We start from the raw sequence: 57,671 nt of genomic DNA on the forward strand, positions 1-57,671 counted from the left end.
GATTTTGCTTTATCTACCAGCTTTAGATGAATATATTCCTGAGAAGATTTTCCTGTATATTTTTTTAATAAATCGGATAAATAATTGGCAGACATATTCAGTTTTCCAGCAAAATAATTCACATCCGGAATTCCTGACTGCACCAACGTTTCCTGAGCAAAATAATCTTTTAATAACCTTTCAAAATTGGCTACAACATCATTACTTACCTTTGTACGGGTAAAAAACTGACGTTCATAAAACCTTTCGCAATACGATAAAAGCAGTTCCAGATTGGTGAGAATGATATTATAGGAATGCTTGTCGACATTTAAAGAAATTTCTTTCTGAATATTTTTCACACAATCTTCCAAAACCAGCCTTTCTGTTTCCGAAATATGCAATCCTTCATTGGTATCGTATCCGAAAAAGGAATATTCTGTTAATTCGCGACCTTTTCCAGCCGCATTCAAAAAGTCAGGATGAATGTAAATTCCCCATCCGCTCACTTTATTTTCCATTCCGGGCGATAAAGTCTGGTGTGGAGCCGTAAACATCATTGTTCCTTCGGAAAAATCGTAATTCGTTCTTCCGTACATGAAGCTTCCTTCTATCCTTTTACAGGCAATGGAATATAAATCCAGTCTGTAAACAGCATCAGGTTTTCTTTGGCTTCTGTCTACTTTAGCCAGATCAACAACGGTAACAAGCGGATGCAGTGGCTTTTCATACCTGAAAAAATCATGCAGTTCCGAAATTGAGTTGATGTCTACATAATCCATTGTACAACTTTTTATCTTAAAAATAATGAAATTAAATATAAATTCCGCCACTTATCTCAATACGCTGAGCATTGACAAACCGGCTGTCCTCAGAAAGCAGAGAAGCTACGAAAAGCCCTATATCATCGGCTTCTCCCAATCTTCCTAGAGCTGTCATTCCTGCAATTTGCTGACGGTGGCTTTCATCTCCTTTTCCACCTCCGAATTCGGTATCAATTGCTCCAGGAGCTACGGAATTCGCTCTGATTTTTTTGTCTGCAAATTCTTTGGCAAAATATCTTGTCAGAGAATCAATTCCGGCTTTAATTGCCCCGTAAACTGCCACTGTCGGGAAAGCAAATCTTGCCAAACCTGAAGAAATATTCACAATATGACCACCTTCTGCCATCAAAGGAACTAATTTTTGGGTGAGAAAAAATACGCCTTTAAAATTTACGTTTATTAATTCATCAAAAATAGCCTCTGTAGTATCTTTTATTAATGTTCTTTGGGCGATTCCTGCATTATTAACAAGATAATCAAAAGAATCTCTTCCCCAGTCTTTCACAATTTTTGAAACTTCTTCTGCAAAAATTGAAAATGATCCGACTTCTGCAACATTGAGTCTCAAAGCAACTGCCTTTCCTCCATTTTGATTGATTTCTTCTGCAACCGCATTTCCCTGCTCAGGATTGTTGTTGTAGGTTAAAATAACAGCAATTCCACGTTTTGCAGTGTTAATAGCAATGCTTTTTCCGATTCCGCGGCTTCCGCCTGTAATGACCGCAATTTTCTGATTGTAATTGTTTGTTTCCATAAGACTTGATTTTTATAAGACAAAGCTCCACAGTTTCAGATTATTAAAATTAAACATTTCAAGAAAATACTTATACATTTTACCGATATTAAAATATTTTCATTAATAAATTTAACCCCAGACAAAAAATATGTGAATTATTTTCCCTTATCATTCCAGAAAACATGTTTTTGGCTACTATTAGATCCTTCTTATTTTTATAAAAAACATATAAAAGATTGTAACATTTACAGTAAATTTGGCACTAATTGACAAAACAATTTCTACTTTTATGAAAAAGCGACTTCTTTCTGTTGCTGCAGCGGCTTTCTTCGGAATGGCTTTGAACGCACAACAAATTAAATTCGAAGAGTATGACTTACCAAACGGTCTTCACGTAATTCTTCATCAGGATAATTCTGCACCGGTAGTTACAACAGGGGTAATGTACCACGTTGGTGCAAAAGATGAAGTAAAGGGAAGAACAGGTTTCGCTCACTTCTTCGAGCACCTTTTATTTGAAGGAACACCAAACATCAAAAGAGGTGAATGGTTCAAGATTGTTTCTTCAAACGGAGGACAAAACAACGCTAACACAACGAACGACAGAACGTATTACTACGAAACTTTCCCATCAAACAACGAACAACTGGGTCTTTGGATGGAAGCTGAAAGAATGCGTCAGGCTGTCATCAACCAAGTTGGTGTAGATACTCAGAGAGAGGTTGTAAAAGAAGAAAAAAGATTGAGAATGGATAACCAGCCTTATGGAAATCTTTTCACAACAATTCAGAAAAACTTATTCACCAATCACCCGTACAACTGGCCAACAATCGGCTCTATGGAAGATTTGAACTCTGCGAAATTAGAAGAATTCCAGGCTTTCTATAAAAAATATTACGTTCCGAATAACGCTACTTTAGTTGTTGCAGGAGATATCAAACCTGAACAGACTAAAAAGTGGATCGAAACTTATTACGGAGGAATTCCAAAAGGGACTATTTACCCGAAAGATTTCCCGAAAGATGCTCCTATCACTCAGGAAAAAGAAGTTACGGCAACTGACCCGAACATCCAGCTTCCGGCTTATATTTTCGCGTACAGAACTCCGGGTAACAAAGAGAAAGATGCTTATGTTTTAGATATGCTTTCTTCATATTTAAGTAATGGTAAATCCTCAGTTTTATACAAAAAATTAGTTGACCAGGACAAAAAAGCGCTTCAGGTAGCAGCTTTCAACCAAGGTCTTGAAGATTACAGTATTTTCGCATTCTTCGCAATCCCGATGGGGCAGACTACAAAACAAGCGTTGCAGTCTGACATCGATGCTGAAATCAAAAAACTTCAGACTACCTTAATTTCTGAGGAGGATTATCAGAAACTTCAAAACCAGTACGAAAACCAGTTTGTAAATGCAAACTCAAGCATTCAGGGAATTGCTGCTTCATTGGCAACAAACCACGTATTGATGGGTAACACGAATTTGATTAACAAAGAAATCGACATTTACAGAGGGATCACAAGACAGGATCTTCAAAATGCGGCTAAAAAGTATCTTAATTCTAACCAAAGAATAATCATTAATTACGTACCTGAAAAAAAGTAATCGATTAAACTTTTTAGGTTTAAAATATGATTATTAAAAATTAAATTTTTACAAATGAAAAAGCAATTAACATATATAGCTGCAGCGTTTTTATTCGCGGGAACGGTTTCAGCACAAAAAATAGATATTAATGCAATGCCAAAACCAGGACCTACTCCTGCGATCAACATTGCGAAGCCAAAGACTTTCCAACTAAGCAACGGCCTTACGGTAATGGTTGTGGAAAACAACAAATTGCCTAGAGTAAGTGCAAGCCTTTCTATGGACAGAGCTCCATACAACGAAGGTACTGTAACAGGTGTAAGCGAAATCATGGCTGAACAGTTCGAAAACGGAACGACAAGCATGAGCAAAGACGATTTCAACAAAAAAGTTGATTATCTTGGAGCCAATCTTAATTTCTCTTCAAACGGTGCTTCTGCAAACTCGCTTTCAAAATATTTTCCTGAAGTTTTAGGTTTATTATCTGATGCGATTATCAATCCTAAATTTTCTGCTGAGGAAATTCAAAACTCTAAAGAAAGGGCAATCGAAGGATTAAAATCTGACGAAAAAAATGCTTCTTCTATTGCAGGAAGAGTTTCGAACGCTTTGATGTACGGAAAAAATACTTCAAGAGGTGAATTTGAAACAGTTGAATCTATCAACAAAATTCAATTAGCTGACGTACAAAATACTTATAAAAAATATTACGCTCCGGACAATGCTTATTTGGTAATCGTTGGAGACGTGAAATTTGATCAGGTAAAACCATTAATCGAAAAAGCTTTCAGTAGCTGGAAAAAAGCAAACACTCCGATCACTCCACTAGAACCGGCTGGAAATGTTGCTAAAACTGAGATCAACGTTGTTGATGTACCTTCTGCTGTACAGTCTGTTGTTTCTTTAAACAACCTGAACACGCTGAAAATGAAAGATGCAAATTACTTCCCTGCAACCATTGCAAACTACATCCTTGGAGGTGGTGGTGAAGCGAGGCTTTTCATGAACCTTCGTGAGAAAAACGGATTCACTTACGGTGCTTATTCCAGCATGAGTGCAAGCAAATATTCTCCACAGTTTTCTGCAAGTGCAAGTGTAAGAAACGAGGTTACAGACAAAGCAGTTAAGGAATTCATGAACGAACTTAACGCAATTTCTACTGTAAAACCGGAAGAATTGGAAAATGCCAAAGCTAAGCTGAAAGGTTCTTTCATCATGTCTTTAGAACAGCCTGCAACGATCGCAAGATTTGCTGTAAACCAAAAAGTTCAGGATCTTCCTGCTGATTTTTATACCAACTACTTAAAATCTATCGATAAAGTAACTGCTGCAGACGTTTCAAACGCTGTAAAAGCTACGATTTTACCAAACCAAAGCAGAATTTTCATCGCTGGTAAAGCGTCTGATATTTCTGAAGGACTGGAAAAATTAGGTTACCCTGTTAAATATTTTGATAAAGAAGCAAATCCGGTAGCAAAACCAACTGTACAAAAAGTTGATGCGAGTGTAAGTGTAGCTTCTATCGCTGATAAATACATTGCTGCAATCGGAGGAAAAGCTAATGTGGCTAAAATTTCTTCTTACACAATGAACGCTTCAATGTCTATGCAAGGACAAAATATTGATTTTAAAATCGTTAAAGCACAAGGCGGAAAAGAATTAACGACTGTAACTGCAATGGGACAAGTGGTTCAGAAGCAGGTATTTGACGGGAAAACAGGTTTTTCTGAGCAGATGGGTAAAAAGGTTGATATGAAGCCTGAGCAAATTGCAGAAAAACAAAAGAACACCGAACTTTTTGAAGAATTAGGTTTCGCAAAATCTGCTGATTACAAATTAGGAGGAATTGAAAAAATCGGAGGTGAAGATTCTTACGCAATCAAAGGAGGCGATACAACATATTACTACAGCGTTGCAACAGGTCTGAAAACCGGAGAAACTAAGAAAGTAAAAGCTCAGGGTCAGGAAATGACTATTCCTTCTACATTCTCGAACTACAAAGATGTAAACGGTGTGAAAATGCCTTACACAATCTCTGTAAACCAAATGGGAATGGATATGACAATGAATGTAAAATCTTACGAAGTGAATAAGGCAACTGATGCCGATTTCAAATAATAAAATTCTATTTTTATAGAAAAAACGGCAACAATTGTTGCCGTTTTTATTTTTATCAATATTTGGCAGCATCTTTCTTTGTTGTTCAGCAAAAAAAGATTAAATTTGCCCATTCAAAAAGATATCAAAATTAATGGATACTATATTTATACTATTGATGGTTCTTATTATGATTGCTAGTGTTTTACTGGTGATCGTTGTTATGGCTCAAAACCCAAAAGGCGGAGGTCTTTCCAGTACTTTCGGAGGTGCATCTTCTGCTCAGTTTGGAGTACAAAGAACTAATGACTTCATGGAAAAAGCAACCTGGACCTTAGGAGCAACTATCATTGTTCTTATTCTTTTAAGCGTTGTAATTACTGGTAAACCATCAGCTGCTGCGCCAGTTCAGGTTCCGGCAAAGAAAGAAGCTCCTGCTAAGCAATCTGCAACTCCTTCTTCTACAACTGTACCGGCTCAGAATCCTACTCCTGCGCCAACTAAATAAGCAAATAATATTTTACATAATGAAAGCAACTCTTTTTGAGTTGCTTTTTATTTTTTTACCTGAATTTGATTTTTAATTTTTCCTGAAAGAATTCCAATAGTCGTTCTGATCGTGATCAAAAAGACACTCTATAAAAGAATCCAAAGACATTTTATAAAGTACTTCCTTATCCAGTTCCTTAAAATCAGTTTTAAAAAAATCGGCATCTATCTGAATATTTTCTCTGTCGATGACCAGAATATTAACAGGACAGTAAAAAGGATAGTTTTTAATGTCAGAATTTGTAGTGATCAATTTTCTGCCGGAAGCCAAAACTTCGAAAGTTCTGATCGTCAAACCATTTTGAAAAGGCTTATTAATATCAAGTACAGATTTTGTTTTTTTATAAAAATCAATGATCTGATGGTGATTCAATTTATCGAAACTTACTTTTGAAATATCAAATTGCTTTAAGCTTTTATCAATAAGCTTTTTCAATCTAAATGCAATTCTTCCCATCGCATAATAATAAAAATACGATTTTAAATTAAGCTTATCAGCAACCTCCCTAATCTTTTCACCTACAATATAACGATCTGTATGTGCACTTCCAATGAATACAACGTCATAATCCGATGATTGATGATGCTGGTTTAAATTTTTGTATTCATCAAGATAAAACAATGGTCTGAAACCCATATTAAATTTGACCGAATCATTATATTCGAAAGTAAACTTTTTATTAAAATATTTAAGATTAGAAATAAGGTTCGGATATTCTGATAATGGATCAAAATTGTAGTAAATCATTTCCATCTCAGGGTTGTTTTCCCTTATTTTTTCAAGAAAAAAGGTGGGAATAGCTTCTCCTTTAATTAAAAAGAAATAATCATATTTTTTGCCCTGAATTTTCTTTAAAATCCAATTATAATACTTGTTTATTTTTAAATTATAAAAATTTTTGTTAAGACGGATAATTCCCTTCGAAAGATTGGAATTGGAAGGTCTTTCGTCATAAAAATCTACTTCAGCACCAATTTCAACAAGTCTTTTTGCTATGGCTTTTTCATATTTAAAAAAACTGACTGATAAGAAAAGAATTTTTTTGCCTTTTAAACTAATCATTTTAAAAGTCCTTTTACTTTCATTTCGTCTAAAGATTCTTTGAATTTCACGTCCTGAATATTCTGCTGTAATACCCAATTGGTAAACTTCGACATTCCTTCTTCAAAAGATATTCTCGGCTGGAAATTCAACCTTGATTTTATCTTGCTGATATCTGCAAAATTATGCCTGATGTCTCCCAAACGAAACTGCCCGGAAACATTAATTTCAAAATCAATATTATAAAATTTACGCAAATTTTCTGCAACAGTAGTCACTGAAGTTGAAACACCCGTTCCTACATTGAAAATCTCACCGTTTGCAGCATCATTTTCGATGCATTTAATCGTAGCTTCCACCGCATCATCAACATGAATAAAGTCTCTGGATTCATTTCCGTCTTCAAAAACATTGATATCATTTCCATTAAGAATCTGTGATGAAAAAATAGATAAAATTCCCGTATATGGATTTAATAAAGACTGACCTTCACCATATACATTTTGAAATCTCACCGCAACCGGTGCCACTCCCATTGAAGAACAGGCAGTCATAACCATCTGTTCCTGAGTGTATTTTGTAATTCCATAAATAGAAGTCGGATGTATTTTGGATTCTTCGTCGGTAGGTAAAGCCCGAAGTATTTGTCCGTCAGGATAAATTATTTCAAACTTTCCGTTTCGCATTTCTTCGACGTTTCTTGGTCTCGGATAGATTAATCCCAATTCAGGATGCAGGTATTTTCCTTCACCATACACCGCTCTGGAAGATGCAATAACTACCTTTTTTACAATGTGTGGTTTATTTACCAAAAGATCCAGCATTTTTGCCGTACCAGAAACATTGACATCAGTATATCTTTCAATCTGATACATGGATTGCCCGGTTCCTGTTTCTGCCGCAAAATGAACGATAACCTCCTGTTCATCGATTGCTTTTTCCCAATCTTCAAAGTTGGCAACATCACCTTTAATGAAATTAACTTTACCTAAAATACTTCTGTACAAAGGAGAATCTTCATCCGGATTTTCTCCGTGAATCTGAGAAGAAAGATTATCTAAAACCGTAACTTCATATCCCTTCTTCTTAAGTTCTAAAGACAACTTACTCCCAATAAATCCGGCTCCTCCTGTGATGAGTATCTTCATGCTAATATTTGTGAAATGTTTATTTTTTTGTTTTGTTTAAATTATAATAAAAAGTTCTGAACAGCAAAAGTAAATATTTTGTCCTGTAAAACAGCTTAAATACGGTATATTGAAGATAATTTATTTCTCCCAACGTGTACATTTCTTTTAGGTTCTTCTTAAAACCTTTCGCCATTTCGGGAAGATTTGCAGATAAACCCGAAACCCCAAAACTTCTTTTTCCTTTTCCTACAATCACCAAACTTTCGCTCAAGATATACATTTTATTTTTTAATGCAACTTTCATCCAATAATTAACGTCTTCTGCATATCTTTGATCGTCGTCAAAATATCCTGTATTTTCAAGAACTTTTTTTCTGAACATAACCGTTGAAGGCTGTGCTTCATTCCTGATCAGAAGTTTATTAAAGGTAATTTCCGCAAGTTTATTTTTTATTCGGTAAGGAAAAAGAATTTTATTATTATTTCTGGCAGTCGCCAGGAAATCAATTTTCAAACCACTATTTTCAAAATATTGTATTTGTTTTTCAGTTTTTGAAGGATGCCATTCATCATCTGCGTCCAAAAGAGCAATATAATTTCCTTTTGCTATTTTTAATCCTGTATTTCTGGCTTTTGAAACTCCACCGTTCTTCTGGTACAAAAGAATAATATTCATTTGAGGGTTTTCTTTGAGATAATTCTCTACAACTGATGAACTGCTGTCCGTGGAGCCATCATTCACAATGATAATTTCAAATTCTTCCTGAGGAAAAGTTTGATTTTTCACAGAATCTAAAGTAAAAACGATAGACTGCTCAGCATTATACATTGGAATAATTACGGAAATCATTTAATTTTGTTTACATTATTTTTAAAAATTCCCCAAACCAGCGCGATCATCGCAAAAGGCATACACATATTGAAAAAACTCAGATCAAAAAATGAATTTGTAATCATATCTGTATAACCATATTCTACAAAAAACATAAGAAAAGGAACAAAAACACAGACAAATAATAAAGTTCCTGCCCAGAAAATGATCTCGTAAAATGATTTTACTTTAAATGATATTATTAAAGCCATCACAATATATGAAAGACTTAACATCAAAGGCTGTTTTGCACCCTGAATTATAAACGGGTTATGTTTCATAAAAACTTCAAAATTGGGTGCATTATGAAAGAAAAAATAGATGACAGCCGAAATCGTCAAAACAAAAACTATTGCAAAACGCAGTTTTTCTTTTATCGAAAAATCATAAAATTTTTTAAATAATAAAATCGTCAGTGGAATAACCGAAGAAAGACGCGTCATTAAAATCAAAGCCGCCAAAAACGAAACGGCTTCAGATTTTATAACTTTTTCGTTCAAAAATTTATTCCAAATCAAAAAGGTAAATCCTGCAATAATAATGAAGTTGGAAAACAAATCGCTTTTTACATACACTTCCCACAAATAACTTGGTGAAAGAAATAGTAAAATTAACACCGCTAATCTGTGTTTATAATCATCAAAAATTTTAAAAATCAAATACGAAAAAAGCAAAAATATGAAACACTGTAAATAACCAACGCTTCCAAAAAGCAGGTAAAAAGGTATTCCTAACACAATCAGCATCGGAAGATTGGAAGATTCCTGCCCCATATGATCCGGGATGTTGTACGGGTATTGTCCGTTGCAGATAGCTTTTATTCCTACTTCCATAGCAGACCACCGATCGACGTTCAGAGAATTTCCGTCAATTTTATAATTCAGATAAATGCTAAAAAAGAAAAATAAAATGACTCCGAACCAAAATAATGATTTATAAAAAATGTCTTTAAGATTTATTTTAATATAAAAAATACTTAATCCGAAAAGTATAATTAAATATCCTATTAAAAGCAGTACATTATAATTCTCGCCATACTTTATAACAAACAAAGAATTTACAATCAGGTAAATAAAAAAAACAATGTAATTTTTAATATGATGTAGAGTTATATTTTGTGATTTTGTGATTTCCATGAAGAACTGATCGTTTTTACTTTTGCTTAAGAATTTCCTTCATTATACGGTAACCTGTTCATAATCGACCTTCCCAAAGAAATTTCATCAGCATATTCCAGCTCGTCTCCTACAGAAATTCCTCTTGCAATACTGGAAAAATTCACATTGAAACCTTTAAATTTTTTATAAATATAATACGCTGTCGTATCACCTTCCATTGTTGCACTCAAGGCAAAAATAAATTCTTTTACCCTTCCGTCATTCAACTTCTTTTCAATACTTGGAATGTTCAGTTGATTAGGTCCTACTCCTTCCATGGGCGAAATTTTCCCGCCTAAAATCAAATATTTGCCTGTATATTTTCCTGTATTTTCAATCGCAATGACGTCCCGAACATCTTCTACGATACAAATCACCTCATCATTTCTTTTTTCGTTACTGCAGATTTCACAGATTTCAAAATCAGAAAAATTATGACAATCTTTACAGTATTTTATTTCATTAACGAGATTAATCAAAGAATTTCCAAGGCTCATTGCTCTGGAGTTGGGTTGTTTTAATAAATGTAATGCTAAACGTAAAGCCGTTTTTCTCCCTATTCCGGGTAATCCGGCAATTTCATCTACTGCTTTCGCCAAAACTTTACTTGGGTAATCCATAAGACAAAAATAGCGATTATTGTTGATAATTTATTCTTAACAGTTGTTAGTTTTAAGGTGAAAATTTAATTAAAGAGTACATCCGGAATCCCATATCCTGAAACTCAAAAAGACTTCAGTATCCATATTCAGACTTCCATCTTAAATTAAAAATCTTATCTTTGAGAACCTAAATATTAACTTGAAAAAATAACTCAATGGTACTTAACAATTTAAATTATCCGCTGGATTTTAAATTTAAGATTTCAACATTCGCAAGTGATTTCAATATCACCGACAGAAACGGCAATTATGTAGCTTACGTTCGTCAGAAAATGTTTAAACTGAAGGAAGATGTAATCGTTTTTAATGACGAGAGCAAATCAAAAGAACTTTTCAGAATCAGAGCTAATAAATGGATCGATTTTAATTCTTCTTATTCTTTAAATGAAGTTGCAACAGGCAGAAGCTTCGGAAGACTTGCCAGAAAAGGAATGCGTTCTATCTGGAAAGCAAGCTACGACATTTTGGATGCGAATGATCAGCCGAAATTCAAAATTCAGGAAGACAACGCGTGGGTAAGATTTTTTGACGGAATGGTTGGTGAAATTCCTGTTATCGGAATGTTTACAGGATATTTCTTAAATCCGACATATACTGTTTCCGGTATTGACGGAAAAGCGTATTTCAAGCTTAAAAAAATGCCGTCTTTCTTCGGAAGAAGATTCCAGCTGGACAGATTAATTGATATTGATGATGAGGAAGAAAGTGCAGTAATCCTTTCGTTATTAATGATGACCTTATTAGAAAGAGCAAGAGGATAATAAATAAACCACAAGCAATGAAATATTTAATCATTTTCGCTTCAGCTATTCTGTTGGTTTCATGCAAAAAAGAACAACAGACAGTTCCAGATCAAACACCTACAGATTCCTTAAAAGTAACTAAAGATTCTGTTTTTACTAATGCCTTAGGAAAATTTTCAATTGACACATTCCCTTTCCCAAAAGAAATCAAAGAATGTTCATGTTATTTTGCTAAAAACAAAACAGATTTCGAAAACGAAAAGTATATTTATGCTGATGATGCCGGAAAAACAGCTTACATGAAACTGGACGGAAAAAGATTGGCGATGAACCTGATCTCTTCAAGCGACATGGAAGTGGATGAAGAACTGAGCAAGGAAATTGAAAGTGATAATTATAAAATATCTGTAAAAGGTAAGAAAATAAAAGGTGAAGAAGCTTTATTATTTGAAGGTACACTGACGATCGAGAAAACGGACGGAACAGTTGTCACATTGCCTATTTACGGTGAATGTGGGTGCTAAAAATCCAATTAAAACAATAAAAAAGAATGCTTCTGAATTATCGGAAGCATTTTTTATTTCGTAATTTTGAGAAAAATAAAATTTCATGGAACTATCTAATATAGAACCGCAAATCATCTGGAAAAATTTCTCCAAATTAAATGCTGTTCCAAGACCATCAAAAAAAGAAGAAAAAGTAATTGCTTTCATCAAAGAATTTGGTGAAAACTTAGGTTTGGAAACTACGGTCGATGAAGTAGGAAACGTTATCATCAAAAAACCTGCAACCGCGGGAATGGAAAACCGTAAATCGGTTGTTCTTCAATCTCATTTAGATATGGTTTGCCAGAAAAATAATGATGTAAGTTTCGATTTTGAAACTGAAGGAATTAAAATGGAAATCGACGGAGACTGGGTAAAGGCAAAAGGTACAACTTTGGGAGCTGATAATGGTTTGGGAGTTGCTACAATTATGTCAATTCTTGAAAGTTCAGATATTCCACATCCTGATCTCGAAGCTTTATTTACAATTGATGAAGAAACCGGAATGACAGGAGCTTTAGGTTTAAAACCAGGACAATTAACCGGACAGATTTTGTTAAATCTTGATACAGAAGAAGATGATGAAATCGATATCGGTTGCGCAGGAGGAATTGATGTTACCATCACTCAAAACTACGAAAAAGAAGATCCGAACGGACAAATTATAAGATTTGAAGTTAAAGGTCTTCAAGGTGGTCATTCAGGAATGGATATCCACAAAGGTCTTGGAAATGCAAATGTTATTTTAGGAAGATTGCTTTACAAAGCTTTAGAAAAAGAAAATATCCAATTAATTTCTATCGATGGCGGCGGATTGAGAAATGCAATTCCGAGAGAAGGTATTGCGATTGCTTCCGTAAGAAATGCTCAGGAATTCATCGAAGAATTAACGAATGGACTGAAAAAAGAAATTTTAGAAGAATTTGCAACTATTGAGCCTAATCTCCAAATCAATATTGAGAATGCTACTTCTTCTGACAAAGCAATTTCAGAAGCAGATTCTAAGAAAATTATTTTGACATTGAAATCTCTTCATAACGGTGTTTACAGAATGAGTCCGGATGTGAAAGATCTTGTTGAGTCATCAAATAACGTTGCAAGAGTTGAATTAAAAGAAGGCGAATTGAAAATCTTGAACCTTTCAAGATCATCAGTAGAATCGTCTAAAGATTCGGTTGCAGAGCAGTTGAAATCCGTTGCAGAATTAGCAGGAATGAATACCGTTTTCAGCGGTTCTTATCCGGGATGGAAACCAAAACCTGGTTCTGAAATCGTTCAGCTAATGGAGAAAATCTACGTTGAAAAATTCAATGAGAAACCTCATGTTGTAGCCTGTCATGCAGGTTTGGAATGTGGAATCATCGGAGCCAACTATCCTGAAATGGAAATGGTAAGTTTCGGACCGACAATCCGTGGAGCTCACTCTCCGGATGAAAAAGCAAATATTCCTTCTACGCAGAAATTCTGGAGTTTTACTAAAGATATTTTAGCGAATATTCCTCAGAAATAAGATATTTAATTAAATCTGAATATAATTTTTGTCATTCCGTAAGAATCTATTTGCGCATCTAAATGCACAGTTGAGATTCCTACGGAATGACAATTTTGTAGTTATTTGTGTTTAGAAAAATAAAAAATTATGAAAAGCATCACAGTATTTTGCGGTTCAAGTTTCGGTTCGGATAGTATTTTTGAAGAACAGGCGACTTTACTTGGGCAGACTTTAGCAAAACAAAATATTCAATTGGTTTATGGAGGTTCAAATACCGGTTTAATGAAAGCTGTTGCAGATGGAGCTTTAGATGCAGGCGGAAAAGTAACTGGCATTCTTCCTCACTTTTTGCAGTCAAAGGAAATCGCTCACAAACAATTAACCGAATTGATTCTGGTAGAAACCATGCACGAAAGAAAAACCAAAATGAGCGAACTTTGCGACGGTGTTATCGTTCTTCCCGGAGGTTACGGAACTATGGAAGAGTTTTTCGAAATGATCACATGGGCACAGCTCGGACTTCATAAAAAACCAATCGCAATTTTGAATATTGACGGATTTTATGATGATCTGATTAGGTTGGTTCAAACGATGGTTGATAAAGGATTTTTAAAACAAATCAATCGTGATATGCTTTTGATAAGTGATCATATCGACGAGTTGTTGGAAAAGATGAGAAATTACGAAGCTCCAAATGTTGGGAAGTGGATTTCTAAGGAGGAGCTTTAGTTAATAATTAATTAAATGAAGATTAAATTTACATTCATATTTTCATCATTCTTTTTAAGAGTTGAAACGGCTAAAGATTTTGGTTAAATTTATTTTTCTGATTATAGATAATTCTTTCAGCTAAAAAAAACAACTCCCGAAGAAAATCTTCAGGAGTTTTTAATTATATTTTAAATAAAATTTCTAAGGATAAGGAGCAATTTCCACTTCAAGACCTTCCATTTCCATTGCCATATGCAGTTGGCAACCCAATCGGCTGTTCTCTTTTACGTGAAATGCTTCTGCAAGCATCGCATCTTCTTCATCACCCATTGGCTCAAGCCCCGGATCATTAATTACATAAACCTGACAAGAAGCGCACATCGCCATTCCTCCACAAACTCCGATCGTTCCTTCTTCCGCCAATTCATACGAACGAATGATTTCCATTAAATTCATGGACATATCCGTTGGAGCTACCACATCGTGAGTTACACCGTCTCTATCGGTGATTTTTATATTAATATCGCTCATTTTTGTTGATTCTTGATTGTTGGTAGTTGATGGTAAAAGCTCGTTTTAACTAACAACTAATAACCGTCAACTGGCAACAAATTTAGTCAATTTTTTTCACAACAGCCTTCTCTGCTTCTTTTCTGCTTCCGTCGAAACCGTCTACACCACTTACTGTTGTATATTTCAATACGAATTTTTTGCCCGGATTTAATCTGTTATAAACACTTTGACACATTAATGTCGCCTCATGAAAACCACAAAGAATTAACTTCAGTTTTCCAGGATAGGTGTTGATATCTCCGATTGCATAAATACCTTCAATATTGGTTTGATAGTCAAGAGCGTTATTTACAACGATTGCATTTTTCTCAATATTCAATCCCCATTGAGCGATTTCACCCAGTTTTGGAGTCAATCCGAACAATGGAATAAAATAATCAGTTTCAATATCATAAGGATCTTGCCCATCAACTGCAACAGTGATCGCTTCAATTTTTCCGTCACCTTTGATCGCTGTAACTTCCGCAGGAGTAACTAGCTTAATTTTACCCTGATTTTTCAAATCCTGAACTTTCTCTACAGAATCCAAAGCTCCACGGAACTCGTTTCTTCTGTGAATCAGAGTTACTTCACTTGCCACATTCGACAAGAAAACACTCCAGTCAAGCGCAGAATCTCCACCTCCGGCAATTACCACTTTTTTATTTCTGAAATGTTCAGGTTCTTTTACAAAATATTCAAGACCTTTTTCTTCATAATCAGCAACGTTGTCCATTGTAGGTTTTCTTGGCTCAAAAGTTCCCAATCCTCCCGCAATTGCAATTGCTTTACATCTGTGAACAGTTCCTTTGTTGGTAACAACTTCGAACCATTCGTCGTCAACTTTAGTATAAGAAACAGCCGTTTCACCTAATGTAAAACCAGGTTGGAACTGCTTGATCTGTTCCATTAAATTATCTACCAATTCCCCTGCATTTACAGACGGATACCCCGGAATATCGAAAATAGGTTTTTTAGGATAAAGCTCTGCCAATTGTCCCCCCGGTTGAGGAAGTGCATCAATAATGTGACACTTCATTTTTAATAAACCTGCTTCAAATACAGCAAAAAGTCCAGTCGGGCCGGCTCCTATGATCAATATATCGGTCGTTATCATAATAATAAGATAATTTAATTATACTTGTGGCTGCAAATTTACTAATTTTAATGCGAAGCATATTTAATTCAGTCTAAATAAAAAACTGAGATTTATCAAATATTATTAAAACTTTAGCGATTTTAAATTTGGCAGTGTTTTTGTAAAATTCTAGTTATGAAGAAAATTTTAAATTTTTTAACTCTATTTATCTTCTTTTTAGGCTTCGGTCAGATAGATAATATTGCAGATGGTGAATCTATTACTTTAAGAATCCATTATGGTTTTCTGAATGCCGGAACCGCCAATCTTACAGCGCAGAAAACAACCTACAGAGGAGCTCCTCATCTTCATGTAAGAGGAACCGGACAAACAACCGGAGCTGTAAAAGCCTTTTTTAAAGTGGAAGATTTTTATGAAAGTTATATCAATATGCAGACAGAACTTCCGAGTTTCTATGTAAGAAATGTAAAAGAAGGAAGCTATCGTCAACATTTTGAAACTGTTTTCAATCATGATAACAATACTTTAGTTTTAACCGATAAAAAAACTCCGGCAAACGGGTCAAAAGTGATAAAATCAGTGAAAGGAGTTCAGGATATGCTTTCATGTTTTTATTATTTAAGAAGTAAAAGTCAGGCTGAGCTAAAAACAGGAACTGTTATTAATATGAATGTATGGATTGATGATGAAATGTTTCCTTTTCAGTTGAAAGTAATAGGAACGGAAAATCTGGATACAAAATTCGGAAAAATCAATTGTTTAAAAATTATTCCATCCGTAAAAAGCGGAAGAGTTTTTAAACAAAAAGAAGGCGTTACCATGTGGGTTTCTAATGATGCAAACCATCTTCCCATGCTATTAAAAGCTGAATTGGCAGTCGGATCTTTAAAAGCAAGCATTGATGATTATAAAAATGTGAAATACCCTTTAAAATTCACAAAATAAAGCATATAGTTAGTTTGTAATTCAAAAATGTCTGTAAAATTTACAGACATTTTTATTTTCCATGTAATATATTTCAAATCCCGGTTGTCTTTCTTTAAACAGCAAGACCTAAGATCATGAAAACTCAATTACTGACAATCTGCATTATATTGTGTTCAGTTTTTACATACGCACAGAAAAAAGAAGATGGTAATATCGTCAGAAAGAAAATATTAATCACAAAAACCTCATCATCTCCAAAAATTGATGGGATTCTAGACGATCCGCAATGGCAGAACGCCCCGATTGCAACAGGTTTTATCGAAAGAAGTCCAAACAATGGAAAGTTACAAGCCGATTCTGTAAAAACAGAGGTCAGAATTTTGTACGATGATACCGGAATCTATTTCGGTGCTCAAATGTATGATCCCACTCCCAATAAAATTGCAAAAGAATTAACGGAAAGAGACGGCGTTGGTAATGACGATTTTTTTGGAGTAGCCTTAAATGGTTATAATGATAAACAGCAAAGTCTTGAATTCATGGTAACTGCAGCCGGAGTTCAGTTTGATGCGAAATTGACGACAGATGGTGAAGATGATACCTGGAATTCAATCTGGTACAGCGGTGCAAAACTGAATGAAAAAGGTTGGTCTGTTGAAATGAAAATTCCTTATTCAGAATTGAGATTTCCAAAAAGTAATGTTCAGGAATGGGGAATGAATATGTTCCGAAGAATCCAAAGAATTAAAGCTTCTTATGACTGGAATTTTGTTGATAATGCTAAAAATTCTTACACTCTATTCGACGGCGTTTTACAGGGAATTGAAAATATCAATCCTCCTACCCGATTATCTCTTACTCCTTATTTTTCAACCTATGTCAATAGTTTTGATGGTAAGACAACCTCAAGTTTCAACGGCGGAATGGATGTTAAATATGGAATTAATGATGCTTTTACTTTTGATATGACTTTGGTTCCGGATTTCGGACAGACGAATTTTGATAATTCTATTTTAAATTTAACTCCGTTTGAACAACAGTTTTCCGAGCAACGAACATTCTTTACCGAAGGAACTGAATTATTCAGTAAAGGCGGAATGTTTTACTCCAGAAGAGTCGGCGGAGAGCCTTCAAAATATCCTGTAACCAACGAAAATGAAGAAGTCACGGAATATCCTTCAAAAGTAAAATTATTTAATGCTTTTAAAATTTCAGGAAGAACGAAGAAAGGCTTGGGAATCGGATTTTTCAACGGAGTAACTCAACAAATGGAGGCCACGATTGTTAACCGCGAGACCGGCGAAGTACGAAAAGAAGTTGTGGAACCTTGGGCAAATTATAATGTACTGGTTTTTGATCAGAGATTTAATGGAAATTCTTCCGTATCGTTAGTAAATACCAATGTTACAAGAAACGGAAATTTTCGCGACGCTAATGCGACAGGAATTCTTTGGGATATCAGCAATAAGAAAAATACTTATAAAACTTTCGGAAGTTTAAAAGGAAGCTGGGTAATGGATGAAGGAACAAAATTCGGGACAAAAGCTGAAGCGGGAGTAGAAAAAATTGCAGGAAAGCACCGTTTCAGTATCAACGGAAATGTAACCACTAAAGATTGGGATATCAACGATGTCGGATTTTCAACAAAAACCAATTTAGGCAATTATAACGCGTGGTACGGTTATAGAATTTTGCAGCCAACAAAGAATTTCAACAATATATTTCTGAATTTTAACCTGAATTATTTCCACAGATTAGAACCATTCATCTTCCAGAATCTGGTTTTTAACAACAACAACAGTTTTACGGATAAAAGCTTCAGAGTTTTCGGTGGCGGAATTGAATTTTCCCCTCTTACTCAGAACGATATTTATGAGCCAAGAACATTTGGAAGACATCTTAAAGTTCCCGGGTATTTTGATTCGTGGGTTTGGTTTGAAAGTGACAGCAGAAAAAAACTGCAGTATAATTTCACGGTAGATTATTATGCTTTCGATGAGAAAGGAAGAAATCAGGTTTTTACCAATTTCGGACTGCGTTACAGATTTTCGGATAAATTTAATGTCAATTGGAGTTTTAATCCAAGTTTCCGCAACAACGAAACAGGTTTTGCAGGAAAAAGTGACACTGATATTTTCATCGGAAGAAGGCAGAGGAACACCTACGAAAATGCTTTAACCTCAAAATATACATTCAATGAAAAAACAGCTCTGACATTAACTTTCAGACATTATTTTTCGGATGTAACTTACAAACAGTTTTACACTTTGAACCAAGACGGAAGTTTAGCAAACACTGATAGTTTCAATAAAAACCTTAACGGAACTTACAATGCCTGGAATGTTGATTTAAGATTTTCATGGTGGTTTGCTCCCGGAAGTCAGCTTACTTTACTGTATCGAAACGCGACTTCAAATTATCTTGAATTTTCAAGATTGAATGTGACAAAAAACTACGATATGCTCTTCAGTGAACCAATGGTAAATAATTTTTCTTTGAAACTGACTTACTTCTTAGATTATAATCGTGTGAAAAGCTGGATGAAGAAAAAGCAAAAAAGTTAATTGCTCGAATTTTTAAATATTAAGAATTTTTTAAACCCTTAAAAATAGCAGATTTTTCCTTTGTCGAAATGATAATCAAAAAAGCAAAAAAACCGTAGTAAATTTTTCAATAGAATTTAGTTTTTAATTACGTTTTGTTTCTTAGGTCAGTAATTAAAAACAAAAAACCTCCGAAAATTTCGGAGGTTTGATTTTCATTAAGTGTTTTTTTAGGCTGCCTGAAAGCCTTGTGTTTTTTTAAGCATCTATTACAGAACGTTTCGGCTCTACAATAATGACACTAGTTATCATTTGTGCTTAAAAGATCTTTGATTCTGGGGAATTTCATCATTTGTGTTTTCAGAATCAAAGATCATTCTAATTTGGTTAATAATCGTTTATTTTTAAATGCTTTTATTATCTGGTACAAAAATACCAACATAGTAGTATATAATCCTCTTACATTGCGTAGATATATATCGATGAAATTGTAGATATTTTTCTACAAAAATAATTACCTGTGCTTAGATAATCAAAATGGGGTTTTACTAGAAAATTTCACTACTTTTCTGCAAAAATTCTTAAGAATAATATGGTAATAAACCTAAGAATAGTTTTTAATTAATTCAATAAGTTCGACAATATTTTCTATTTTCAATTTATTGAATATTCTTTTTTTAACTGTACTTACTGTATTTTGCTTCACGTCTAGTTTACCGGCAATTTCCAGATTTCCATAACCTTCTGCATACATTCTTGCAATTTGCAGTTCTCTCTCCGTTAAGGATGACAAAGGATCAATCTGCTTACCATTGTGCAGCGAATTCATTAATAAAGCCTGTGTTACCGGAGAAATATATTCTCCATCATTCTTTATTTTAAGAATAGCCTGCTCTATTTCATCTTCTTCATTCATCTTACTCAGAAAACCATTTGCACCTGCATTGATATACTTAAGCGAATGTATATTTTCATCAATTCCTGTAAAGATCAAAATTTTAATTTCCGGTCTTATTTCTTTAATTTCAGATAAAATTGTCAGACTGTTTCCATCGGGAAAATGAGCATCTATCACAGCTATATCTATTGAGTGATTTTTTACAGCTTCCAAAGTCTGCTGCAGATTAGACGCATGAAAAACCTCATAATCAAAACCAATTTCTTCCAATACAAAAACAATCCCCTGTCGGATAAGACTGTGATCATCTGCAAGTAGAAAATTGATAGATTTCTTATCTAATTCATTCATTTATTAATATTTAAATTAATAGAAAAACTGACGGTTGTACCTTCATTCAATTCGCTTACTACGGAAATATTTCCACCATACAATTCCACGATTTCTTTGCACAGACTTAATCCCAAACCTGCACCAAGGTTTTCTACATCTTCCGATAGAACTCCCTGATAATAAGGTTCGAATATTTTTTCAAGATCAGATTTTGAAATTCCTGCACCAGTGTCACTTATTTTTGTAATTAAAGAAATTGTATTTTCATTTATATGTTCTGTTTCAGTATTAACGGTAATTTGTCCGTTTTCTGTAAACTTATTTGCATTTCCGAGAATATTCATGAAAATCTGATTGATTTTCTTGTTATCAGAAAACACAACAAGGTTCGGATCAATATTTTCATGAATGATAAACTTATTATTTCTCGTTTCGATATAAGGTTCAATTGAAGTCAATATCGAAGTAATTTCATTTTTAAGATTAAAAACAACCGGAATCAATTTATTTTCAACAGCCTGGTTTTTAGTATATTCTAAAATCTGATTTGCCTGCATCAATAAAGTATCATTCGTAAAGCTTATAGATTTCAGATATTCTTTAATTTGTTTATCCTCCGTTTTCTTATTAATTCTGTTGATAAAAAGACCGATGATTTTCAATGGCGACCTCAATTCATGGCTCAACATTCCCAAAATTCTGTTTTTAAAATTCAGATTTTCTTTGATCTGATTATTTGCTGCATTTAGTTTTCTTTCGTATATAAATGCAATTCTGGTCATGAACATAATTAATATTGAAACAATGAACATCAAAATCATCGCCCCGAAAATTAAATTCTTTCTTACTCTGTTGCTTTCAGAATTCTGTTTATTATATTCTTTTTCAAGATCAGATTTTGAATCTTTGATGGCAACATCATAAATATTCATCAAATCATTACTGTAAATCAAAAGGTTGCCGAACATTTTATAAATTTTATCTTCATTATCTTTCTTCTTCGTAACGTTGCCCGCTGTATTTATCTGTATTTTTTTAATTTCCCTATAATAATGATTATTGACTAATTTTATAATACTGTCAAAATCCGACTTTATCAATGAAGAAATTGGCTTTTTACCTTGTTTCACAGTAACTACGGTACTGTCCTTACGTACATTCTCTTTTCCCGAAATCGCATCTCCCAAACGTCCGAATAATCCTTTTTTCTTCACAGTATCTGTAAAGGTTTTGGTTTCAACATCAAACTTATCAAAATTATAATCCGGAATATATTTTTCCAATTTAGGCATATCATAATTTGGTCTAAACTGAGGCTGCGTAGAAAAATGATAAGTAGAATCAATTAAAACCTTTAATTTTTTAATTTCTGATGTATCCTTTTTTTGTGACGATAAAATGTTTTTTAATCTCGGATATTTATTTTCATAATGGCTGATACTATCTAAATTTTCACCAAGTTTATTTAAAGATTTAAAGTAAGATTCCAGATACTTATTATCCTTATCCTCATTCATTACATATTTCTGAAGGTCATTTTGTGCATTCGCAAGTTCTTTTCTTGAATTATCCGTTAATTTTTCCAAAGAATGAACTTCTTTTAACTGATTTTCAATAAAAGTTAAATTTTTCCTGTTTATAAATTCGTTATAAAAAAATCCTGCGATAAGTAATTGTATTAATAAAATACATATGATGAGTGAATAATGTACAATTTTCCTTGACTTGAAATTCAATAATTTTTTAAGCATTCTGTGTAAGTTGTATGATAAAATTAATAAAAAAAATCCTGTAAACTAATTTTTTACAGGATTTGAATATATTTAGTTTAAAATATTTACAAAGTTTTAAACTGTTCTAAAGTTCTAATATCATTTTCGAAGAACATTCTGATGTCACTCATTTGATAAAGAAGCATTACGATTCTTTCAATTCCCATTCCGAAAGCATATCCTGAATATTTCTCCGAATCGATGTTTACATTCTTTAAAACTGCGGGGTCTACCATTCCGCAACCCATAATTTCCAGCCAGCCTGTTCCTTTCGTGATTCTGTAGTCTGTTTCTGAGTTCAATCCCCAATAAACGTCAATTTCTGCACTTGGTTCCGTAAACGGGAAATAAGAAGGTCTCAGTCTGATTTTCGACTTTCCGAAAAGCTCCGTTGTAAAGAACTGAATCGTTTGTTTTAGATCTGCGAAACTTACATTTTCATCAATATACAAACCTTCAATCTGGTGGAAAATACAGTGTGAACGAGAAGAAACCGCTTCATTTCTAAACACTCTTCCCGGAGATAAAATCCTTATCGGAGGTTGGTTTTCTTCCATATAACGAATCTGCACCGAAGAAGTGTGCGTTCTCAACAAAATATCAGGATTCTGCTCTATAAAGAAAGTATCCTGCATGTCTCTCGCAGGGTGATATTCAGGAAGATTCAGGGCTGTGAAGTTGTGCCAGTCGTCCTCAATTTCCGGTCCGTCAGCAACAGCAAAACCTATTGATTTGAAAATCTCAATAATTCTGTTTTTTACTAAATTAATCGGATGTCTTGAACCCAAATCCAAAGGAAAAGCAGGTCTCGTAAGATCTTCTTTTTCTAAAATAACAGAAGATTCGGAAGAATTTTTCAAATCCTCCAATTTTACGTTAACAGCCTGTTTCAGAGTATTAATCTTTTGTCCGAAATCTTTTTTCTGATCATTGGGAATTTCTTTCAATGTTTCATAGAAATCATTCAAGACACCTTTTTTACCATTATACTTGATTCGGAAGTTTTCAATATCCTCTTTAGATGTAGCATTGAAGCCATTTACCTCAACCAGTAACTCTTCTATCTTTTCTATCATTGTTTTACCCTTTCAAAATGTTTTGCAAAAATACGGTTTTTCAATTGAATAATTTTCCTAATTGTGTTAAAAAAATCTGCCTCATTTTCAGGGAGGCAGACTTCAATCACTTATTTCACTTAAATAAAAAAAATTACTTTTTTTCTAAAGCTTTTACGTTAATCTGAAGAGTTACCTCATCTTTGATCACTCCGTTTTCAGCAGGAGCCTGAAATTTTACTCCAAACTCTTCTCTTTTAATATCTTTTGGTTCCGTTGCAATGCTTACCACTCCTTCTTTCACAGAAACATTAGCCTTGAACTGAACAGGTTTTGTAATTCCTTTAACCGTTAAATTACCATCCAAAACTGTATTGTAATCGCCTTCTGCAGATGGAGTCACTTTTGTAATTTCATAAGAAGCCGTCGGGAATTTTTCTACTTCAAAAAAATCTCCGCTTTTAAGATGTCCGTTAAGTTTTTCCAGATTTTCGGCATCACTCTTCAAGTCTTCAGAAGTTAAAGAATTCATATCGGCAACGAATTTTCCGCTTTCCAATTTTCCTTCTTTTACTGTGACATCACCACTTTCAAATTTGATAGTACCGAAATGGCTTGTATTTTCAGATTTAAAAATTTTATACCCCTTCCACTCCACTTTACTGTTCAGAGTATCCACCACAAATTGGTTTCCGTCCTTAGTTGTTGCCACTTCATTACTTTCACTGGAAAGAGGTTTGTCCTTTTTGCAGGAAATTACCATTGCCGATGCAAAAAATGCAGGAATAACCAGTAAAAACAGCTTTCTTTTCATCATTGATCAAAATTTTATTACTACTGCTAATATAATAAAAAAATTGTTCTTTCCTAAAAACATTTCATTTCATTACATTTGTATTATGCTATTAGAAATAAACAATTTATATTTTTCATACTCCAAAGAAAAACCCCTGTTTCAGAACCTTAATCTGAGGTTTGAAGAAGGTAAAACCATAGCATTAGCCGGAGAAAGCGGATGCGGAAAATCGACTTTATTAAGCTTGGTTTACGGACTTTTGGATTGGGAAAGCGGAGATATTATTTTTAACGGAGAAAGATTATCGGGACCAAAAGGAAACCTTGTTCCCGGAGAATCTGAGATGAAGTTTGTGGCTCAAAATTTTGATTTGATGCCTTACGCAACCGCTGCCGAAAATGTAGGAAAATTTATTTCTAATATTAATTTAGCCAAGAAAAAAGAAACCGTTGCCGAGCTTCTGGAAGTAGTAGGGCTGGAAGAATTTGCAAACGTTTTACCTAAATATTTAAGTGGCGGTCAACAACAGAGAGTTGCCATTGCAAGAGCACTTTCTGTGCTTCCGAAACTTTTGATTCTTGATGAGCCTTTCAGTAATCTGGATTTTCCTAGAAAAATCGAATTGCGTGAAAAATTATTCCGATACGTAAAACAGCAGAATATTTCTCTGGTCATTTCTACCCATGAACTTCAGGATATTATTCCGTGGCTTGATCAGATTATTGTGCTTCAAAACGGAAGATTAATCCAGAATGACAATCCGGAAGAGACATTCAGAAATCCTTACAATTCTTATGTTGCCAAACTTTTTGGAGAAGTCAATATCTTCAATGAAACTGAAGTTGAAAATTTTCAGCTTCCGAAATTTTCTTACTATCCCAAAGAAATAAAAATCTCCGAAAACGGTTTTGAAGCTGAAGTCTTAGAAAGCAGATTCGCAGGAAATCATTATTGGAATAAAATTAAAGTTCAGGATAAGGAATTAGTTGTCTATACAGATCTGAGAATAGAAAATTTAATTAAAATTTCTTTTGTGCGATAAGGTTTCTCTTTTCTCAGTCTGACGAAGGAAGAATCTATTTTAACACAAAGATTACAATGTCTCTTTAAATATTTTGAATGCTTGTTTTCGTTCGCAAAAGCGTTTCACTAGGCAAAGGCTGCTAAACTATTCACATTTAAAGAAACGTTTCAATTATGAAAGGCTCCTAAAAACATTTATTTTTTATCAGCTTCTTTTACTTTTTGCTAAACACCATATTTACTAACACTTATTGTGAATTTGTGGATAAAAAAATACAAACATAAGAATTGTGTGTAAAACTTTTTCTTACATTTGTATATCCACAGCATAAGGAAATTTTTGGTTAATACTCTTTCTGCCTCCTAAGACGAAAATTAGTCTCGCTCAAACGAAGCAATCTAGTCTTTTGAAAGATTACACTGTCCAATTCTTTCCTTTTTTTTATGCTTTTTTCACAAATTCCGATTTCAAAGCCATCGAACCAAAACCATCAATTTTACAGTCGATATTATGGTCACTGTCTGGTCTCAAACGAATATTTTTAACTTTTGTTCCTGCTTTTACGGGTTTTGGAGCACCTTTTACAGGTAAATCTTTGATGACAACCACAGAATCTCCATCCTGCAATTCATTTCCGTTCGAATCTAAAATTTTTCCTGAATTTGAAACTTCTGCCGCCGTTTCTTCCGGATTCCATTCGTAGAAACATTGTGAACAAACCATTACATCATCACTCGGATAAGTAAATTCAGAGCTGCATTTTGGGCAAAGTACAGTATCACTCATTTTTTTTAATTTTTGCAAAGGTAGGATTAAATTAAATATTTAAAAACTCAAAGATTAAAGCATTAAAAAATTACTAATTGTCTATTACTTATTGCTTATAAATTAAAAGTCGTATTTTTGCAGATTCAAAATAGCAGAACCCAATTTTATGGAACTTATTCACAGAAACTTAGCCATCGGAATTCACGATGCTTTACAGGAAACATTCTTCGAGAAAAATAAATATGCCGACAAAGTAATAGAAAGACTTTTAAAAGCAAACAGAAAATGGGGAAGCCAAGACAGAGCTGTTGTTTCTGAGATTTTCTACAACATCATCCGTTGGAAAAAACGTCTTGAATATTACATGGGAGAAGGCGTAAAACCGAATAATATTTACAAATTAATCATCGCTTATCTTCTTTGGAGCAAAACAAATTATAAAAAATTTGAAGAATTCGACGGAATAAAAATCGCCGATATCCTTACAAAGCTCAAAAAAAATACAGTTCCTACAAAAGCTATCGAGCATTCTATTCCTGAATGGCTTGCCGAAACTTTAGAGAAAGAATTGGGGGGAAAATGGGAGAAAGAAATGCACGCTTTGAATGAGCAGGCTCCTACAGTTTTAAGAGCCAATTCTCTGAGAACTACACCTAGAGAGCTTATTTCTGACCTTTCTGACGAAAATGTAGTTGCTTATCCTATAAAAAATTATCCTGATGCGGTTCAACTGGAAGAAAAAAAGAATGTTTTTCTTACCACAGCTTTTAAAGAAGGTTTGTTTGAAGTTCAGGATGCTTCTTCACAAAAAATCGGGTATTTCCTTGATGTAAAAGAAGGACAGAGGGTTGTAGATGCTTGTGCAGGTGCAGGTGGAAAAACGCTTCACTTAGCTGCTTTGATGGGAAACAAAGGACAGATCATCGCTTTAGACATTTTCGAATGGAAATTGGCTGAACTGAAACGTCGTGCAAAAAGAGCCGGAGCTCACAACATTGAAACACGTATGATTTCTGATAATAAAGTTATCAAAAGACTTCACGACAAAGCGGACAGATTATTGATCGATGCGCCATGTTCAGGTCTTGGAGTTTTAAAAAGAAATCCGGACAGCAAATGGAAAATCGACCAGGATTTTATCGACAGAATAAAAAAAGAACAGCAGCAGATTCTTCAGGATTATTCTAAAATGGTGAAAGTAGGTGGGAAAATGGTGTATGCAACATGTTCTATTTTACCTTCAGAAAATAATGAACAGGTAGAAGAATTCGTAAAAAACAACCCGAACTTCAAAATGGTAAAAGACGAAAAAGTAATGCCAAGTACAGGTTACGACGGATTTTATATGGCATTAATTGAAAGACTTTCTTAAATAAGAATTAACACTATTAAATTATACAAACTACTCTGTTTTCAGGGTAGTTTTTTTATTAATCTTTTTCTTGTAAGTGTAACTTTTACACAATCTTTCACACCAATATGATTAAAATTAATATAAAAATCCGCAAAGCTGATATTATGTTAACTAAAATTTATCTTTGTGAAAAACCATCTTCAATTATGCATTGTAAAATTTTATTAAGTTTCTTCACCTTTTTATCCTGTCTGTCTTTTGCGCAGACTTATGAAGTTCAGTACATCAGCTCATCCAACGGAAAAGTTTTAACCGATCAGTCTCCCACTCTGGTTTGGGCAAATGAAAAGGAAAATTTTATCCTGAATAATAAAATCAGAGAACATAAAGCCGATCTGCCTTTTGAGATAACGAAAATCGAAAAACCATCCAACACAATAATTTCATATGCTTTTTTGAAACCTGCCGAAATTATTTCAACTTCTGATGCAGAAGCTATCGGAAAGCAAACTTTCGAATTCACGAATGAAACTAAGAAAATTTTAGGCTACAATTGCAAAAAAGCGGTAACCAAGATCAATTCAAATACCATTGAAGTTTGGTATACAAATGATTTAAAAATCCAGGGTGGCCCTTCAAGTATCGGACAAAATTTAGGTTTTGTTCTGGAAATTGAAAGAAACAAAAACTCTTTAATTACCGCCAATTCTATTAAAAAAGTTAAGAAAACAGATATTGAAAATATTCTTAAAGGTTCTATTAGTTCTACCGATCAGTTAGGATACAGAGACCTTTTATGGAAAAGCCGATTCACTACTTTGAAAGTTTTTGACAATGAAACGATCAATTTTTCTGATGAGTCAAAATCCGATGAAAATGTAAAAAGATTCGCCAACGGAACGATTATTCTTAAAAAAATTAAGTTTCCTAAAATTTCTGAAGGTGAAAACATCTTCGCCGAATTAAAACAACAATCCAACGGAGACGCTTACGACAGAACAGGAACCGTATTCTTCGTTCCGCAGGACAAATCACAATCTTTCTTCGACGGTTTGGAAAAAGGAGTAAAAACATTACCTGTTTACGATAACGGAAACGGAAAGCAATACTACGGAATTACTTCTACCGAAAATTACAATCCGGCAATTGAAATGATGCGTTTTTTCACGGCTTTCGGGATTAATAAATTCAATCATATTCAATTAAAAGATAAAAACTGGCAAACGATAAGTCCATATCGACAGGATATCACCGACCTAAAACCTTCTTTAAGCGAAAAAGAATTATGGGTGGGTACATTCATTGGAAACTACGACAAAGGCGGTCACAAAGTGAGTCTGGAAATCACGATTCACAAAAGCGACCAGACAATTTATAAGAACAATACAGTGATCCCTTTATTCAATACCTTAAATATAATGGAAATGGCAGGACAGGATTATTCCACAATGTTCAATCAGGATAAAGGATTATTGGTAGAATTTACATTAAAGAAAGATCTGAAAAACGCACAATTGAAATATCTTACAACAGGTCACGGCGGTTGGGAAAACGGTGACGAATTTGTTCCTAAAACTAATTCTATTTTCCTTGATGGAAAAATGACTTATTCTTTTATTCCATGGAGATCAGACTGTGGCTCTTACCGTCTTTATAATCCCGCTTCAGGAAATTTTCCGGACGGACTTTCATCATCAGATCTAAGCAGATCAAACTGGTGCCCGGGAACAGTTACCAATCCTAATTTCATTCCTCTTGGAGACTTAAAAGCCGGAAAACATACCATTCAGGTGAAAATCCCTCAAGGTCCTACAGAAGGAACAAGTTTTAGTTCCTGGAACGTTTCAGGAGTTTTACTAGGATCTCAATAAAAACAAAACCTTCTCGCAAACTGAATTGCAAGAAGGTAAAAACACAAATGATGAAAAAAAATTATTTCGAGCCACAAAGGAAAGGCAAAAATTTGTATAATAAATTATCATAGATTAAGAAATATTAATTTTTTATTTCGTATGTAAGTAGAGAATTCGATTGCACAGCGAAAAAAATTAACTAAAATCATCCTTTTCATTAAAAATAATTAAAATTTTTCTCTTTTTTAATCAATTTAATTAAAAATTTAAACTTAATTAAAATTTTTGTTGTTTATTTTAAACTACAAACATAATTTTGTTTCAAATTAAATGATAAAAAATGTGTGGAATTGTATGTTTGTTTGATGCCAAACAAAAAACCGAAATATTAAGACCTCAGGTTCTTGAAATGTCAAAAAAAATCCGTCACAGAGGTCCGGATTGGAGCGGTGTATTTCAGGACGACAAAGTAGTTTTCTCCCATGAAAGACTTGCTATTGTAGATCCTACTTCAGGAAAACAGCCATTATTTACAAAAGACGGAAAAGTAGTTTTAGCGGTAAACGGAGAAATTTACAATCACAGAGAATTAAAAGAAGAATTTCCTGATTACGAATTCCAGACTCAATCTGATTGTGAAGTCATTTTAGCACTTTACAGAAAATACGGAAAAGATTTTGTTGAAAAATTAAACGGAATTTTCGCTTTCTCTTTATATGATACAGAAAATGATGTTTTCTTAATTGCCCGCGATCATATGGGAATCTGTCCGCTTTATCAGGGTTGGGACAAAAATGGAAACTATTATGTGGCTTCAGAATTAAAAGCCCTGGAAGGAGTTTGCAAAACTATCGAAACATTTTTACCGGGACATCTTGTATACAGCAAAGACGGAAACGAATTACAGCAATGGTACAAAAGAGATTGGGAAAGTTTTGATCATGTAAAAAATAACGAAACTGATATTGATAAAATAAGAAAAGGTCTTGAAGACGCTGTTCACAGACAATTGATGAGTGATGTTCCTTATGGAGTTCTTCTTTCAGGTGGTCTGGATTCTTCTGTAATTTCTGCAATTACTGCAAAATTTGCAAGACAGAGAGTTGAAAGTGGTGACACTCAGGAAGCGTGGTATCCGAGATTGCACAGTTTTGCGGTTGGACTGGAAGGTTCACCGGATCTGGCTGCAGCACAAAAAGCTGCGGAACATATCGGTTCGGTTCACCATGAAGTTAATTTCACGGTTCAGGAAGGCTTGGATGCGGTTCGTGATGTAATTTATCATCTGGAAACTTATGATGTAACAACAGTAAGAGCTTCAACACCGATGTATCTTTTGGCAAGAGTTATTAAATCAATGGGAATTAAAATGGTACTTTCGGGAGAAGGTTCTGATGAGTTATTCGGTGGATACCTGTATTTCCATAAAGCTCCGAACGCGAAAGAATTCCATGATGAAACGGTAAGAAAATTAGGAAAACTTCACCTTTACGATTGTTTGAGAGCCAACAAAGCATTAATGAGCTGGGGAATTGAAGGTCGCGTTCCTTTTTTAGATAAAGAATTTATGGATATTGCCATGACTATCAATCCAAAAGATAAAATGGTACAGGCCAACGAAAGAAAAATTGAAAAATGGGTATTAAGAAAAGCTTTCGAAGATATTCTTCCGGAATCTATTGTCTGGAGACAGAAAGAACAGTTTTCTGACGGAGTTGGATATTCATGGATCGACAATCTAAAAGCTGTTGCCGAAAAAGAAGTGACTGATGAAATGATGGCAAATGCAAAATTCAGATTTCCGTTAAACACTCCTCAAAACAAAGAGGAATACCGTTACAGAACAATTTTCGAAGAACATTTTCCAAGTGAAACTGCAGCCGCGACTGTTCCGTCTGTTCCTTCAGTGGCATGTTCTACCCCAATCGCTCTGGAATGGGATGAAGCCTTCAAAAATATGAATGATCCGAGCGGAAGAGCAGTAAAAGTACACGAAACGTCTTATGACAATTAATGATGAGTTATAAGTTATTAATTATGAGTTTCTTTAAACTAATTTCTAGCCTCTAATTTCTAACTTCTCAAACAAAATTTATCAATCCTGTAGCAATACGGGATTTTCTTTTGAATTAACGATAATAATATTGTGAGATTTTAACTGTTAATCAAAAATAATATCTAATAAATAATTATATTTGGAAAACGAAAATATCAATTATAAAAAAATGAGAAGAAACATTACTATCTTATTTGCTTTATTAGCCATGACTTTTGCTTTCGGACAGGGAAAATATGGTAAATATCTTAGCTCCAAGAAACTTGCTATGGTGTATAAAAATGTAAAAGATGGCGATAAAGACGACTTTTACCAACAATACTACTGGCTGGTAAAAGCTGAGCAACTGAAAACTTATCCTCACCTGAAAGATGTAAAGCCTAAAGTTTTATATGAATTTGTAAAAAAGGTAAATCCTCAGAACCCAACCAAAAAGCTGGATGCAAGAGGAAAAGAATTGAGAGCAACTGCAGAATTATCTCTAAATCAATATTTCAAAAATAAAAATTTGGATAATAATTCTGTGTTAATGTACAATATTGAAACATACGTTGACCCTTCAAAAGGTGAATATTACACAAAAGTTGACCCGGAAAAAATCAAGGAACTGGTTCCGAAAGAGCTTTTCGCTTTCAACTCTAACAACAGAAATAAAGGAGAAGAGAAAACATACTATCTTTGGATTAATAAAGAAAAAGACGATTTCAATATCGTAGACATTATTCCGGAAAAGAAAGAAAACAAAGTTTTCTATGCAAGAGTGAAGCAATATCTTCCAAGCTACAAATTCTCTAAGTATGTTCCTTCAGTGAAAAAAGGTACAAAAACGGACAGAACAGATGCAGACTATTATTACATCATGCCATTTGAACAAAACACTGATAATATCGAGTACAAAACAAAAGATTTCAAAACTTTCGAATTAAGCCAGTACAGAAAAGCCGGTGACGAATGGAAAGGAGTAGAAAAACCTAGAAAATAAATTAAAAAGTCCTGTGAAATTTCACAGGATTTTTTAATTTTATAAAGATTTCGTCATCTAAGGAATAAATATTGCTTTCAACAAATATTCTTATTCTTTGAACCAAAACAAATCTGGATTATTTAATTTCCAGTACTATCACATGTCAGAAGTAATTTCGCAGCCCAATTCAATTAAAAAAATCCTTCCACTGATTCTTGCGACGGCAATTTTCATGCAGATGCTGGATTCTACGATTCTAAACACCTCTCTGCCTTCAATCGCAAGAGATTTACATGAATCTCCGCTCAATATGCAGAATGCGATTATCAGTTATGTTCTTACTTTAGCGGTTTTCATGCCGGCAAGCGGATTTTTAGCGGATAGGTTTGGAACGAAAAAGGTTTTTATTTTCTCTTTGATGCTTTTCAGTTTAGGATCCTTGTTTTGTTCTTTGTCACAAAACCTTACACATCTTGTGATTTCGCGTGTCATTCAGGGAGTTGGAGGAAGTTTAATGACTCCTGTCGGAAAATTGGCATTAATCAAAACTTTCGATAAAAACGAATTATTAAAAGCAATGAATTTCGCCATCATTCCTGCCTTAATCGGACCTGTTCTGGGACCTTTGGTTGGAGGTTATATGGTAGACTATCTTTCCTGGCACTGGATTTTTTTAATAAACATTCCGATTGGGTTTTTGGGAATTGTTTTGGGCTTGAAATATATGCCTAATTACAAATCTACCGCCGTAGATTTTGATTTAAAAGGCTTCCTGATTTTCGCAGCAGCCTCTCTCCTGCTTTCGATTTCTTTGGAACTTTTCGGAGATATGCAGAATACAACTCCCGTTTTGGTTGTTTTCATTTTAGGATTCCTTTTTATGTACTATTATTACAGACATGCAAAAAAAGACGAAAGCCCTATTTTTCCATTAAATTTGTTTCAGGTTCGAACTTTCCGTGTCGGGATTGTCGGAAATCTTGCCACAAGATTAGGAATCAGTTCCGTTCCGTTGTTATTGCCATTAATGATACAGATCGCGTACAAACAATCAGCAGTTACTTCCGGTTGGATTATCGCTCCGATGGCACTTACTGCTATGTTTGGAAAATCTTATGTCATTAAAATTCTGGATAAATTCGGTTACAGACAGACTTTAATGCTCAATACCTTCATCATCGGAACACTGATCTGTCTTTTAGCCATTCCCAATGTTCACTCATCCTTATATTGGTTTGTACCGATTATTGCTATTTTAGGATTTTTCAACTCAATTCAGTTTACATCAATGAATACTATTTCCATTGCCGATCTCAGAAATTTTCAGACCAGCAGCGGAAACTCATTAATATCAGTTAATCAACAGCTTGCCATTGGATTCGGAATTGCTTTCGGATTAATTGTTTTAAAAATATTTGAAAATACCGACCTCATTAAGGGCGAAATTCACAACGCTTTCAGACTTACATTTTTAACGATCGGTGTTCTTACCATCGTTTCAGGACTGGTTTTTCGCAGACTTCACATTTCAGATGGGAAAAATATGAAATCGAAAGAGGATTAAAAGTGATAAATTATAAATTTTTCGGAGCTTTTTCCCGCTTTTCGTTACAATCCTTTCTCATCAACATTCCGTTTCATTCGCTTATTACCACAGATCAATGCGTCTGATTTCAAACTACCTTAAATTTGTTTCATAATACCAACAATATTATGGCAACTAAAAAAGTAGAAATCGTAGTATCTCCAAAGCCTGCTCATTTTGTGGGTGACGGATTTCGGGTTCACAATTTCATTCCGGGAGTTCAGGGATTGGATATGAAAAGAATGGATCCGTTCATTATGCTTGATTATAATTCAAAATTCCATTTCAACGGGACTGATATACCCCGTGGTGTCGGTGTGCATCCTCACAGAGGTTTTGAAACCGTAACGATAGCTTACAAAGGTAAAGTTCAGCACCATGACAGTGCAGGTGGCGGCGGAATTATCGGTGAAGGTGATGTTCAATGGATGACTGCCGCAAAAGGTGTTCTCCACAAAGAATATCATGAGGTTGAATGGGCAAAAGAAGGCGGAATTTTTCAGATGGTTCAGCTTTGGGTGAATCTTCCGTCGGTTTATAAAATGAGCTGTCCAAAATATCAGTCCATCAAAAATTCTGATATGGAAAAAGTGGATCTTGGCGAAAACGGATTTATCGAATTGATCGCAGGAAAGTATAAAGATCAGAAAGGTCCTGCTTTCACTTTCAGTCCGGTAAATATGATGAATGCAAAACTGAAAAAAGGCGGAAAATCAGAATTCGATTTCCCTGCAAATTTCAATACTGCAGCCTTGATCGTTGAAGGAAATATTATCGTAAACGGTGAGGAAAAAGTTCTTACTAATCATTTGGTTCTATTTAAAAATGAAGGCGAAACTTTTACGATTGAAGCCACCGAAGATTCAGTTATTTTAATTATCAGCGGAATGCCTTTAGACGAACCGATTTATCCTCACGGACCTTTTGTAATGAATTCCAGAAAGGAGATTATGCAGGCTTTTGAGGATTATAATTTAGGAAGATTTGGATATTTGGCGGATTAATTTTAATTAAAATCATTATTGAACTATTTCTTTTTCTTAATTTTATATGATTGTGTTTTAAATTATAAAACATCAAGATTCAACACCACCTTTGTCATTCCGTAGGAATCTAGGTTTATTTATCAGAGATTAAATTTTAAATATAATAGCTTAGATTCCCACGGAATGACAGACTAAATGGAAATTTAAAACAATCCAAAAAAACCATGAAACCAGAATTTGAAAACATCCCTTTAATAAACACAGGAAGCAGATTCGAAATAGAATTCAATGGAAGTTCTGCTTTTATAGATTACCGTCAAATGGGAAGCCAGATCGCTTTAAATCACACCGAATCTGATGTATTGATTGCCGGAACAGGTGCAGCTGCGGCGGTTGTTGAGAAAACTTTACATTATATTGAAGATCATCAGAAAAAAGCACTTCCCTTTTGCCCGTACGTTGTATCATTCATCAAAAAAAATCCACAATGGAAACGTGTTGTTGACGAAAGATTTCATGGATATGATCAACTTTAATTTTCATTAAAGCACCCATAAACATTGAAAAAATTGATTACATTAGCTTACATAAAATTTAAAAAACCACTTTACATACCATGTCAAATATCGGACTTATCATTGAAGAAAAATCAGCAGATATAGGAAACTTTTTAGTGGGAAGGTTGTTGCCTTTCCGTGAAAAAAGAGCAGTCGGACCATTCGTTTTTATCGATCATATGGGACCTTCTGAGCTTAAAGATTACCAAAATCTTGACGTTCCGCCACATCCTCACATCGGGCTTTCAACGTTAACGTATCTTCTGGAAGGTTCTATTTTCCATAGAGACAGTATTGGAAGTGCCTTTGAGATAAAACCGGGAGCCGTAAACTGGATGACAGCAGGAAAAGGTGTTGTACATTCGGAAAGAACTCCGGAATATTTGAGACATACAGATAAAAAGCTTCACGGTTTCCAGATTTGGGTGGGGCTTCCAAAACATCTGGAACAGGCTGAACCTACTTTCAGTCATATTGAAGCCGATGAAATTCCTGCTTGGGAAGAAGATGGAATTCACTATAAACTAATTGCAGGCGAAGCTTTTGGTAAAAAATCTCCGGTTCCCGTTCACAGCAAATTGTTTTTTATTGAAATTAAAACCAAAGACGCTAAAAAAATCAGCATTGGAAAAGATCTTTACGGTGAAGCTGCCATGTATGTTTTAGACGGAACAGTTACGACGGACGGAAATTCTTACGGTTCAAAGCAATTAATGATTGCAAAAGAAACCCAACTTTGCGAATTCGATATGAGCGAAAACGGAACGGTGTATCTTTTCGGTGGCGAACCTTTCGATGAAGAACGTTTTATATTCTGGAATTTTGTAAATTCAGACAAAGAATTGATCGAGAAAGCAAAAGTAGATTGGAATGATCAAAATCACGATGCTTTTCCTTTGGTTCCGGGAGATGAAGAAGAATATGTTCCACTTCCAAAAGCGATTTTAAACAGAAAACCTTAAGATATTTAAAAATAAATGATGAAAATATTGGCATTTGCGGGAAGTACTTCTTCCACTTCCATCAACAGAGAACTGGTAAAATTTGTCTTAAAAGACTTTCAGAATGAAGAAATTAATTTAATTGATTTAAATGACTTCGACATGCCTGTTTTCTCAGTTGATCGCGAAAAGAAAGGCTTTCCTGATGAAGCTCATCTCTTTTTGAAAGTCATAGAAGAATGTGATATAATTATTTGTTCACTTGCTGAACACAACAGGTCGTACAGTGCAGCTTTTAAAAATGTTTTTGACTGGGCTTCAAGAATTAACGTAAAAGTTTTCCAAAACAAACCGATGCTTCTGATGTCAACTTCTCCGGGAGGTTATGGTGGTGGAAATGTAATGAATACTGCAAAAACGTTTTTTCCAAATTTCGGAGCTGATATTAAAGACACTTTTTCTCTTCCAAAATTTTACGAAAATTTCGATCTGGAAACAGGAGTCATCAATCCGGATATGCTGAAAGATCTGAAAGATAAGATTGAAAACTTTAAAAGTCAAATTGAAAAATAATGACGAAAGGAAGATTAGAAGCTTTCAGCGATGGTGTTTTAGCCGTTATTATTACTATTATGGTACTTGAACTAAAAGTACCGGAAGGAAGTGATTGGGCTAATTTAAAACCGCTTCTCCCGAAGTTTTTAGCTTATATTTTCAGTTTTATTTATATCGGAATCTATTGGAATAATCATCATCATTTATTTCAGACTGTAAAAAAAGTGAATGGAAGCATTCTTTGGGCAAATCTTCATTTATTGTTTTGGCTTTCATTAATGCCCGCCGCAACAGAATGGATCGGAGACACACATTTCGCAAAAAACCCTGTAAGCATTTATGGTATCGGATTGATTATGAGTGCTGTTGCTTATACCATAATGGAAAATCTGATCATAAAAAATGAAGGTGAAAATTCTACATTAAAAGAGGCTATACATTCTAAATTCAAAGAATACATCTCTATTTTATTTTATGTTTTAGGGTTCTCGACTTCATTTTTTTATCCTTATATTGCCATAGGTTTTTACTACATTGTTGCTCTCATATGGCTGATTCCCGACAAAAGAATTGAAAAATCATTAAAAGAAGATTAATATGGAAACACATGAATATATCAACGGAGAGATCACCGTTATCTGGCAACCTCAAAAGTGTATTCACTCGGCAGTTTGCGTAAAAACTCTTCCAAAAGTTTATAATCCTAAAGAAAGACCTTGGATAAAAGTGGAAAATGCAACGCCTCAGGAACTTAAAAATCAAATCGACTTATGCCCTTCCAGAGCATTAAGCTACAAATTTAACACTGATAAATAATGACGATAACCGTAAAAGCAAGTCTGGGAAAACAAAAATATTACACAGAAGTTGTAGCCGGCGAAAATACTATAATCACCGACGAACCTGTAGATAAAGGTGGACAAAATAAAGGTTTTAATCCTTTTGAAATTCTGGCAACATCTTTGGCAAGCTGTACTGCGGCAACATTAAGAATGTATATCGACAGAAAAGAATGGGATGTTGAAAAAATAAATGTAGAAGTTGAACTTGAAAACTTCCCTCTCACGAAAAGAACTATTTTCATCACCAACATCAGCTTTGAAGGCACAAATCTTGATGATGAACAACTGAAAAGACTTCATACGATTGCAGACGCATGTCCTGTTCATAAAATACTAACAAACGATATCGAAATATTAACCAAATTTTCATAATATGATTGAAGTAAAACAAAACAACGGCGAAAAACACGGAAATTTTGAAGCATTCATAGAAGGAAACCGCGCAGGTTTAATGACTTACACCTGGGCCGGAGAAGAAAGATTCATTATAGACCATACTGAAGTGGAAGAAGCCTACAACGGAAAAGGCGTTGGCAAAGAAATGCTTTTGGCTGCGGTAGATTTTGCAAGAAAAAACGGAAAAACAATTATTCCTCTTTGTCCTTTTGCAAAAGCTACTTTCCAGAAACATGAAGAGCTTCAGGATGTGCTAGTTAATAAGACTCAGGCTTAATTTTAGTTTTCAGATTAAGATTAGGATTAATAAATTAATCTCAGTCTCAGCATTGAAAAAACATAAACCTTTCAGACTAATTCTCTGAAAGGTTTTTCTTTTTCAAGAAACGAAAAAAACTATATTTGTAAAATTTTAATCGAATAAAGTATGTCTCCAGTTATATTATTATCCATCATTATCGTCTATTTTGCATTGCTGCTTTGGGTAGCTTACAGAACTGGAAAAGGCAGCGATAATGAAAGTTTCTTCATCGGAAACCGTAAAAGTAATTGGATGCTTGTTGCTTTCGGAATGATCGGAACTTCGCTTTCGGGTGTGACTTTTGTGAGTGTTCCGGGTGCAGTCGGGAAAGACAGTTTCTCTTATTTACAAATTACTTTAGGCTATCTTATTGGTTATATTGTGGTTGCCTACGTTCTTCTTCCTTTATATTATCGATTAAAATTAACCTCGATCTATGGCTACCTCCAACAAAGGATGGGACAGCTTTCCTATAAATCCGGAGCTTGGATTTTCATTGTTTCAAGATTGGTTGGGGCTACAGCGAGATTATATCTTGTCGTGAATATTCTTCAGATAACGATTTTGGATAGTTTGGGAGTTCCGTTTATTGTGACAACTTTGATTATTTTAGCAATGATCATTCTTTATACATATGAAGGCGGTGTAAAAACCATCGTTTGGACGGATACTTTACAGACTTCCTGTATGCTTTTGGGACTGATTATCTGTACGGTTTATATGCTGAATCACTTAGATTTAAGTGTTGGGCAAAGCTTAACCGCAATGAGCAACAAAGGCTACACCAAAATATTTGAAATGGATTTTAATTCTCCCGGATTTTTCATTAAACAAATTCTTGCCGGAGCATTTATTACCATTACCATGACAGGAATTGATCAGGAAATGATGCAGAAAAGTCTTTCTGTAACGAAGCTGAAAGATTCTCAGAAAAACATGGTAACGCTTGGCTTTATTTTATTGGGGGTAATTTCTCTGTTCCTATATATGGGTGGACTTTTATATCTTTTTGGAGAAAGTCAGGGAGGTCATTTGACAGAAGTTATTAAAGACGGAATTCCTAAAAAAGAATTTTTAATAAACGGAAAAGATATTTTCGGGGACAAAATTTTCCCTGAAGTTGCTTTAAATCATATGCCCGGATTTATTTCCATCATCTTTATAATTGCTTTGATTTCGGCTTTATTTCCAAGTGCAGATGGCGCGATGACGGCTTTAACTTCTTCTTTATGTATCGATATTTTCGGGATGAAGGAAAAGAAAGATTGGGACGATAAGAAAAAGGAAAAATTCAGGAAAAACACCCACTTAATTGTTGCATTTTCTTTCTTGATAATGGTGGTTATCTTTAAGCTTATTAATGATAATTCCATGATCGGATTAATCTTAAAAATGGCTGGATTTACTTATGGACCGCTTTTAGGACTTTTTGCTTTTGGAATTTTCACTAAATATAAAGTTCAGGATAAACTGGTTCCTTACGTTTGTATCGCAGCACCAATTATTTCTTATTTTATTGATAAATATCAAGCTACTATTTTCGGAGATTTCAAAATCGGATTGGAATTATTGATTATTAACGGATTGCTGACATTCTTTGGACTTTGGCTTATTAGAAAGAAATAGTTTTTAATTTTTTGTTCAAGGATTTTCATCCTGTTTGTCATTCAAAGCGAAACAAAGTGAAGTGAGGAATTTTTATTTAAGACTAAAAAAAGAATTACGATATACAGATTCCTACGGAATGACAAAAATTCTATTCAATTGACTTTAACCAAAAACATTTAAACCTAAATATTAAAACCATGAAAAAAATTATTCAATTACTCTTAGTTCTATTTGCTGTAAGTCTTATTTCTGCTCAGGAATTTGAAATTTCAACGTTGAGAATTGGTCCGTACAAAATGTTCATGAAAAATGATGAAGCGGATAAATTGGGTACAAAACTAAAGCAGACTGATTACGAATTAAAAAATGTTATTAAATACAACGGAGAAACAATTTTAATCGGAACATCTGCAGATTACGATGATAAAGGAAAAGAAAACGGAAAAATAATCATTCAGGCCCTTTCTACAAAAAGCAAAAAATTTAAAACAAAAAGCGGAATCGGGGTCGGAAGCACAAAAGATGAAGTAATTAATGCTTATAAAAATTATCCAAGTTACAGCGCTTATCCGAGTTATGACGACAAGGGAAAAATTCAGAAAAATACAAGCAATTTTGTTTTAAATGATCTGGATGCCGGAACAACACTTAATTTCACCCTTGTAAATAATATCGTTACAGAAATGTTGATTTTCATCAACGAAGGCTGCTAAAACATTCAAAAATAATTATATAATTCAAAATCCGGATATAAAACCCGGATTTTTGTATTTCCATAAGCCGGTAAAAAATTGTAAATTCGCATGCATATAAATCTTAAATAATGAGCAAAAGTATCGAAGAGCTAAAATCTCTCACTACGCAAATCAGAAGAGACATTTTAAGAATGGTTCATGCTGTAAATTCTGGTCACCCAGGTGGAAGTTTAGGTTGTACTGAATTTTTCACAGCCCTTTACGGAAAGGTGATGAACTACAGTCTTCCTTTCACGATGGAAGGTAAAAATCAAGACCATTTCTACCTTTCAAACGGACATATTTCGCCTGTATTCTATTCCACTTTGGCTAGATTTGGCTTTTTCCCTGTGGAAGAATTGAGTACTTTCAGAAAATTAAATTCTAGATTGCAGGGTCACCCTACAACCCATGAAGGTCTTCCGGGAATCAGAGTAGCTTCAGGTTCTTTAGGACAAGGTCTTTCTGTAGCTTTAGGTGCGGCTCAAGGTAAAAAATTAGACGGAGACAGCTCTTTGGTATATACTTTACATGGAGATGGAGAATTGCAGGAAGGTCAAAATTGGGAGGCGTTCATGTATGCTTCTGCTAAAAAAGTGGATAATATCATTTCTACAATTGATTATAACGGACAACAAATCGACGGAAGCACCAATAATGTACTTTCATTAGGAAATCTTCATGCAAAATTGGAAGCTTTCGGATGGACTGTTCTGGAAGAGAAAAACGGAAACGATCTTGAAGCGGTAATTGCAATCCTTGAGAGAGCAAAAACTGAAACAGGAAAAGAGAAACCGGTTGTCATCATCCTTCATACAGAAATGGGCTACGGTGTAGATTATATGATGGGTTCTCACGCTTGGCACGGAAAAGCTCCTAACGATGAGCAATTGGATACTGCCTTCAAACAATTATATTTAGAAGCTCCTGCTGATTATTAATTATAAATAATTGGTAATAAGTAATCCTTAATTAATAATTAGAACAAAAATGAAATTTACATATACAGAAAAGAAAGATACACGTTCAGGATTCGGAGCCGGATTAGCTGAATTGGCAGATAAAAACCCTAATGTTGTAGCTCTTTGCGCAGACCTTATCGGTTCTTTGAAAATGGAGAAATTCATTGAAAAAGCTCCGGAAAGATTCTTCCAGGTCGGTATTGCAGAAGCAAATATGATCGGTCTTGCGGCAGGTCTTAGCATCACAGGGAAAATTCCTTTCACGGGAACTTTTGCCAACTTTTCTACTTCAAGAGTTTATGACCAAATCCGTCAGTCTGTTGCTTATTCCAACAAAAACGTTAAAATCTGTGCTTCTCACGCAGGTCTTACTTTAGGAGAAGATGGTGCAACTCACCAGGTTTTGGAAGATATCGGTATGATGAAAATGCTTCCTGGAATGACTGTAATCAATACTTGTGACTACAACCAGACTAAAGCTGCAACTCTTGCAATTGCAGACTTTGAAGGTCCTGTTTATCTTAGATTCGGAAGACCTGTAGTTCCTGTTTTCATCCCTGAAGATATGCCTTTCGAGATCGGAAAAGGAATTATGCTTCAGGAAGGTACTGATGTAACGATTGTTGCAACCGGTCACCTTGTTTGGGAATCTCTTGTAGCTGCAGATGAGCTTGAAAAAGAAGGTATTTCTTGTGAAGTGATCAACATCCATACAATTAAACCTCTGGACGAAGAAATCATCTTAAAATCAGTTGAAAAAACAGGAAAAATCGTAACTGCAGAAGAACACAACTACCTTGGAGGTTTAGGTGAATCAATTGCAGGAATGCTGGCAAGAAAAAGACCGACCAGACAGGAATTTGTTGCTGTAAATGATACTTTCGGAGAATCTGCAACACCAGCTGAATTGATGAAGAAATATAAAATTGATTCTACTGCCGTGAAAGAAGCGGTGAAGAGAATTTTAGAGAAATAATCTATTTTACATATAGATTAAAGAGTCCGTTCACTAGTTGTGAAACGGACTCTTTTTATTTTTTTAATGTCTTAGCAAAAAATGATTTAAAATTAAAAAAGATAGCAGAACTCATCTTTAATTTCTGAACAGATTCTTATTACTGATTGAACAATTGTAATAAATATTCCAGAAATACGTTTTTTTAATAAAACTAAAGTCCTATTCCAATAGCTTAATGTAGTATTTTCCAATAAATTCATCTGAAAATAACTCATAAAACTTTATAATGATTATTAATAACATTTCTACGCACTCTCTCAAGGATATAACTGACAAGAAAATTAGTATTAACATGATTATTGGCAAGGCTGATAATGACGAATTGTATGGGAAATCAGCACATCGTAGAGATGACCATTATTTATTTATTTTTCAAAAAAATGGAAGAAGCAAAATCATTGTAGATTTTAAAGAAATTGAATTGATTGGAAATGTAATCATGTGTATTTTGCCGGGGCAGATTCATCTTGCTTCTGCTATTGATAATAAAACTGAAGCGTGGCTGATAACAATAGACACAAGTATTATCAATGATGAATATAGAACAATTTTTGAAGATAATTATTTTTTTTACGAACCCATTACGCTGGAAACATCAGAAACTACTTTACTTAACCAGTGTATTCAATTAATTTTATCGACACAAGAAAACACGAAATCAAATTTAATTCCTAATGTTGCCTATTCATTAATCGATGCCTGCATAGGCATTTTTGCCTCTGCCTATAATCAAATTGAAAACAATACACCTTCTCTGGCAAGAAAACTTATTATAACTAAAGAGTTTAAACGATTACTTTTACAAAATATAAAAACACATAAAAGTTCAGCCGCTTTTGCAAAAATTCTAAATATCACACCTGCATATCTCAACGAAGCCATAAAATCTACTACCGGTTTTACCGTCAGTTTTTGGATACGACAGACTATAATCACGGAGGCAAAAAGGTATCTTTATGCCACCAATATTACGGTTAAAGAAATCGCTTACCTTTTAGGGTTTGAAGATCATGCCTATTTCAACCGCTACTTTTCTAAGATAGAAGGAAAAGCACCACTGCAGTTCAGAACAAGTTACCGCAAATAATCCAATATCTGTCGTAAGTTATCCATTTCCAAAACTAAAGGTACAGCATACTTTTGTAGAAAAAAGAAATGTTGCATCAATTTGTTTTTATTATAGGAATTTGTTTTTGCTTATGGATTTTATATCGATTATTTAATTTTATTTACCCGTACATAAAACCTTCAGGTCTTAAAAAATATTTACAGCCTGGTACTTATGCTCTTATAACAGGTTCAACAGATGGTATTGGCAAAGCCATTGCCTTAGAACTTTCTCATAGAGGTTTTAATATTATTCTGCACGGTAGAAATGTTAACAAATTAAAGTTGGTCGAAGATGAAATCAAAGCAATAAATGCCAATTGCCGGATCATTAGTCTTTTACAAGACGGAAGCAAAAATTCTCAACTTAATATTTCATCAATCAAAAATTTACCTATATCTGTTTTGATAAATAATGTAGGTGTCGGTCCAATTGATGAACTTATTAATTTTACCAATGAAGAAATTGAAGAAACCATACGGCTTAACACCATATTTCCCTCAAAACTTACCCGAGATCTATTGCCACAATTAAGCGAACAATCACTCATTTTAAATGTATCATCTTACGCGGGATTATTTCCGCCACCATATTTAGCAGTTTATGCAGGTACAAAAGCTTATAACAATGCATTTTCTGTTTCACTTGCCCGAGAAATTGACGATATAGAGATAATATCATTAATCACCGGGAGTGTAAATACCGGAACAAACAGAAAGCCTGTATCTTTTATGCGGCCAGATGCAACTACTTATGCAAAATCGGTTTTAAAAATTGTTGGCTGCGGACGAAAAAGTATTATGCCCTACTGGCCTCACGCCATTCAGACTTTTGTCATTTCCCTGCTTCCCGAAAGACTTATTGATAAAGCTACGAAGAATGCGATCAGAAAAGAGCTGGAATCAAATAGTCATTAAACAGGATTATAATTTTCTGTTGAAATATCGCAGCTTTCTATTACTACACAAATTAGTAAAAATACTAGATATGAACCTAAAAAATTTTAAAGAGCTGACAGAACAGATCAATCTTGAGTGTTTTTATCTGACTACATCTCAACAAGAAGAGAAGGTAATTCAGCTGATAGATTTGCATCATTTTATAGACTGCCATAATCATAGCATTGAAGTTATTAATTACCTACACCATTCGATTAATATCATTAAAGATAACGGCATAAAGAAAGGAATACTATTCTATGATTTAAGACAATCTTTACCGGTAAACTTACCAGACTCGGCAGTTTTTAAAGAGCACCATCACTTAGAGGAACTCTGGTTCGTTTTTGTAGAAGAAAATTACATCTCTGATTTTATCCGGCATACTGATTTTGTATTTGAGAATGATATTGAACTTTTGTATGATAAAATATTCATCTTTCATTTTTTCCAATCTGTTATTTACAACTTAAAATAAACTATGAAAATTTTAAAAACCATCTTTGTACCTCTGGCAATTTTACCTTTAAACAATTTAGTATCAGCACAGAAAAAAGACAGTATTCCAAAAAATGTAGTCGCTTTTATTACTGACAAATTTCCTCAAACAAGAGATCTGAATGTTGAATTTACCCAACTTATGCCTTACAAATTCTCTCCGCAATTACGCAGCGAAAACCTTCCTGAAAATAAGATCAAAAACTTCCAGCAAATCAACGCAAGTACCAATATCTATTTCATCAAAGGTCAAAAGTGGATGTTAAGTTCGAATCTAAATTATAAATTTACACACATTAATCCAGAAAATGAAATTTCAATATTTCCTGGACAGCAATACAGAGAACAGGATTTTCATTATCATTCAGAGTCTTTGAGCCTTACTCACTTTTCAAAAGTATTCAATAAACTGGCTGTGTTTTCTGCAACAGCTTCAGTTGACGGAAGTGACCAGCATTTTGAAAGGTTCCGCGGAATGCTCACAGCAAGTGTAGTTTTAAAAGCCACCGCCAATACAAAAATGTCAGTGGGCTTAGCTTTAATGATTGATCCCAGTATTCAAATTCCTGTATTACCCGTTTTTACCTATGAACATACATTTAGTAACGAATGGGTTGCCGATATCATTTTACCAAGAAAAATTCTAATGAGGAAAAATATTTTTCAATCTGGAAGATTATCTCTAGGAGCTGAATTAAATGATTCGAGTTTCTATCTTTATCCTGATGAAAACCGCTATGAATACAGACAGATAGAAATTAATTCCGGAGCAGCTTATGAACATACTCTAGGAGAAAATTTAATAGGAACTCTGAAAATAGGGCTTCGTGCAGCACCAAGATCAAGAATTTTTGAAAAGCGGGAAACTTTCAATAATTTTATTTTCGAAGCCAATACAAAACCTGCCCTTTATTTTAATATTGGGATATCATACAATCCTTTTACAAAACTGAAAAACAATTAAATATAAGTTTAAAATTTTTTATTAAGTATAAAATAAAAGGTATTATAAGCAAATTTTCAGAAAGAGATAGACTTTATTATTTTATTTAAAAAACTTCCATTTCGGAATAATCGCCAACATCCCAAAACCTGTAAAAAGGAAAAGGTTTGTCACGTCTGTATAAAGGAAGGTTGACAGATAATAATTGTGCATAAAGAAATGCAAAACCAATAATGCCGGAAAAGAAAAAATCCCAATTTTTCTGTAAAAAAACATAAGAATTAAACTCACTACCATTAATGCATCGATCGCGAAAATAGCGAAGGAATACCACTCAGGAATATTAAGATATTCATGCTGTAAATATTCATCCAGATCGATCCCGAATCCCATGATCGTAAACAATAATAATGCTGCAAAAGCCAGAATAAATCCCCATCCTTTCTTCGGATCTTCGTCAAAATAGCTGTATTCTTCCATAGGTACAAAAATAAAGAACTTATGAGAGATTTCATAAGTTCTTTTATATAATTCGTTTAAAATTTGATTATATAGAGATCGCGTTGATCAGTCTGTTTTTGTCGCTTAGGTATTCTTCCATAGAAATCATACTTTCAGTTCTCATTACATCCTGAATATCATCAATTTGATAGATTATTCTCTTAGCATCCTCTGTATTTTTAGCTCTTACTTTACAGAAAATATTGTATTTTCCTGAAATAACACTTGCTTCAATCACGTTAGGAATACTTGTCAGCTCTTTCAGAACTTCCTGAGTTCTGTTAGATTTTGTCAATAAAATCCCGATGAAGGCAGTGAAGTGATAGTCCAGCTTTCCGTAATCGATATTAAGAGATGATCCCAAAATAATACCTGCATCCTCCATCTTTTTCACTCTTACGTGAATTGTTCCAGCAGATACATCCATCTGTTTTGCAATTTCAGTAAAAGGCATTCTTGTGTTTTCTACTAAGAAATCAAGAATTTTCTTGTCTATTTCGTCCAGTTGATAGTTCATATTAGTTAAATTACAATTTTCTTAAAAAAACCATGTATTTTTTGCAAATTTATGAAAAATTATTTAACTAAAAAAATAATATCAAACATTAACAATAATTAACACAGATGATAAAAATCATTAAAAATTTACGGCTATTTAGCTTCAGATTTTGTAGAATCTGTTTTTATTGCAGTTTGCGCAGCAGGTTGTTTTTTATCTTTTTTCTTCTTTTTGAATAAAGAATTGAAACTCTTACTCCAAACAATACCACCTCCATACGCTTGATTTGCAGTTCCGTTTGATCCGGCTCCATTTACCATTCCGATGTTGGAAGGCTTTGAATATCCCCTCAAAATAAGGCTTCCGTCGTTTTTCTTCGAAATATCGTACTCTATTGTTCCTTCTCCGGAAAGATAATTGGTCTCTGTATTTTCAGTTTTAGTTAAAGGAATTCCTAATCCTGTTTTCACTTTAATTCTTGGTGAAAGGGCAAAACTTACCCCTGCATTTGCTCTGTCTCCTGTGTTGGAATATTGATCTCCTTTCACATAATTAAGGTCAATCTGGAACTCGTTACTCATTGTATTAAGAACCGAACCTAACTGTTTTAACAACATATTATAACCCGAAGATTCCGCTACGCCTGCAACATCTACATCTACTCCACCCGTATTGGAAACGTTAAAACTGCTTAACAACAATACCGAACCAAACTGAAGAACCTTTTCTCCTTCCTGACTCATTTTCGCTGCTAAAGTTTCTTTAACCTGACTGGAAACATCCAAAGCAGTAACATTAAGATCAACCTTTGGATCGATAAGAGATTGGGTAATATTTGCCTGAAGCAAAATACTAATCGGCTGAATACTTCCCATATTCAGATATTCTCCCGCGTTGGAAACCATTCTTACATAATTGGCAGTAATATCCAAAGCTGGTTTCATCGCGTCACCATCCCAACGGATACTGCTTCCTTTCTCAATCTGGAACGTTTTATTCAGGATAGCTTTAGAAATAAATGTACCATTGTCTACTCTATACGTTCCGTTCATGGCAATATTTCCTTGTCTGTTCATCTGGAAACGCAGTTTTTCCGCTGCACCTTTTACCATGATACTTCCGACATCATCACCAATTAAAACATTTACAGTAGTTGCCTTATCAACATCCAGAGAAAAATCGATATTCATATTTGCTCCGGATTTTTTCTTGTCTTCAAGAGTTACCAATCCGTCTTTTCCTTCTTTTAAGAACCTCAGCATTTTAAATTCTTCCACATTAGATGTAGAGCCGGAATTGAATGTAAAGGTACTTCCGCTTAAAGCTTTCATATTCGGAGTCGATATACTTAAACCTGAAACAGGTCCGTCGACATACAAATCACCCTGTCCGTAAACTCTTCCCCAGAAAAGATCATAGTCTTTCTGAGTGGTGTTCAGCATTAGTAAATTATCTGCTCTCATTACAAGGTTGACCCCCATCGAAGAAAGTGTTTCAAACTGAACTGCCCCGGAAATATTTCCTTTAGAATTCGTTCTACCGTCATGAACTTCAACATTGTTTAAAATTGCCAAACCTTTTGTAAGAGGGATTACTGTATCGTCGAAAGAATAATCTACTCCCGTAAATAAAAGTTTTAATCCAAAGCCCTTCAAAGCAATATCTCCGCTATAATCCAGATTGCTGAATTTTCCTGCAATTTTAAGATCTCCTGTTGCTTTTCCTCGTAAATTTCCAAAAACAGTCGTTACAAACTGCTGAGCAAAAGCGACATCAAAATCTCTCATTTCAGCCGTAAGATCAATCGTTGGCGAAGAAGTATTATTATTAACTGTTCCGGTTACATGAAGACTGTTATTTCCAAGTACGCCGGCAGAATTTACTTTTACATCGACATCATATACATTTAAAGAATACCCATTGGTTGCAGAAATTGTGATATCTCCCATATCATTTCCATTCATCATGATATCGTCGATCGTCATGTCGACCAAAGGCTGGAGCGTATTTTTATCCATCTTGATTTTCACACTTCCGTTGGCAAGACCTTTAATATTCATTGCATTTCCTCCAGCCTGCATTTCAAGCAGTTTTTCGATGGCAAAATTGTCAACTTCGGCATCAACGTAAAAATCTTTAGCCGATTTAAACTGAGCTTCCTTCACAAACAAAGCACTGTTATCAGAATAAACTCGCAGATTCCGGATATCAAAATCTCCTTCTTTTTTTCGATAAGTAATTGAATGATTAAGTTCCGGACTTGTATCGATCGCCCAGGTTACATCATTAAACTTCACTTCTGTCGGCTCAAATCTGAAAACAAAATCTCCTCCCGCATTCGTTGACTGATTGACATTGATCGCATATTCTTTCAGATTATCATCCACTTCATCTTCAGGACTTCCGTGTTTGAATTTCGTAGCTAAATGAAGGATTGTATTATTTTCGTTTCTTCCGCTTAAGGTAATGTCTTTAAGAACATTTTTGTTGTATAAAACCCTATTAATTTTAGCAAAAATCTGCTCATCAAGATTTGCGGTATTAATTCTCACCATCATACTGTCGACCATTGCGCTGTCTCTGGTGATATTATCTCTTTCATTAATTTTATACGCAGGATTTGCAGCTGCCAATGCTTTATCGGCTTCTGTGATTTCCTGTTTTTTGATCATGATATATTTTAATGACGCTGCATCGAGATTCAAAATTAAATTATTAGAATTTCCGTCGTACTGACCTTCAACTTTTGCACCCTGTGGGATTTTCAGATCCGGTAAAAAATAACTTACCAAACCTTGCTGAACATCAAAATTCATCGCAAAATTCTGACCTCTGTATAATTTTCTAGGAGCTGGGCCGACTAATATTTTATTCAATCCGTTTTCAACCATTCCGGCAAGATCTCCAAGATTGTATCTCCCTGAAATTTTTCCGTTTACAGCTCCCGGAGCGTCTACATCAATGACACGACCTCCGTTTTCAATGAAAGTTTTCACCTTAGCATTCGGAATGATATATTTTTGAGTCGCCGTTGCAAAGTTGATATTATTCGCTTCAACATCCAATGTCAGATCATTAATGGAAGACATCGACATTTTCCCATTCACCTTTCCGCTTACAATCTGGTTTCCGGGTTTATCGGTAAAATAATTCATGTTTAGATAATTAACGTCAGCATCCACATTCATAGAGATTCTTGAAGTACTGAAATCAATTAAACCCTTTATCGTAGCTTTTGCCTGCTCGTCGTTAACAGTAATTAATCCGTTATATTTTTTATGATCTAATAATCCGTCGAGATAAAGATTATTGATCTCTTTATTCATAATTTCGACACTTGTGATCTGAGATTTCGTGGTCAGTTTCATAGTATTGACATCGAAGCTCTGACCATTGATATCGAACCTTCCGGAAATTAAACCAACCGATTTATTTTTAGTAATCACTGAGGTATTTAAATCTTTAACCTCAGCAATTCCTACATATTTCGGCATTGCGGTACTATAATCTGTTAATGAAAATTTTGTGATTTTTGCCTGGCCGATTCCTGTCATTAAATTTCCACTTGCAACATACACTCGATTCGAATTCACACTTGCCGTTCCATTATATTTAAGCTTTCCGAAATCATCAGCAAAATTCTTCATCTTTTTAGAGATAAAAGAAGGCATCATTGCTTTCAGATCTTTATAAGTAAAATCTGCTGAAAGATCATTAGTTTCAATTAAAAACTTCCCACCTTTAAGCAGCTTATTCACTTTCATTGTTTTGGTGGCAATATTCACATCGGGATTTCTGATCAGGAAATTTTCAAGCTTAAAATCATTTAATGGGCCTGTCATTTTTCCCGCAATGTTAAATGGTATAAAATTATCCCAATTGGTTACAAAATAGCTGATATCATAACCACTCAACTGACTTCCCTGTTTAATATTCATTTCCCATTTCACTTTGTCTGCAAAATCAGCCCAAGATCCGTCATCATGAAGATTAAATTTAATATCACCCTGTAAAAGTGAATGATCTGTATTTAAAGTCAAATCCTTTAATGCAAGAAAATCTTTTGTCATCGATAATTCCGTAGAAAAAGTATCTACAAAATGAGATTTCCCCCATCTTTTGGTAGTGAATGACATATTATTAATTAAAGCAGAAATATTACGTCCGTTGACTTTAACATTTGGTGCTTTAAGATTAAAATTTGTTGCAGTAAGCCATTTTCCGGCTTCTCCGGGAGAATTGAGATTGATAATAGAAACCTTAGAATCGAGAATCTGTAACCTTGAATTCAACTGAAAAGGCGGCTTGCTCGGATCCTTTTTTTTCCCGCTATCGAATAATTGTGTAAAACGGATAAAATTTGAAATACTGTCACCTTTATAGGTAATGACTTTTACATCGGCGTTTTTTAAAGTAAGAGAATTAAAACTTAGAGAATTGTTCTTTCCTATATTTGTTGCCAAAGAAAACCAATCTGAGTTTGCGATAAATTCTTTAGACTGAATAAAATCAAAACCTTTGTAATCTTTTATTTTTAAGCCTTTAATTTTTACGTTTCCGAAGAAATTTACCTCAACACTTTCCGTTGACATTTGTGCTTTGAAGTCTTTATTGACAATTTGTAAAGCCTGATCTGCAGCCCATTGTTTCGTTACAGGAAGATTAATAATGATAAAAACGGCAGCAACAAGACCAACTCCCAGCCAAAAAAGAATCAATAAAAGTCTTGCCCACCAGGAATAACTTGTAACGTCTTTTACAGCCTGTTTCCCAAACTCTTCTGCCGTTTGTACGGGATGATGAATCGCATCTGATGCCAATTCAGATGCTTCTTTAACTGTTTCCTTTACAACTCCTTCCGCATTTTCAACAGCTTTCTGTACCTGATCACCTAAGTTTCCAGCTACTGATTTTTTGTTCTCATTCTCGTTATTATTCTCTAACTTTGCCATTATTATGAGCGACTCTATAATTTTAGGTATTGAATCGTCTTGCGACGACACATCAGCAGCTATCATCAAGGGAAATTCTATTTTGTCGAACATCGCTGCAAATCAGGCAATCCATAAAGAATATGGCGGTGTTGTTCCTGAGCTTGCGTCGCGTGCGCATCAGCAAAATATCATCCCCGTTGTTGAAAAATCTCTAACTAAAGCAAATATACAACAAAATGCAATTTCAGCTATAGGATTTACACGTGGACCCGGACTTTTAGGTTCGCTTCTTGTGGGAACGTCATTTGCTAAATCTTTGGCAATGAGTCTGGATGTTCCTTTAATCGAAGTAAACCACTTACAGGCGCACATTTTAGCACATTTTATTGAGGATGCAAATCCTATGCCGCCCAAATTTCCGTTTTTGTGCCTTACTGTGAGCGGCGGTCACACGATGATCGTTCTGGTAAAGGATTATTTCGATATGGAAATTATCGGAAAAACGATTGATGATGCCGCAGGAGAAGCATTTGACAAGATCGGAAAAATCTTTAATCTGGATTATCCGGCGGGCCCGATTATCGACAGATTGTCAAAAGAAGGAAATCCGGATTCATATAAATTTAATAAACCGAAACTAGAGAATTACGATTATTCCTTCAGCGGAATCAAGACTTCTGTATTATATTTTATACAAAAAGAAGTTAAAAAAGACACTTATTTTATTAAAAATAATTTAAATGATCTTTGTGCATCTGTCCAGAAAACTATCATTGAAATTCTGATGAATAAACTGGAAAAAGCGGCAAAAGATTTGGATATTAAAGAAGTCGCAATCGCAGGCGGGGTTTCTGCCAATTCAGCTTTAAGACGGGCAATGCAGGACAACCATGAAAAACTGGGCTGGAATATCTACATCCCGAAATTTGAGTACACAACCGATAATGCCGCAATGATTGCCATGGTGGCTCAATTAAAATTTGAGAGAGGAGAATTTACCGATCTCAGAACTTCTGCAACTGCAAAATACGATTTATGAAAATTCTTTTGGAAGAAAAAATACTTGGAACGCATTCTAAGAAAAACTCGAAATATTATTGGGTTTTGGAAACCATTACAGGAAAAAATGAAGTGACAGAACAATCTGAAGATGAAGATTATTTAATGATAAGTTCGGAAATTGGATATGTTCAAAATATAAAGGAAGAAATTATCGAGAAAATCAATTCAGAAAATGTTTTTAGTTTTGCTTACGAACCCAAAGAAGGAGATTATTTATCCATCAAAAATAATTTAAGAAAAAACGAATATTTGAATTTAATTTTTATGAATAATAAGTGGATTGAAGAAATTTACGTATGCTCATACAGAGATTGTGAAGGCGATATTTATACCACGATAAAAACCGGTGTGGCATTTTTAAGCGATAATGAAATTACGTTTTAATAATCACTTATAAATAAAATTCAGGCAGATTCTAAATATCAATATATGAAACTTTTTTTTGGCGAAATCAATAACGGAAAAGTAATAATTAATGACGAAGAACAACAGCATATCGTAAAAGTTCTTCGGATGAAAAATGGTGAAGAAATTTATGTGACGGATGGTAAAGGAAATCTGGCATCCGGAAATTTGTTAATTGAAGGCAAAAAAGCCGTTATTGAAGTCTCTACTATTAAAACGGACTATCCTGATTTCAATCCAAAGCTTCATATTGCGATTGCTCCGACGAAAAATATCGACCGTATCGAGTTTTTTGTAGAGAAGGCCGTAGAAATGGGAATTTCTGAAATTACAATTTTACAGACTGAAAAAACAGAACGTAAAAATATTAATATTGATAAGTTAAGAAAACAGGCAATTGCCGCTTCAAAACAAAGCTTGAGGTTTCATTTTCCCGTAATAAATGATTCAATAAAATTACAGGATTTTCTAAAAAACAGTAATCCTGAAAATACTTTTGTGGCTCATTGCCATGAGAATTTGGAGAGAATTGAGCTTAAAAAGATCCCTCAATTAGAAAATATTACATTTTTAATAGGCCCTGAAGGTGATTTTTCGGAGAAAGAAATAAAGTATTTGTCAGAAAATAACATAAAAGCTGTCTCACTGGGAAGTCAAAGGCTTAGAACCGAAACCGCAGGAATCTTCGTTGCAGCATGGAATTACTTAACTTAAAATTAATCACAAATATTTGAATATTTTAGTGTGTTTTCAATGCATTTGAAAATATAACTAAAAAATCATGAGGAATATTTATTTTTAGCTTTTTTACGTTTCAGTCTTTTTTTTCACAGCTCGATAATACGCACTACTTACAGCCAATTATTTTCGGAGCTTATGGTGCGACAGCAGCCACCATTACTGAAGAGTACGTCTATTTGTCTACCCCTTCAGCCACCGACATTACTGTTGCGATAAGAAGAGCAGACGAAACTACAATTCCAAGAATTTCTGTTACCAATATTAGCGCCGGAACTACTATACTGCCCAAGTTGACTTTGAAAAAGAATCTGTCGAAGGTAGTGGATTAGTAGATTTCCCTGCGGGAACCACAAAAGGAATCATACTTCCTCAAGTAACAGACAATGCAGCGATGACAGACGCTTCAGAAGGAACTTTTGTTTTTGACGGAGCAACTTCAAAAGTAAAATACTACGCCGGCACAGCTTGGGTAGAACTTACAGGTCAACCGGGTGTTTCAAAAACATTGTTAGCCGGAGCAGAACAAGACAGAACCGCAGGAATTGTAATCGGAGATTCGAATACTACAACTAAAGATGTTTTAGTCTTAGAATCTACCAATAAAGCACTGATTTTACCGAAAATAACAGATCCTGCCACCAATGTAAAATCTCCAAGCGCAGGTATGATGTGTTATGATCCTGTTACAAAGCTGGTTTGTTTCTACAACGGAACGGATTGGTCTTTCTGGGGAGGTATTGAATAAAAATATTGGTGAAATTAAATAAAAAAAGGAAGACTAGATATTTTTAACCTTCCTTTTTATTTATTAATTTTAAATACAACGGATAAAAAATATGGTAAGGAAACAGAGTTATTAAAACAAAATTCTTAGCATCCTGAAAATTTGCCAATACAAAAAAATCTGTGTAACAATGGAAAATATATAAGAAAATCATGATGAAAGTAAGATATTTCCTGTTAAAAGCACCTAAAAAACTTGAAGCCTGGGCTACAATTCCGGTTACTGTAATGAGTATCCAAAAGTTTTCATAAGCATAAACATTCAGCATCCAATCTGGAACTTTGATGTCTGCCATCCAATAATTATCAAGCGTATTGATTTTTGCAGCATTTTTATCAAGCCAGGTAATTTTTTCAGTTCCTTTAATTACATTTTTAGCGATCCCTAAAAACTTGGAAATTCCAGCCAAACTGTAGGTAGACAATATCCCGAGATAGAAATATTGTACCCATTTAAAATCATTTTCTTTATTAAGATTTTTTGGAAGTAAAAAGATCGCCATGAAAAATCCTATGATTACCAGATGATTATTATGACCCACACTGAAATTAAGCGAAATAGGAAAATTGACGATTGCAATTAATATAAAAATTAAAAAATTGAGAATATAATTCTGTTTAAATAGCGTGATAATTAAAAGTAAAGCACAAATCAATAAAATACTTCCGTACAACATTTCGCCCGGATATTCGGGGAAAATAAACCGCTGAATTGTAAGAAAAGGTTCATAAATTTCTTTCGGCCACCGACTGATTCTTCTGAACGCCAAATATTGCATCAACAACCAGTACAACCCAAAAATACGCATCGCATAATACGTGATTTTATAATTGAAGACAGTAAGTTCCTTGTATCTCATTACAGTTTGGTTATCAATGTTTTTTTAATTTTAAAAGACGCTTTCCCCAAATCCCGCGGATTAAAACTTTCTTTATAAAGGATAAGATTTTTATACTCCGGTCTGTAACTTTTCATGAAAATTTTCATCTTGCGAACGCTGTTTTCTCTGTCTTCGTTTTTATCTATTTTTTTGCCGTAAAAACCTGTAACCAACGCCAGATTATTTTCGTCGTAAATATCTGTTGCCTGATAAAGAACCCTTACCGTATCGTTTCCGGCAATTCTGTACAATCTGTATTGCTCTTCAAATTTATCGCTCCCACTCGGACTTGTAAACAATTTCCAACTGAAAAAAGGATAAATTTCTTTTCCACCTTTATCAATCACATACAACGACACAAAAGACAAAAACAGGGAAATGAAGAAAAGATATTGGGTGTATTTCTGCATGATTTATTGTGATTTAACATATATTAAAGTCCATCGTTTTCATCCGCCTGAGAACTTATCATAACAAGTTTATCCTTTTTCCATTGATACACTTTACTATAAAAATTGGATGGTCCTACATGATAATCTGAAAGGATCAATTTATTTCTGGTATCAACTTTAGGATTTATGATTGTATCCATCGGCTTATAATAATTAAACTTCCTGCTTTTCTTATCATACAGCCAAAAACTTGAAGTAGACCAATAATTTCCTACCTGATTAACGACTTCAAGGTCTTTATATCCATCAAAATTTACATCTTTTGTAATATCAAAATAAGCTTCAGACTCATTCAAAACAGATACTGTATCAAAAATAATTTTCTGATGAAGTTCTCTTTTATAAAAAATATTAATCGATTTAAAATTGATAACATCACTGGTTTCTTTTCTCCCCTCGAGTATAAAAAAATATCTGCCGCCCTCCAACGATTTTGAAAAAGGAACAGTTGTAGTATCTTTCGGTTCTTCCTTTGTGGGGTTTTGTGAAATAGTATCCGCAGTAATCTTTGCCTGAGGTAAATTCTCCGAATTTTTATTACAAGCTATTAAGGTAAGAACAACAAAAAACACTACATATTTCATACCTGAATATTATTATCCTTTATATATTTATCAAAAATCTGCTGTCCGCTTCTTATTGAGTTCACTGCCCAACGAATTTTCATTCTCAACAGTTTTTCTTCTGTTAATTTATAATCAATATCAGATTTCATAAGCTTTTGTTTCAGTTCATACATACAGATTGAAGCTGCAACAGAAACATTAAAACTTCTCGTAAAACCATACATGGGAATTGCTAATGTTTCATCTGCAAAATCTAAAATCTCCTGAGAAACGCCCTCCATTTCAGTTCCGAAAACCAAAGCGATCGGTTCTGTAATTTCGTATTCAGGCAGCATTTTAGCATTATTTTCTAAAGAAACGGCAACAATCTTATAACCTCTGTCTTTAATATTCTGAAAAGATTCCATATTTCGGGGAAGTTTTTCAACCTCAACCCAGGTATCGGCACCTTTTGTTACGCGGAGATTCGGTTCAAAACTGTATTCTTCCTGCAAAGCCACCACTTTATGAAAACCACAAGCTTCCACAGAACGCACAATTGCCGCTGCATTTCTAAACTGGTACACATCCTCCACTACAGGAAGTATAAAGTCTGAACTTTCGGGTGAAAAATGCTCTATTTTCTGTAATCTTTCCTCCGTTAAAAACTGTTTTAGATACTCAAAAGTTTGTGTTAAATCTTTCATTCATTTTCAAATCTTTGCAAATTAACGTAATTTTGAGGAATCATCCCGAACGGGGGTTAAAAATCTAATAAA

At 34.2% G+C, this 57,671-nt stretch carries 56 protein-coding genes (1 of these 56 cut by a window edge); 35 read left to right on the forward strand and 21 right to left on the reverse strand.

Annotation, left to right across the window (positions count from 1 at the left end; all coding sequences use genetic code 11):
• Both ABD745_RS10580 and ABD745_RS10585 read right to left on the reverse strand, forming a co-directional pair.
• A protein-coding gene (locus tag ABD745_RS10580) for a helix-turn-helix domain-containing protein (protein ID WP_344829035.1) crosses the window boundary here: on the reverse strand, positions 1-761 show its 5' portion. It extends 133 nt beyond the left edge of the window; only the first 761 of its 894 coding nucleotides appear in the window; its start codon is at positions 759-761; its stop codon lies beyond the left edge, outside the window.
• A 31-nt stretch (positions 762-792) separates the two neighbouring features.
• Positions 793-1,557 (reverse strand): SDR family NAD(P)-dependent oxidoreductase, encoded by a 765-nt coding sequence (locus ABD745_RS10585; RefSeq protein WP_344829037.1) that lies wholly within the window; start codon positions 1,555-1,557, stop codon positions 793-795.
• 271 nt (positions 1,558-1,828) lie between these two features.
• Between ABD745_RS10585 and ABD745_RS10590 the strand changes: the two genes are divergently transcribed.
• From ABD745_RS10590 to secG, 3 genes are all read left to right on the forward strand, one after another.
• Positions 1,829-3,142, forward strand: coding sequence for a M16 family metallopeptidase (locus tag ABD745_RS10590; RefSeq protein WP_344829039.1), 1,314 nt, complete (start codon positions 1,829-1,831; stop codon positions 3,140-3,142).
• Positions 3,143-3,196: 54 nt separating this feature from the next.
• Positions 3,197-5,242: a M16 family metallopeptidase gene (locus ABD745_RS10595; protein ID WP_344829041.1), complete on the forward strand. Its 2,046-nt coding sequence runs from the start codon at positions 3,197-3,199 to the stop codon at positions 5,240-5,242.
• Positions 5,243-5,375: 133 nt separating this feature from the next.
• Positions 5,376-5,729, forward strand: coding sequence for a preprotein translocase subunit SecG (gene secG / locus ABD745_RS10600; protein ID WP_344829042.1), 354 nt, complete (start codon positions 5,376-5,378; stop codon positions 5,727-5,729).
• Between the two features lie 72 nt (positions 5,730-5,801).
• Here the strand turns inward: secG and ABD745_RS10605 are convergent, their stop codons facing one another.
• From ABD745_RS10605 to recR, 5 genes are read right to left on the reverse strand one after another with little or no spacing between them, the layout of a single operon-like run.
• Positions 5,802-6,833 carry a WaaS/CpsH family glycosyltransferase gene (locus tag ABD745_RS10605; RefSeq protein ID WP_344829043.1) on the reverse strand — a complete coding sequence of 344 codons (1,032 nt, stop codon included), beginning with the start codon at positions 6,831-6,833 and terminating at the stop codon, positions 5,802-5,804.
• A complete protein-coding gene (locus tag ABD745_RS10610; protein WP_344829045.1) occupies positions 6,830-7,960 on the reverse strand; it encodes an NAD-dependent epimerase/dehydratase family protein in 1,131 nt (376 codons plus the stop codon). The genes ABD745_RS10605 and ABD745_RS10610 overlap by 4 nt, the downstream gene beginning before the upstream one ends.
• A gap of 19 nt (positions 7,961-7,979) precedes the next feature.
• Positions 7,980-8,792, reverse strand: a complete 813-nt coding sequence (locus ABD745_RS10615; protein WP_344829047.1) for a glycosyltransferase family 2 protein — start codon at positions 8,790-8,792, stop codon at positions 7,980-7,982.
• Entirely contained in the window at positions 8,789-9,949 is a 1,161-nt protein-coding gene (locus tag ABD745_RS10620; RefSeq protein ID WP_344829049.1) for a hypothetical protein, read from the reverse strand. Before ABD745_RS10620 ends, ABD745_RS10615 begins: the two co-directional genes overlap by 4 nt.
• Before the next feature lie 26 nt (positions 9,950-9,975).
• Entirely contained in the window at positions 9,976-10,590 is a 615-nt protein-coding gene (recR, locus tag ABD745_RS10625) for a recombination mediator RecR (protein WP_344829051.1), read from the reverse strand.
• 197 nt (positions 10,591-10,787) lie between these two features.
• Here recR and ABD745_RS10630 point away from each other — a divergent pair, with 197 nt between their 5' ends.
• The 4 genes from ABD745_RS10630 to ABD745_RS10645 all read left to right on the forward strand — a co-directional run bounded on the left by ABD745_RS10630 (position 10,788) and on the right by ABD745_RS10645 (position 14,141).
• On the forward strand, positions 10,788-11,393 hold the full coding sequence (locus tag ABD745_RS10630; RefSeq protein ID WP_344829053.1) for an LURP-one-related family protein: 606 nt from the start codon (positions 10,788-10,790) through the stop codon (positions 11,391-11,393).
• Positions 11,394-11,410: 17 nt separating this feature from the next.
• Positions 11,411-11,899, forward strand: coding sequence for a hypothetical protein (locus tag ABD745_RS10635; RefSeq protein WP_344829055.1), 489 nt, complete (start codon positions 11,411-11,413; stop codon positions 11,897-11,899).
• Between the two features lie 85 nt (positions 11,900-11,984).
• Positions 11,985-13,430: an aminoacyl-histidine dipeptidase gene (locus ABD745_RS10640; protein ID WP_344829057.1), complete on the forward strand. Its 1,446-nt coding sequence runs from the start codon at positions 11,985-11,987 to the stop codon at positions 13,428-13,430.
• Positions 13,431-13,559: 129 nt separating this feature from the next.
• A complete protein-coding gene (locus ABD745_RS10645) occupies positions 13,560-14,141 on the forward strand; it encodes an LOG family protein (protein WP_344829058.1) in 582 nt (193 codons plus the stop codon).
• Positions 14,142-14,324: 183 nt separating this feature from the next.
• On the opposite strand, the gene ABD745_RS10650 is transcribed toward ABD745_RS10645, so the two are convergent.
• The gene (locus ABD745_RS10650; protein WP_047397709.1) at positions 14,325-14,654 is read right to left on the reverse strand and encodes a 2Fe-2S iron-sulfur cluster-binding family protein; all 330 of its coding nucleotides are present in this window, start codon (positions 14,652-14,654) and stop codon (positions 14,325-14,327) included.
• A gap of 82 nt (positions 14,655-14,736) precedes the next feature.
• On the reverse strand, positions 14,737-15,792 hold the full coding sequence (locus tag ABD745_RS10655; RefSeq protein ID WP_344829061.1) for an NAD(P)/FAD-dependent oxidoreductase: 1,056 nt from the start codon (positions 15,790-15,792) through the stop codon (positions 14,737-14,739).
• Positions 15,793-15,948: 156 nt separating this feature from the next.
• Between ABD745_RS10655 and ABD745_RS10660 the strand changes: the two genes are divergently transcribed.
• Positions 15,949-16,719, forward strand: coding sequence for a DUF3108 domain-containing protein (locus ABD745_RS10660; RefSeq protein WP_344829063.1), 771 nt, complete (start codon positions 15,949-15,951; stop codon positions 16,717-16,719).
• Between the two features lie 116 nt (positions 16,720-16,835).
• Complete coding sequence (locus tag ABD745_RS10665; protein ID WP_344829065.1) at positions 16,836-19,265, forward strand: DUF5916 domain-containing protein; 2,430 nt, start codon at positions 16,836-16,838, stop codon at positions 19,263-19,265.
• A 583-nt stretch (positions 19,266-19,848) separates the two neighbouring features.
• On the opposite strand, the gene ABD745_RS10670 is transcribed toward ABD745_RS10665, so the two are convergent.
• The 4 genes from ABD745_RS10670 to ABD745_RS10685 form a co-directional block, all read right to left on the reverse strand.
• A complete protein-coding gene (locus ABD745_RS10670; protein ID WP_344829067.1) occupies positions 19,849-20,493 on the reverse strand; it encodes a response regulator in 645 nt (214 codons plus the stop codon).
• Positions 20,490-22,061, reverse strand: a complete 1,572-nt coding sequence (locus ABD745_RS10675; protein WP_344829069.1) for a sensor histidine kinase — start codon at positions 22,059-22,061, stop codon at positions 20,490-20,492. The genes ABD745_RS10670 and ABD745_RS10675 overlap by 4 nt, the downstream gene beginning before the upstream one ends.
• 251 nt (positions 22,062-22,312) lie before the next feature.
• The gene (gene pheS / locus ABD745_RS10680; RefSeq protein ID WP_344829071.1) at positions 22,313-23,323 is read right to left on the reverse strand and encodes a phenylalanine--tRNA ligase subunit alpha; all 1,011 of its coding nucleotides are present in this window, start codon (positions 23,321-23,323) and stop codon (positions 22,313-22,315) included.
• A gap of 133 nt (positions 23,324-23,456) precedes the next feature.
• Positions 23,457-24,116 carry a YceI family protein gene (locus ABD745_RS10685; RefSeq protein ID WP_344830059.1) on the reverse strand — a complete coding sequence of 220 codons (660 nt, stop codon included), beginning with the start codon at positions 24,114-24,116 and terminating at the stop codon, positions 23,457-23,459.
• Between the two features lie 85 nt (positions 24,117-24,201).
• On the opposite strand from ABD745_RS10685, the gene ABD745_RS10690 reads away from it, so the two are divergent.
• A complete protein-coding gene (locus tag ABD745_RS10690) occupies positions 24,202-25,140 on the forward strand; it encodes a sulfate/molybdate ABC transporter ATP-binding protein (protein WP_344829073.1) in 939 nt (312 codons plus the stop codon).
• Between the two features lie 423 nt (positions 25,141-25,563).
• Here ABD745_RS10690 and ABD745_RS10695 read toward each other — a convergent pair whose 3' ends face one another.
• On the reverse strand, positions 25,564-25,908 hold the full coding sequence (locus ABD745_RS10695) for a zinc ribbon domain-containing protein YjdM (protein ID WP_344829075.1): 345 nt from the start codon (positions 25,906-25,908) through the stop codon (positions 25,564-25,566).
• A 148-nt stretch (positions 25,909-26,056) separates the two neighbouring features.
• Between ABD745_RS10695 and ABD745_RS10700 the strand changes: the two genes are divergently transcribed.
• The 21 genes from ABD745_RS10700 (at position 26,057) to ABD745_RS10800 (ending at position 46,110) form a co-directional block, all read left to right on the forward strand.
• Positions 26,057-27,262 (forward strand): RsmB/NOP family class I SAM-dependent RNA methyltransferase, encoded by a 1,206-nt coding sequence (locus ABD745_RS10700; protein ID WP_344829077.1) that lies wholly within the window; start codon positions 26,057-26,059, stop codon positions 27,260-27,262.
• 188 nt (positions 27,263-27,450) lie between these two features.
• Positions 27,451-29,115, forward strand: coding sequence for a GLPGLI family protein (locus ABD745_RS10705; protein ID WP_425549794.1), 1,665 nt, complete (start codon positions 27,451-27,453; stop codon positions 29,113-29,115).
• 322 nt (positions 29,116-29,437) lie between these two features.
• Positions 29,438-31,111, forward strand: a complete 1,674-nt coding sequence (gene asnB / locus ABD745_RS10710) for an asparagine synthase B (RefSeq protein ID WP_344829081.1) — start codon at positions 29,438-29,440, stop codon at positions 31,109-31,111.
• Between the two features lie 211 nt (positions 31,112-31,322).
• Positions 31,323-32,135: a hypothetical protein gene (locus ABD745_RS10715; protein ID WP_344829083.1), complete on the forward strand. Its 813-nt coding sequence runs from the start codon at positions 31,323-31,325 to the stop codon at positions 32,133-32,135.
• Between the two features lie 142 nt (positions 32,136-32,277).
• Positions 32,278-33,681, forward strand: coding sequence for an MFS transporter (locus ABD745_RS10720; protein ID WP_344829085.1), 1,404 nt, complete (start codon positions 32,278-32,280; stop codon positions 33,679-33,681).
• Between the two features lie 149 nt (positions 33,682-33,830).
• Positions 33,831-34,706, forward strand: a complete 876-nt coding sequence (locus ABD745_RS10725) for a pirin family protein (RefSeq protein WP_344829087.1) — start codon at positions 33,831-33,833, stop codon at positions 34,704-34,706.
• Between the two features lie 206 nt (positions 34,707-34,912).
• Positions 34,913-35,224, forward strand: a complete 312-nt coding sequence (locus ABD745_RS10730; RefSeq protein WP_344829089.1) for a GNAT family N-acetyltransferase — start codon at positions 34,913-34,915, stop codon at positions 35,222-35,224.
• 80 nt (positions 35,225-35,304) lie between these two features.
• Positions 35,305-36,207, forward strand: a complete 903-nt coding sequence (locus ABD745_RS10735; protein ID WP_344829091.1) for a pirin family protein — start codon at positions 35,305-35,307, stop codon at positions 36,205-36,207.
• Positions 36,208-36,225: 18 nt separating this feature from the next.
• The gene (locus ABD745_RS10740; RefSeq protein WP_344830062.1) at positions 36,226-36,759 is read left to right on the forward strand and encodes an NADPH-dependent FMN reductase; all 534 of its coding nucleotides are present in this window, start codon (positions 36,226-36,228) and stop codon (positions 36,757-36,759) included.
• A complete protein-coding gene (locus ABD745_RS10745) occupies positions 36,759-37,337 on the forward strand; it encodes a TMEM175 family protein (RefSeq protein WP_344829093.1) in 579 nt (192 codons plus the stop codon). Before ABD745_RS10740 ends, ABD745_RS10745 begins: the two co-directional genes overlap by 1 nt.
• Position 37,338: 1 nt before the next feature.
• Complete coding sequence (locus tag ABD745_RS10750) at positions 37,339-37,557, forward strand: (4Fe-4S)-binding protein (RefSeq protein ID WP_047397684.1); 219 nt, start codon at positions 37,339-37,341, stop codon at positions 37,555-37,557.
• Positions 37,557-37,955: an OsmC family protein gene (locus ABD745_RS10755; RefSeq protein WP_344829096.1), complete on the forward strand. Its 399-nt coding sequence runs from the start codon at positions 37,557-37,559 to the stop codon at positions 37,953-37,955. Before ABD745_RS10750 ends, ABD745_RS10755 begins: the two co-directional genes overlap by 1 nt.
• A gap of 1 nt (position 37,956) precedes the next feature.
• Positions 37,957-38,256 (forward strand): GNAT family N-acetyltransferase, encoded by a 300-nt coding sequence (locus ABD745_RS10760; RefSeq protein WP_344829098.1) that lies wholly within the window; start codon positions 37,957-37,959, stop codon positions 38,254-38,256.
• Between the two features lie 150 nt (positions 38,257-38,406).
• Positions 38,407-39,906, forward strand: a complete 1,500-nt coding sequence (locus tag ABD745_RS10765) for a sodium:solute symporter (protein ID WP_344829099.1) — start codon at positions 38,407-38,409, stop codon at positions 39,904-39,906.
• Positions 39,907-40,085: 179 nt separating this feature from the next.
• Positions 40,086-40,601, forward strand: a complete 516-nt coding sequence (locus ABD745_RS10770) for a hypothetical protein (RefSeq protein WP_344829101.1) — start codon at positions 40,086-40,088, stop codon at positions 40,599-40,601.
• A 110-nt stretch (positions 40,602-40,711) separates the two neighbouring features.
• Positions 40,712-41,563: a transketolase gene (locus ABD745_RS10775; RefSeq protein ID WP_344829103.1), complete on the forward strand. Its 852-nt coding sequence runs from the start codon at positions 40,712-40,714 to the stop codon at positions 41,561-41,563.
• Between the two features lie 49 nt (positions 41,564-41,612).
• Entirely contained in the window at positions 41,613-42,560 is a 948-nt protein-coding gene (locus ABD745_RS10780) for a transketolase family protein (protein WP_344829105.1), read from the forward strand.
• A gap of 268 nt (positions 42,561-42,828) precedes the next feature.
• Entirely contained in the window at positions 42,829-43,689 is an 861-nt protein-coding gene (locus tag ABD745_RS10785; RefSeq protein WP_344829107.1) for a helix-turn-helix domain-containing protein, read from the forward strand.
• A 68-nt stretch (positions 43,690-43,757) separates the two neighbouring features.
• Positions 43,758-44,627 carry an SDR family NAD(P)-dependent oxidoreductase gene (locus tag ABD745_RS10790; protein WP_344829109.1) on the forward strand — a complete coding sequence of 290 codons (870 nt, stop codon included), beginning with the start codon at positions 43,758-43,760 and terminating at the stop codon, positions 44,625-44,627.
• A gap of 70 nt (positions 44,628-44,697) precedes the next feature.
• Entirely contained in the window at positions 44,698-45,126 is a 429-nt protein-coding gene (locus ABD745_RS10795) for a hypothetical protein (protein ID WP_344829111.1), read from the forward strand.
• 3 nt (positions 45,127-45,129) lie between these two features.
• Positions 45,130-46,110, forward strand: coding sequence for a DUF6268 family outer membrane beta-barrel protein (locus ABD745_RS10800; RefSeq protein ID WP_344829113.1), 981 nt, complete (start codon positions 45,130-45,132; stop codon positions 46,108-46,110).
• An 81-nt stretch (positions 46,111-46,191) separates the two neighbouring features.
• On the opposite strand, the gene ABD745_RS10805 is transcribed toward ABD745_RS10800, so the two are convergent.
• From ABD745_RS10805 to ABD745_RS10815, 3 genes are all read right to left on the reverse strand, one after another.
• The gene (locus ABD745_RS10805; protein ID WP_344829115.1) at positions 46,192-46,569 is read right to left on the reverse strand and encodes a hypothetical protein; all 378 of its coding nucleotides are present in this window, start codon (positions 46,567-46,569) and stop codon (positions 46,192-46,194) included.
• A 67-nt stretch (positions 46,570-46,636) separates the two neighbouring features.
• Positions 46,637-47,107, reverse strand: a complete 471-nt coding sequence (locus ABD745_RS10810; RefSeq protein ID WP_042723244.1) for an Lrp/AsnC family transcriptional regulator — start codon at positions 47,105-47,107, stop codon at positions 46,637-46,639.
• A 134-nt stretch (positions 47,108-47,241) separates the two neighbouring features.
• Positions 47,242-52,041, reverse strand: a complete 4,800-nt coding sequence (locus tag ABD745_RS10815; protein ID WP_344829118.1) for a translocation/assembly module TamB — start codon at positions 52,039-52,041, stop codon at positions 47,242-47,244.
• A gap of 4 nt (positions 52,042-52,045) precedes the next feature.
• Here ABD745_RS10815 and tsaD point away from each other — a divergent pair, with 4 nt between their 5' ends.
• The 4 genes from tsaD to ABD745_RS10835 all read left to right on the forward strand — a co-directional run bounded on the left by tsaD (position 52,046) and on the right by ABD745_RS10835 (position 54,976).
• Entirely contained in the window at positions 52,046-53,062 is a 1,017-nt protein-coding gene (tsaD, locus tag ABD745_RS10820) for a tRNA (adenosine(37)-N6)-threonylcarbamoyltransferase complex transferase subunit TsaD (RefSeq protein ID WP_344829120.1), read from the forward strand.
• Positions 53,059-53,469, forward strand: coding sequence for a hypothetical protein (locus ABD745_RS10825; RefSeq protein WP_344829122.1), 411 nt, complete (start codon positions 53,059-53,061; stop codon positions 53,467-53,469). The genes tsaD and ABD745_RS10825 overlap by 4 nt, the downstream gene beginning before the upstream one ends.
• Before the next feature lie 45 nt (positions 53,470-53,514).
• Complete coding sequence (locus ABD745_RS10830; RefSeq protein ID WP_344829124.1) at positions 53,515-54,204, forward strand: RsmE family RNA methyltransferase; 690 nt, start codon at positions 53,515-53,517, stop codon at positions 54,202-54,204.
• A 418-nt stretch (positions 54,205-54,622) separates the two neighbouring features.
• Positions 54,623-54,976 carry a hypothetical protein gene (locus ABD745_RS10835; RefSeq protein WP_344829126.1) on the forward strand — a complete coding sequence of 118 codons (354 nt, stop codon included), beginning with the start codon at positions 54,623-54,625 and terminating at the stop codon, positions 54,974-54,976.
• A 43-nt stretch (positions 54,977-55,019) separates the two neighbouring features.
• Here ABD745_RS10835 and ABD745_RS10840 read toward each other — a convergent pair whose 3' ends face one another.
• The 4 genes from ABD745_RS10840 to ABD745_RS10855 are packed head-to-tail and all read right to left on the reverse strand — an operon-like array spanning position 55,020 to position 57,599.
• Positions 55,020-55,874, reverse strand: a complete 855-nt coding sequence (locus ABD745_RS10840) for a hypothetical protein (RefSeq protein WP_344829128.1) — start codon at positions 55,872-55,874, stop codon at positions 55,020-55,022.
• Complete coding sequence (locus tag ABD745_RS10845) at positions 55,874-56,305, reverse strand: hypothetical protein (protein WP_344829130.1); 432 nt, start codon at positions 56,303-56,305, stop codon at positions 55,874-55,876. Before ABD745_RS10845 ends, ABD745_RS10840 begins: the two co-directional genes overlap by 1 nt.
• A gap of 23 nt (positions 56,306-56,328) precedes the next feature.
• Positions 56,329-56,931 carry an XAC2610-related protein gene (locus ABD745_RS10850; protein WP_344829132.1) on the reverse strand — a complete coding sequence of 201 codons (603 nt, stop codon included), beginning with the start codon at positions 56,929-56,931 and terminating at the stop codon, positions 56,329-56,331.
• The gene (locus ABD745_RS10855) at positions 56,928-57,599 is read right to left on the reverse strand and encodes a TrmH family RNA methyltransferase (RefSeq protein ID WP_344829134.1); all 672 of its coding nucleotides are present in this window, start codon (positions 57,597-57,599) and stop codon (positions 56,928-56,930) included. The genes ABD745_RS10850 and ABD745_RS10855 overlap by 4 nt, the downstream gene beginning before the upstream one ends.
• Positions 57,600-57,671 lie beyond the last annotated feature (72 nt).

The sequence above is a fragment of the Chryseobacterium ginsenosidimutans genome (assembly GCF_039536845.1).
Lineage (GTDB): Bacteria > Bacteroidota > Bacteroidia > Flavobacteriales > Weeksellaceae > Chryseobacterium > Chryseobacterium ginsenosidimutans_B.

What these genes read in the sequence shown, in the direction of transcription:
- ABD745_RS10585 (WP_344829037.1), bottom strand. Translation starts at nt 1,557, where the DNA reads ATGGAAACAAACAATTACAATCAGAAAATTGCGGTCATTACAGGCGGA.
- ABD745_RS10590 (WP_344829039.1), top strand. Translation starts at nt 1,829, where the DNA reads ATGAAAAAGCGACTTCTTTCTGTTGCTGCAGCGGCTTTCTTCGGAATG.
- ABD745_RS10595 (WP_344829041.1), top strand. Translation starts at nt 3,197, where the DNA reads ATGAAAAAGCAATTAACATATATAGCTGCAGCGTTTTTATTCGCGGGA.
- secG (WP_344829042.1), top strand. Translation starts at nt 5,376, where the DNA reads ATGGATACTATATTTATACTATTGATGGTTCTTATTATGATTGCTAGT.
- ABD745_RS10605 (WP_344829043.1), bottom strand. Translation starts at nt 6,833, where the DNA reads ATGATTAGTTTAAAAGGCAAAAAAATTCTTTTCTTATCAGTCAGTTTT.
- ABD745_RS10610 (WP_344829045.1), bottom strand. Translation starts at nt 7,960, where the DNA reads ATGAAGATACTCATCACAGGAGGAGCCGGATTTATTGGGAGTAAGTTG.
- ABD745_RS10615 (WP_344829047.1), bottom strand. Translation starts at nt 8,792, where the DNA reads ATGATTTCCGTAATTATTCCAATGTATAATGCTGAGCAGTCTATCGTT.
- ABD745_RS10620 (WP_344829049.1), bottom strand. Translation starts at nt 9,949, where the DNA reads ATGGAAATCACAAAATCACAAAATATAACTCTACATCATATTAAAAAT.
- recR (WP_344829051.1), bottom strand. Translation starts at nt 10,590, where the DNA reads ATGGATTACCCAAGTAAAGTTTTGGCGAAAGCAGTAGATGAAATTGCC.
- ABD745_RS10630 (WP_344829053.1), top strand. Translation starts at nt 10,788, where the DNA reads ATGGTACTTAACAATTTAAATTATCCGCTGGATTTTAAATTTAAGATT.
- ABD745_RS10635 (WP_344829055.1), top strand. Translation starts at nt 11,411, where the DNA reads ATGAAATATTTAATCATTTTCGCTTCAGCTATTCTGTTGGTTTCATGC.
- ABD745_RS10640 (WP_344829057.1), top strand. Translation starts at nt 11,985, where the DNA reads ATGGAACTATCTAATATAGAACCGCAAATCATCTGGAAAAATTTCTCC.
- ABD745_RS10645 (WP_344829058.1), top strand. Translation starts at nt 13,560, where the DNA reads ATGAAAAGCATCACAGTATTTTGCGGTTCAAGTTTCGGTTCGGATAGT.
- ABD745_RS10650 (WP_047397709.1), bottom strand. Translation starts at nt 14,654, where the DNA reads ATGAGCGATATTAATATAAAAATCACCGATAGAGACGGTGTAACTCAC.
- ABD745_RS10655 (WP_344829061.1), bottom strand. Translation starts at nt 15,792, where the DNA reads ATGATAACGACCGATATATTGATCATAGGAGCCGGCCCGACTGGACTT.
- ABD745_RS10660 (WP_344829063.1), top strand. Translation starts at nt 15,949, where the DNA reads ATGAAGAAAATTTTAAATTTTTTAACTCTATTTATCTTCTTTTTAGGC.
- ABD745_RS10665 (WP_344829065.1), top strand. Translation starts at nt 16,836, where the DNA reads ATGAAAACTCAATTACTGACAATCTGCATTATATTGTGTTCAGTTTTT.
- ABD745_RS10670 (WP_344829067.1), bottom strand. Translation starts at nt 20,493, where the DNA reads ATGAATGAATTAGATAAGAAATCTATCAATTTTCTACTTGCAGATGAT.
- pheS (WP_344829071.1), bottom strand. Translation starts at nt 23,323, where the DNA reads ATGATAGAAAAGATAGAAGAGTTACTGGTTGAGGTAAATGGCTTCAAT.
- ABD745_RS10685 (WP_344830059.1), bottom strand. Translation starts at nt 24,116, where the DNA reads ATGAAAAGAAAGCTGTTTTTACTGGTTATTCCTGCATTTTTTGCATCG.
- ABD745_RS10690 (WP_344829073.1), top strand. Translation starts at nt 24,202, where the DNA reads ATGCTATTAGAAATAAACAATTTATATTTTTCATACTCCAAAGAAAAA.
- ABD745_RS10695 (WP_344829075.1), bottom strand. Translation starts at nt 25,908, where the DNA reads ATGAGTGATACTGTACTTTGCCCAAAATGCAGCTCTGAATTTACTTAT.
- ABD745_RS10700 (WP_344829077.1), top strand. Translation starts at nt 26,057, where the DNA reads ATGGAACTTATTCACAGAAACTTAGCCATCGGAATTCACGATGCTTTA.
- ABD745_RS10705 (WP_425549794.1), top strand. Translation starts at nt 27,451, where the DNA reads ATGCATTGTAAAATTTTATTAAGTTTCTTCACCTTTTTATCCTGTCTG.
- asnB (WP_344829081.1), top strand. Translation starts at nt 29,438, where the DNA reads ATGTGTGGAATTGTATGTTTGTTTGATGCCAAACAAAAAACCGAAATA.
- ABD745_RS10715 (WP_344829083.1), top strand. Translation starts at nt 31,323, where the DNA reads ATGAGAAGAAACATTACTATCTTATTTGCTTTATTAGCCATGACTTTT.
- ABD745_RS10720 (WP_344829085.1), top strand. Translation starts at nt 32,278, where the DNA reads ATGTCAGAAGTAATTTCGCAGCCCAATTCAATTAAAAAAATCCTTCCA.
- ABD745_RS10725 (WP_344829087.1), top strand. Translation starts at nt 33,831, where the DNA reads ATGGCAACTAAAAAAGTAGAAATCGTAGTATCTCCAAAGCCTGCTCAT.
- ABD745_RS10730 (WP_344829089.1), top strand. Translation starts at nt 34,913, where the DNA reads ATGAAACCAGAATTTGAAAACATCCCTTTAATAAACACAGGAAGCAGA.
- ABD745_RS10735 (WP_344829091.1), top strand. Translation starts at nt 35,305, where the DNA reads ATGTCAAATATCGGACTTATCATTGAAGAAAAATCAGCAGATATAGGA.
- ABD745_RS10740 (WP_344830062.1), top strand. Translation starts at nt 36,226, where the DNA reads ATGAAAATATTGGCATTTGCGGGAAGTACTTCTTCCACTTCCATCAAC.
- ABD745_RS10745 (WP_344829093.1), top strand. Translation starts at nt 36,759, where the DNA reads ATGACGAAAGGAAGATTAGAAGCTTTCAGCGATGGTGTTTTAGCCGTT.
- ABD745_RS10750 (WP_047397684.1), top strand. Translation starts at nt 37,339, where the DNA reads ATGGAAACACATGAATATATCAACGGAGAGATCACCGTTATCTGGCAA.
- ABD745_RS10755 (WP_344829096.1), top strand. Translation starts at nt 37,557, where the DNA reads ATGACGATAACCGTAAAAGCAAGTCTGGGAAAACAAAAATATTACACA.
- ABD745_RS10760 (WP_344829098.1), top strand. Translation starts at nt 37,957, where the DNA reads ATGATTGAAGTAAAACAAAACAACGGCGAAAAACACGGAAATTTTGAA.
- ABD745_RS10765 (WP_344829099.1), top strand. Translation starts at nt 38,407, where the DNA reads ATGTCTCCAGTTATATTATTATCCATCATTATCGTCTATTTTGCATTG.
- ABD745_RS10770 (WP_344829101.1), top strand. Translation starts at nt 40,086, where the DNA reads ATGAAAAAAATTATTCAATTACTCTTAGTTCTATTTGCTGTAAGTCTT.
- ABD745_RS10775 (WP_344829103.1), top strand. Translation starts at nt 40,712, where the DNA reads ATGAGCAAAAGTATCGAAGAGCTAAAATCTCTCACTACGCAAATCAGA.
- ABD745_RS10780 (WP_344829105.1), top strand. Translation starts at nt 41,613, where the DNA reads ATGAAATTTACATATACAGAAAAGAAAGATACACGTTCAGGATTCGGA.
- ABD745_RS10785 (WP_344829107.1), top strand. Translation starts at nt 42,829, where the DNA reads ATGATTATTAATAACATTTCTACGCACTCTCTCAAGGATATAACTGAC.
- ABD745_RS10790 (WP_344829109.1), top strand. Translation starts at nt 43,758, where the DNA reads ATGTTGCATCAATTTGTTTTTATTATAGGAATTTGTTTTTGCTTATGG.
- ABD745_RS10795 (WP_344829111.1), top strand. Translation starts at nt 44,698, where the DNA reads ATGAACCTAAAAAATTTTAAAGAGCTGACAGAACAGATCAATCTTGAG.
- ABD745_RS10800 (WP_344829113.1), top strand. Translation starts at nt 45,130, where the DNA reads ATGAAAATTTTAAAAACCATCTTTGTACCTCTGGCAATTTTACCTTTA.
- ABD745_RS10805 (WP_344829115.1), bottom strand. Translation starts at nt 46,569, where the DNA reads ATGGAAGAATACAGCTATTTTGACGAAGATCCGAAGAAAGGATGGGGA.
- ABD745_RS10810 (WP_042723244.1), bottom strand. Translation starts at nt 47,107, where the DNA reads ATGAACTATCAACTGGACGAAATAGACAAGAAAATTCTTGATTTCTTA.
- ABD745_RS10815 (WP_344829118.1), bottom strand. Translation starts at nt 52,041, where the DNA reads ATGGCAAAGTTAGAGAATAATAACGAGAATGAGAACAAAAAATCAGTA.
- tsaD (WP_344829120.1), top strand. Translation starts at nt 52,046, where the DNA reads ATGAGCGACTCTATAATTTTAGGTATTGAATCGTCTTGCGACGACACA.
- ABD745_RS10825 (WP_344829122.1), top strand. Translation starts at nt 53,059, where the DNA reads ATGAAAATTCTTTTGGAAGAAAAAATACTTGGAACGCATTCTAAGAAA.
- ABD745_RS10830 (WP_344829124.1), top strand. Translation starts at nt 53,515, where the DNA reads ATGAAACTTTTTTTTGGCGAAATCAATAACGGAAAAGTAATAATTAAT.
- ABD745_RS10835 (WP_344829126.1), top strand. Translation starts at nt 54,623, where the DNA reads ATGACAGACGCTTCAGAAGGAACTTTTGTTTTTGACGGAGCAACTTCA.
- ABD745_RS10840 (WP_344829128.1), bottom strand. Translation starts at nt 55,874, where the DNA reads ATGAGATACAAGGAACTTACTGTCTTCAATTATAAAATCACGTATTAT.
- ABD745_RS10845 (WP_344829130.1), bottom strand. Translation starts at nt 56,305, where the DNA reads ATGCAGAAATACACCCAATATCTTTTCTTCATTTCCCTGTTTTTGTCT.
- ABD745_RS10850 (WP_344829132.1), bottom strand. Translation starts at nt 56,931, where the DNA reads ATGAAATATGTAGTGTTTTTTGTTGTTCTTACCTTAATAGCTTGTAAT.
- ABD745_RS10855 (WP_344829134.1), bottom strand. Translation starts at nt 57,599, where the DNA reads ATGAAAGATTTAACACAAACTTTTGAGTATCTAAAACAGTTTTTAACG.